Origin of the sequence: Grimontia indica (assembly GCF_000333895.2) — a bacterium.
Classification (GTDB): Bacteria; Pseudomonadota; Gammaproteobacteria; order Enterobacterales; family Vibrionaceae; genus Enterovibrio; species Enterovibrio indicus.
Genome location: NZ_ANFM02000060.1, coordinates 1 through 40,846, shown reverse-complemented (window position 1 = coordinate 40,846; position 40,846 = coordinate 1). Strand labels below are relative to the sequence as shown.

Sequence of the window (40,846 nt, the reverse complement as noted above, 5' to 3'; positions counted from 1 at the left end):
CTCTAAGCGTTTTATGCTTTGTTGAGGTGTATTTGCTTAGAATGCTAGGCGGCACACACCTCGTCGCGCCTAAAACGCTTATAGCGAGAACAAAATTTAACCACCAAAGGTCAACAGCCCCTAACTATCTCAAGGAAATGTAGATTGACAGAATGGTTGTATACTGTGTATATAAACAGTGTCTGATTTGAGCGAATGAGTTTATGAGAAAGATAATCCACGTCGACATGGATTGTTTTTACGCGGCAGTAGAGATGCGGGATAACCCGGCACTGCGCGACATCCCTCTTGCTATTGGTGGTTCTGAAAAGCGCCGAGGGGTGATCTCGACCTGTAATTATATTGCCCGTAAATATGGTGTTCGTTCTGCCATGGCGACGGGCCATGCCTTGAAACTTTGTCCGAATCTTACTGTGATTCGTGGGGACATGAACAAATACAAAAGCGTTTCCCGTCAAATCCGTTCTATCTTCGAGCGCTATACCGACAAAATAGAACCGCTCTCGTTAGATGAAGCATACCTGGATGTTAGTGAATGCTCACTTTTTCGAGGTTCTGCGACCATGATTGCTGAGGATGTCCGTCGTGCTATTCGAGAAGAACTTGGCTTGACTGCATCGGCGGGGATTGCACCAGTAAAATTCGTGGCTAAGGTGGCGTCTGATCTTAATAAACCCGATGGTATGTATGTCGTCACACCCGGTGAGGTCGATGACTTCGTAAAAACGCTAGCACTAGAGAAAATTCCCGGTGTCGGAAAGGTTACCTTGGCAAAGCTTCATGAGATGGGGCTATACAAAGGCGAAGACGTGCAGCAATTTGATAAGAATGCTTTGCTTAAACGGTTTGGAAAGTTTGGTCTGTCTTTATGGAAGCGTTGCCATGGCATTGATGAACGTAGTGTGGAAACAGAGCGTGTCAGAAAGTCAGTAGGCGTTGAGCGAACCTTGCCAGAGGACATTCAAACCGAAGCAGAATGCCTCGATGTTATGGCCTCACTGTTCGAAGAGATGGAAACAAGGCTTAAGCGTGTCTCACCCAATATGGAAATTGTTCGTCAGGGTGTGAAACTCAAATTTTCAGACTTCCAGCAAACCACCGTGGAGCATCGCCAGTGGCGTTATGACAATGCGATGTTCCCTGAGTTATTACGCGAAGCATTAGCGCGTCAGCAGGGAAGGGGGGTGCGACTGATTGGCTTATCTGTTGGTTTGAAATCTGACGATAAGAACCAGCCTTCGCAACTCAGCTTTGAGTGGTAATGGCAGGGAAAAAATAGCAAAAGAGCGCCAATTGGCGCTCTTTCTCTTTGGGTTATGCTTTTTCGGGAATAGCCTTTAGCATTGCCAGCATTTGCTCCCAGAAAAGCCCCACGGTAGCAATTTCCACTTTTTCATCTGGTGAATGTGGGAACTTGATAGTCGGGCCGAAGGAGATCATATCCATGTTTGGATACGGCTCCTTGAATAGGCCACACTCAAGACCGGCGTGAATCACCATGATGTCAGGAGCACGACCATAGATGTCTTCATAGGTTTTTCTGAAAACATGCATGATTTCTGATTCTGGGTCCGGCTTCCAACCCGGGTACGCGCCAGAGAAGGTCACTTTAGCTCCAGCCAGCTCACCGGTGGATTTCAACATGCTTTCTACATAGCTGCGACCACTGTCTGCCAGTGAACGGATCAGGCAGAGTAGGGTCATCTTGTCGTCTTCAGTCGTAATCACGCCAAGGTTAAGCGAGGTTTCAACCACACCGGGAATGTCGTCGCTCATGCGAATCACGCCGTTTGGACAGGCATTGATGGTGGCGATAATACGGCTTTGTACCGAAGGCTTCAGAGCTTGCTCGGAGAGCTCGGCATCCAGAACCGATAGTGCGATGGAGGTCTCTACAGCGCCCAGTTCTTCCTTCAGCAGAGATTCAAAATGACTGAAGAGGTTCGCCAGTTTTTCTTCGTTGGCTGCTGGGACAGCAACATCTGCAAAAGCTTCGCGTGGGATGGCATTGCGAAGTGTACCGCCGCGGACCGAAAGCAGGCGAAGACCCAATTCGTTCGCGTGACCAGCAAGAAAACGGCCCAACAGCTTGTTGGCATTTGCACGGCCGGTGTGAATATCAACACCGGAGTGACCACCTTTTAGGCCTTTAATCTGAAGCGTTTTACCGACGTAGCCGCCGCCTAGAGTCTCGCGCTCCAAAGAGAATGCTATGGAGGCGTCCACGCCACCTGCACAACCCATGTAGATTTCGCCTTCCTGCTCAGAGTCGGTATTCAGGAGGATCTCACCTTCCAACCAACCGGCCTTCAGACCAAACGCGCCAGTCATGCCCGCTTCTTCATCAATGGTCAGCAGAACTTCCAGTGGGCCGTGCTCAATGTCTTTAGACGCAAGGACGGCAAGACATGTCGCCATACCCATACCGTTGTCTGCACCCAGAGTGGTGCCATCGGCGGTAACCCATTCCCCGTCAATGTAAGGACGGATAGGATCTGTCGTGAAATCATGGTCCGTGTTTTCGTTTTTCTGCGGCACCATATCGATATGTGCTTGCAGCACCACACCTTTGCGGTTTTCCATACCCGCTGTGGCTGGCTTTCTGATGATCACGTTGCCGATGTCATCACGGGTAACAGAAAGGCCTTCACTGGTCGCCCAGTCAACAATGTACTGTGCCAGTTGCTCTTCATGCTTGGATGGGTGAGGGATAGAACAGATCTTATCGAAAAACTGCCACACTGGTTGTGGCGATAGTTGGCTGATTTCTGACACAGGCTTTCTCCAGAAAACTAGAAATAAAAAGGCATTTCACAAAGCCAAAACGGCTTCTAATAACAATGATTCTGGCCCATACAACATACCATTTCCATATACAAAAACGGCACGCCACTGGGGCATGCCGTCAAACTAACAGAATTTGTAACGTAAAAGTATGCTTTGTTAAAAGCATATCTCTGAATGGCGAGTGAGAGCTTACATCTTGAACTGACCGATGGCACTTTTTAGCTGAACACCGACGGCTGACAGAGCAAGACTCTGTTCGGTCAGGTCACGGCTTTGCTCAACGGTTTCCCGTCCTTTGCTAACGAGGTTGTGTAAATTAACGTTGATCTCCTCTGTAGCAGCAGCTGTTTGGCTGCATGCAGAAGCTATCGACTGTGTTACCCCTGTGATGTCCCCAACTTTAGTGTCTATCGCAGTTAATGCATGCAAGGTTAACTGGTTATGCTCGGTCGTGGCTTCGGACAGCGTCTGCGTTTTACCTAATTCTGTATTGAGCGAAGAGGCTCGGGATTGGAGTGATGTAATGATGGTTTCAATTTCATCCGTACTTTGTTGAGTGCGAATAGCCAGCGTTCTTACCTCATCGGCAACCACTGCAAATCCCCGTCCCTGATCGCCAGCTCGTGCTGCTTCAATCGCCGCATTCAATGCGAGTAGATTGGTTTGTTCAGCGATGGCACGAATCACGTCCAATACCTGGCCGACATTTTTGGAATCATCGGCCAACATATTTGCTTCGTTGGCAGCACTTTGGAGGCTATCAACCATTCCCTGCATCTGATGATGCATATTGTTCACAACCTTCTGGCCTTGTTGACATTCTTCCGCCGCCAGCTGTGCTTCCTCAGCTGCGTGTGAAGCAGAGGATGCAATCTCTTGATTGCTGGCTAGCAGCTCATTAACAGCAGCCGAAATACTGTCGATCTCTGCACTTTGCTGATTCGCCAATCTTTCAGAGTTCTCTGAAAGGCGCGCCATTTCGTCGGCGGATTTTGCCAGTGTGTCAGAGACTGGGTTGATCTCTCCAACTATGCCGCGAATTTGGTCGATAAAGCGGTTAAAGAATCGGGCTATCTGACTGAGCTCATCGCGACCAGAAGAAGATAATCTATGCGAAAGATCGCCTTCACCGCTGGAGATGTCCTTTAGCGCTTTGGCTGTTTGGGCACTTGGCGCGACGATGGATTGTCCGATAGCAGCGCTGATAAGCAGAACGATTCCGAGAATGACGGCCACACAGGTGACTAGGAACTTAAGCTCTCCAATAAAAGTGGTCTTTACATCGTCGACATAAATGCCCGTTCCCAGAATCCAGCCCCAAGGTTCGAAAAGTTTTACGTAAGACGTTTTTTGTACTGGTATCTCTGAGCCTGGTTTACTCCAAAAATAATCGACGAAACCTGCACCAGAGCGTTTTGCTGTCGCTGCCATTTCCACAAACAGGCGGTTACCAGCTTTATCTTCAAATTGGGAGAGATCCTGACCGTTCAGCTGGGGCTTGATGGGATGGAGGACCATGGCAGGTTTACTGTCGTTGATCCAGAAGTAGTTACTTTGGTCATAGCGTAAAGCAGCAATCGCATCTAACGCGGATTGTTTCGCTTCTTGCTCAGAAATATCCCCATTTTTAAATCGGTTGTAGTGGTGTTCAATCAGCGAGTGTCCGCTATCAACCAGAACCTTGGTTTCGTCTTTTTTATATTCCATCAGCGTTTGATAGTTATGACTGGCAAACAGGTAGATGGGAACAACCATGGCGCTGAGGGTGATTGCGACCAGAATGAAAACGCGGTGGCGGATTTTGATATTACGAATAGCGTCAACAAGCATCAAAGTACATTCCTATGTTGCGGCTGAAGTGGGCGAGCCCGTTTCAGCCTGTCGCCTCCCTGTACCGCTGTTTGCGGCCCTGTGGGAGCGAGTCCTTATTGTTGGTGTCTCATTTATAGTTATGATGTCTACTTTTTCAGCAAGTTGGAGGCGATTCAAGCGATTAAGACTAAATAGCTGGTTGTCTTAACATTTTTCTCAATAACACCTGAAATTGTGTGTAATTAAATTACATAATTGGCAGGTGATTGATATAAAATGTGATCCCGATCGCTTTTATGGTTGTAATAAAATAACAGATAGGCTAGTATCTCACCGTCCCTTGGATTGGGCTGTTTGCCCGGGACATGGCCATGCGCTTTCATTTGTTTATGGATAAGCCCGAAATTTATTCGTCTCCACGGAACCGAGCTTTTAACGAAGCTGCATTCTTTTCGAATTTTTTTGAGGTAATAAGCTGATGAAAGGTAGTTCAGCGTGTCACTACTGGAACCGCGGTTCTGTATACACCACGAATTTTCGGTATCCGGCGACATTCGGATACAACCGCAAGTAAGCTTACTTGTTCCCCCTGAGGGCTAAGGTCCTCAACTGTAATACCCCGCTCTAACAGATACTTTGTTTCCGCAGTTTGGAAACGCCATTTTTATCTGGCGCCACTTTTAAAGTGGCGTTTTTTTTACCTGTGGTCTGGTGAAATATTGACCACCTCTCATTCTGTTGAGTCACTTCTTTATATATCTCTCAGATTTCAACTCAGTACATTTCTTAAGCTGTATTTCCTTCTAACATGATGAGCGCAGAGTGGCGAGTAGTCACTAACGCGAAATGTCGTTTAATTCGTCAGCAATCAAGATTTTTAAACAGTTATTCCCGCTGGAAATTTTGTGATGTGGCGGGTAATATTCGCGTCAAATTTTCACGCAAACGTTTGTGGAAAACGTTTGCGTCAACTTTTGCTAAATTCATACTTTCCAAGGAACCGAAAGCCATGCTTGAGCGTCTTTTTAAACTGAAAGAGCAAGGTACAGATATTAAAACCGAGGTTATTGCGGGACTGACAACATTCCTGACAATGGCTTACATCATTTTTGTAAACCCTGCGATTCTGTCTGAAACAGGCATGGATCGAGGTGCAGTCTTCGTTGCAACCTGTTTGGCGGCGGCGATTGGCTGTTTCATTATGGGTTTGGTAGCAAACTATCCTGTTGCTCAGGCACCAGGTATGGGTCTGAACGCCTTCTTCACTTATACCGTTGTTTTCCAAATGGGCTACTCATGGCAGGTCGCACTGGCTGCGGTATTTCTGTCTGGCGTGTGTTTTATCGCGCTGAGTCTGTTTAAGGTGCGTGAGTGGATTATCCATTCTATTCCGTTATCGCTGCGTACCGGTATCTCTGCCGGTATCGGCATGTTCCTCGCGCTGATTGCACTGCAAAACTCTGGCATTGTTGTCGATCATCCAGCCACTTTGGTTTCAATGGGTGACCTTTCTTCTTTTGGTCCTGCGATGGCGGCTCTGGGTTTCTTCCTGACCATTGGCCTGGTTAACCGCGGTATCAAAGGTGCAGTAATGATTGCGATTCTTATCGTGACTGCGCTGGGCGTACTGTTTGGTGAAATCCAATATGGCGGCATCATGTCTGCGCCACCAAGCATTGCGCCAACCTTCATGCAGCTAGATTTTGCCGGTGCGATGGAAGTGGGTCTGATTTCTATCGTGTTCGCGTTCCTGTTTGTTGACCTGTTTGACACAGCGGGCACCTTGGTAGGTGTGGCGCAAAAAGCTGAGCTTTTGGATAAAGATGGCAAACTGCCGCGTCTGAACCGTGCGCTGTTGGCTGACAGTACGGCAACCACTGTGGGTGCGGTGCTGGGTACATCGAATACCACGTCTTACATTGAAAGTGTGTCAGGTGTTGCTGCGGGGGGCCGTACCGGTCTAACAGCCGTGACCGTAGGTATCATGTTCCTGCTGGCACTGTTCTTCTCGCCACTGGCTGGAATGGTTCCTGCGTATGCGACAGCAGGTGCGCTGTTCTACGTTGCTATTCTTATGATGTCGGGTCTGGTAAGCATTAACTGGCGCGACCTGACTGAAGCGGCACCTGTTGTGGTTGTGTGTTTGCTGATGCCGTTGACCTATTCAATTGCTCACGGTATCGGTCTGGGCTTTATCTCTTACTGTGCTATCAAAGCATTCAGCGGTAAAGGACGTGATGTGCCTATCAGTATTTGGGTTCTTGCTGCCCTGTTCTTGCTGAAATTCGTTATGTAAGACACAATACGCCGCAATCGTTTGACTGAGTTAAATTGGCGTCTAACGCCTGAGGTTTTCTAAATGAGCAACAAGTTTGTTATCACCTGGGACAACATGCAAATGTACACCCGTCAACTGGCTGAAAAACTGCTACCTGCAGATCAATGGAAAGGCATTATCGCGGTAAGCCGTGGTGGTCTGGTTCCTTCAGCGATTTTGGCGCGTGAGCTGGGTATTCGCCATGTGGATACAGTTTGCATTTCTAGCTACGACCACGATCACCAGCGTGATATGCGTGTTCTTAAGAAAGCAGACGGCGACGGCGAAGGCTTCCTGGTAGTGGACGATCTGGTTGATACTGGCGGTACTGCAGAAGTCATTCGTGAAATGTACCCGAAAGCGAAATTCGTGACTGTTTGTGCGAAGCCAGCGGGTAAACACCTGGTAGATGACTATGTCGTAGACATCCCTCAGGATTGCTGGATTGAGCAACCTTGGGACATGGGCGTAACTTTCGTTGAGCCAATCTCAAAGCGCTAATTGCTAAAGAACTTGAAAAGCCCCTCTATGGGGCTTTTTTTATGACCAAATTTAGGCGTCTATCATTCAGGTGAGGTCATGGTTTTGAGCATTTTTGGGTATACAATGGTGTCAGTTCAGTTATTTAATCAAGGAGAGGTTCCGTGAGCGAAACCGAATCCGAAAACCTTTCAGTAAAACTCTTCAAACAGCATAAGCACGCCAGAGAAACATCGACCATTGTTGGGTCGGTCAATCAGTCGCCAAATGGTGTACACAATGCATTGGATGGTGACAGCGATAACAGCTGGTACCGTACACTCCGTCGTCCGCAGTGGATTTGGCAAGGTGTTGATCCGATTGATATGGAAGCCACTCTGGCGCGTATTGCGGGTTCTGATAACAATCGAAGCAATGAGACCCTTCTGGATACCGTTGTTGGCTATCGTCCTGGCAACTGGTCTTATGAATGGACACAGGGGGGCATGAAGCACCAAAAACTGGCGCAGGACTGTGAAGAGCAGGGAAAAAAAGTGGAAGCAGCTGAGCATTGGCTACGCGCTTGCACCCATTTCAGTATTGCTGCCTATCCGCACCTAAAAGGCGATCATCTGTCTTTGCAGGCTGAAGTTTTAGCGAACAAAGCTTTCCATTCAGCCATTGAAAAGTCCCCATACAAAATCAAAAACATTGTCACTAAAGTTGACGGTAAACCCCTCGAAGGCTTCTTATACCTTCCCCACACCAATGAACCTTTGCCTACTGTGATCATCAGCGGTGGTTTGGATGCATTGCAGACCGACTTATGGCGCCTGTTCGAAACATACTTTGCTCCGGCGAATATCGCCATGCTGACATTGGACATGCCGTCAGTGGGTCGTAGCAGCCATTGGTCTTTAACCGAAGATACCAGCAAACTGCATCAGGCGATGCTGAGTGAGCTCGCCTCAGTACCTTGGGTTGATCATCATCGTGTTGGCTGTATGGGTGTACGTTTTGGCGGTAACGCTGCAGTTCGTATGGCATTTGTCGAGCAAAACCGCATTAAGTCGTGTGTCTCCATTGGTGGTGTTCTGCATTCAATGTTGAGTGACATGCAGCGTCTCAATGCTATCCCTCCTATGTATTTGGATACCATTGCATCGCGTATGGGGAAATCACAGGCTTCAGCCTCTTTTCTCACCCAACTTCAGGCGTTGTCTCTGAAAAATCAGGGGTTACTGACCGGGCGGAAAACCAAGGTGCCGGTACTGGCAATGAGTCTTGAGGGAGATCCTGTCTGCCCAGATACAGACAATCAACTGGCCGCGCTTTACAGCTACGGTGGTAAAGCCAAGACGCTCCCCAATAAGCCACTGCATGACGGATATCACAGAATAATGACTGAGGCTGTGAAATGGTTTAAGGATACCTTGTGATCTAGATCTTCTTAACGGCGTGGGGCGTTCATTAAATGCTCAAAGCATTGCTCGATGGGACGATATATTGATCGTAGCGTGTTATACAGACATGAACTGCTGGTAAAAATACACATAATTAAAACAGGGGCTTTGCGCTAATTAGCCCCTCTTTTTACCTATATGCAGTCGTGTTGAAACGGACTTTTTCTCGTATTATGGGAGCTTGCTATGACCGATGAAACCAAAACACTTTCACATGGACGCCTGCTGACGCGTTTCGCACAACTGGGTCCCTATCTGCGCCAGAATAAATGCTCAGAAGAAGGTTACTTCTTCGATTGTCTTTCCGCCTGTGTCAATGCCAAAAAATCTCCTGAAAGCCGGGAGTTTTGGGGCTGGTGGATGGAAATTTCACCCAAAGAGGGTGGTTTTGAGTATGCCTATACTTTTGGCAAGTTTGACACTGTAGGCGAATGGAAAGAGGAGAATGTGCCAAATAAATCCTCTACCGAAGTGAAAGCCTCGCTAGATGCTTTTTATTCAAAAATAACTGATTTTGTCGAAGGTGAACTGGGATTGGAAATCACTGCCAAGCCTTCGCTGAAGCAGCCTAAGCTGGGCTCTGCCGCTTAAACCTCTTCTTTTGATGAATTATGTGATTGAGTTGCTTTAATCACTTGTTATCTTGGTCTGGGATTGATAAAAGAAGGGCTTAATCGCTTTTATGTTGTCAATGTCATGTCAGGCCAAGAAAACGTTTCATCTCTCTATTCTGGTGCTGGCGATACTTCTGATCGCCAGACCATCGTCGTCAAACTCGGTACCAGCGTACTGACCGGCGGCTCCAAGAAAATCGACCGCGCACACCTTGTTGAATTGGTGCGTCAATGCGCCATGCTTATCCGTCAGGGACACAAAGTCATTGTTGTCACCTCTGGTGCGATTGCTGCGGGTCGTGAACACCTCAACTATCCCGAACTTGCGCCGACCATTGCTAACAAGCAAATGCTGGCTGCGGTAGGTCAAAGCCGCCTAATCCAGGAATGGGAAAGCATGTTTGCCATTTATGGCATTAACATTGGTCAAATGCTTCTGACCCGTGCTGATTTAGATGACCGAGAGCGTTACCTCAATGCACGCGACATGTTGCAAGCACTGCTGGCAAATAACATTGTACCAGTGGTGAATGAAAACGATGCAGTTGCGACGGCAGAAATCAAAGTCGGTGACAATGATAACCTGTCAGCGCTGGTTGCGATATTGGCCGAAGCAGACAAGCTTTTGTTGCTGACTGACCAACCGGGTCTATTCACTGCTGATCCACGCAGCAATCCTGATGCAGAGCTTATTCGCGAAGTACATACCATCGACGAGACCCTACACAAGCTGGCGGGTGGCAGTGTCAGTGGGTTAGGTACGGGTGGTATGGCAACCAAACTGCAGGCAGCAGACGTTGCCCGCCGTGCAGGCATTGAAGTGACGATCGCAGCAGGCAGTCGTCCGGAAGTGATTCAACATTTGGTGGATGGCAAAGAAGCGGGTACGCGCTTCCTTCCGTTGGAATCACCTTTAGAAAGCCGCAAACGTTGGATTCTCGCTGGGCCTCCTCCAGCGGGGAACATCATTATTGACGACGGTGCAGCGAAAGCAGTGGTTGAGCGTCACAGCAGCCTGTTATCAAAAGGCATTACTGGCGTGGAAGGTCATTTTGACCGCGGCTCAGTAGCACGCATCTGTAACCAGAATGGTAAACAGCTGGCGCGCGGTATTTGTCGCTACTCAAGCAAAGATCTCAGCGCGATCGCGGGTCGACATAGCCAGGACATTCAAGATATTCTGGGATACGCTCACGGCGCGGTCGCAGTGCACTGCGACGACTTGGTCGTTATCGATTAATCAGACTGTGGCAGAAGCCGCGGTTATTCAGGAAGAGCAATAGAGGCTGAAATGAGTCTTCAACAAATGGGACGTGCAGCAAAAGACGCTGCTTACGCACTGGCAACGGCACCGACAGCGCAAAAGAACAAAGCGCTGGCAGTCATTGCTGACGAATTGGAAGCGAACGCAGCAACTATCCTTGCTGCCAATGCAAAAGACATTGATGCGGGACGCGAAGCGGGTTTGCCCGACGCGATGCTGGATCGTCTTTTGCTGAACGAAGCGCGTTTAGCAGGCATTGCTGCTGACGTTCGCAACGTGATTTCGCTGTCTGATCCCGTCGGCAGCGAGATTGACTGCAAAGTGCTGGAAAACGGCATGACATTGAGCCGTCGCCGCGAACCCATTGGCGTGATTGGCGTGATCTATGAAGCGCGCCCGAACGTGACCATTGATATCGCTTCTTTGTGTCTGAAAACCGGTAATGCGAGCATTCTGCGTGGTGGTCGTGAAACCTTCCACTCAAACGTTGAGCTGGTGAAAGTGATTCAGACGGCGCTGGAAAAAGCCGATTTGCCAGCCGCATCTGTGCAGTACATTGAAAAGCCAGATCGCGAGCTTGTGGGTGAGCTGCTTCGCTTGGACGAGTATGTTGATATGATCATCCCTCGCGGCGGCGCGGGACTTCACAAGATGTGTAAGGAAAACAGCACGATTCCTGTGATTATTGGCGGCTTCGGCATTAGTCACTTGTTCGTAGACAAAACTGCTGATCTCGAGCGCTCGCTGGATGTGATCATTAATTCCAAGGTTCAACGTCCTTCTGCGTGTAATGCGCTGGATACCTTACTGGTACACGAAGCGGTTGCTGCTGACGTGCTGCAAAAACTGACGCCACTGTTCAATGACAACAAGCTGAAAATTGTTGCCGATAAAGCGTCGCTGCCATTGTTGGGCGGTGTTGCAGATCTGCAAGAAGTGGCAGAAGGTGATTTTGACACCGAATGGCTGAGCTACACACTGGGCGTGGCTGTGGTCGCCGATGTGCATGCAGCGCTTAAACACATGCGTGATCACAATGCGAGCCACTCAGATGCCATTTTGACCAACGATCTGGCAGCAGCAGAAGCCTTCATCAACGGTGCAGGTTCTGCGGCGGTATACGTGAACGCATCAACGCGCTTCACAGACGGCGCACAGTTCGGTCTGGGGGCAGAGGTTGCGGTATCGACTCAGAAACTGCACGCACGTGGTCCTATGGGCTTAGAAGAGCTGACCACCTACAAGTGGGTCGGTAAAGCAGACTACCTGCCACGCGCTTAACCCGCGCACCGAATGAATATTGAAAGGCACGCGAAAGCGTGCCTTTTTCTTTTCTGCCAATCTCTTTGAAGGTAATCTCTCGCCAACCTTTACGATTGAAAAAGACCACCATGGATTACACCACGCTCTCCCGCATCAGCCTGAAAAACCTCACTGTGATGCATGTGCTTTTAATGACGCACAGCGTGACACAAACGGCAGAGATTCTTTGCGTGACGCCATCAAGTGTCAGTAAGGCATTGGGGCAGCTCAAATCCGATCTGAATGATGAACTATTTTTCCGTCGTGGCAACCAACTGATGCCGACGCAATACGCGCTCAGCATTGGTCCTGCTATCCATAACGTGCTTTCCAACATCAGCGGTATTTTTGAGCAGGGTGAATTCGCACCGGAGAGGTTTGGCGGCAGTCTGTCACTCGCCATGCGGGAAAGTACGTTTGAGCTTTTCGCGCCCACGCTATGTGATATTTCGCAAAAGCTAGGCACTAATGCGCAGCTCAGTATTTCCACTAAGGAGCAATTCAGTTTCGAAGCGCTGCTCAGTGGGAAACTGGATTTTCTCGTACTTCCTCACGACGTCAGTCAGCCACCGACGCTCAGCAAGAGCCTTGTCTGGCAGACGATTTTGGAGGATGAGATGGTGTGTTTGATGAACCCAAACCATCCGTTGGCAGGTACAGAGTTAGACATTGATGGCTACCTGAGTTGTCGCCATATCAACGTGATAGATAAAGATTTGTCAGAGCCGTATTTCGAACAAACTCTGACCCAGCACCATGGTGCGCGCCAGATAGCCATGCGCGTGGCGGACTTTGGGTCGGCAGCATCCACCTGTCACCACTCAAACTATTTGTTTACCTGCTCTAAACGTTGGGCGGAAACTGCCTTGCAGGCAAAAGGGCTGGTGGCGAAACCTTTACCTTTCGATTATGGGCAAGTCGCGTACAGCTTAGTGTGGAATACCGTGAGCTTAAATAACCCTGCATGTCGTTGGCTGCACAGCCAGCTTATTGCCGAGAGTTAAAAGCCTGCGAAAACATGATGGTGAGTTAGGTATAAATGGTCTGTTTCAGCATCGGACGCTGAATGCGGGCGAAGAGCAAATCGTGGAAGCGATCCATTTCCGCTTCACTGCATTTTTCCCACTCTAATGCCTGACCCATCACGCCATGATGCTGAAAGGCATTGAGGCGAATTTGAACCGACTCCGGCAGTTTGTTGAGGTACACGCCGACAGCATCCACTTCCGTATCCAAGTCACTTTTCCCCGGAATATGAAGCAAACGCACTTCGTGCAGTTTTCCCATTTCAGCCAACAGGTCGATAGTATCAATGACGCGGTGTTTATCGCGGCCAATAAGCCAGCGGTGCGTCTCTGATTGCCACGATTTTAAATCAATCATTGCGCCATCAAGGTAAGGGGCAACACGCTCCCAACCTGCACGCGACAATGACCCGTTGCTGTCGATAAAGCATGTCAGGTGTGACAAAGCAGGATCGGCTTTTACGGCTTTGAACAGCTCAATAATGAACGGCAGTTGCAGCGTGGCTTCCCCCCCTGACACGGTAATGCCGTTCAGGAAAAAGTGGTGTTGGCGAACCAAGGTCAGCATGTCGTCCAAACTGTAGCTGACAATTTTTGGATTGGATTTATGAGGGCACACGTCGATGCAAAGATCGCAGTGGGTACACTTTGCCGCATCCCAAACTACTTTGCCTTCAGCACTGAATGACAGGGCTTCAGCCGGGCAGGGCGCGACACAATCGCCGCAATCAGTGCAGTGATTGATGGTATGCGGGTTGTGGCAGGTAATGCAGTCGAAATTGCAGCCCTGCAAAAAGATGACCAGGCGGTTGCCCGGTCCATCGACACAAGAGAATGTCAGGATACGGCTGACCAATGCATTTGTCTTACTCGGTTTCACTGACATTCTCCGGTGGGTTCGCTATCTGCGATTACTTGTAAACAGGCGTGGTCTCGAAGCTCACCACACGTGGTGCGCGGTCAAGAATACCTGTGTTGCAAGCCGCTTCTGCGCCCAGCCACGTGGTGTTCTTACGAGAGCCTTCATCGTCGTATTTCGCGATGTCAGACAGTTTGATCATGTAACCCGTTACGCGTACCAGATCGTTTGACGCAACGTTCGCGGTGAACTCGCGGTAGCCCATGTTGATTGCACCCTTACACAGGTTGAACATGGCTTCTGGGTTAGATTTTACGGTCTCGTCGATGGTCAGAATGTCACTGATACCCGAGGTGTAGTATTTGTGGTGACCAGCGGTTGCGTGCACGTAAGTCACTGGGTCTGGTTCAGTACCATAGGGAATACGAACACCTGGGGTTACGTCTTTATCGATACTGATGCCACCTTGTGAGTGCAGAACCGCTTTACCGTTCAGGCCATACTTCACAGGGCTTGCTTCAACAATCTCAGCCAGCTTTGCAGAGATCGCGTGGCCCAGCTCGTTGGCTGCAATGTCGTGACCGTACTTCAGTGACTGACCGTCTTTTTCCATCAGGATGTTGACGGCTTCCGCCATACCGTAAATACCGAACATAGGCGCGAAACGACCTTCTTCAATCAGACCTTCTGTTGCCAGGAAGTGTTTGAAGTAGTTTGAAGATTCGTGCAGGAAGCTGCTACGAACGTCCATCAGTTCAACCATCAGCTTGCTGTAAGTTGGCAGCACAGCGCTCAGGAAGTCTTCAGCACTTTCCGCTTTCTCAGCCGCGTGCTTCAGGTTCATACGCACCAGCGTGTTAGAACCGCCAGCCAGTGGCAGGGAGTTGTAGCAGCTTACGATACCGAAACGCTTGTCACCGTAAGCGGCAGCGTGCATTGGGTAGTTCGCGATGTGTGGCTTGCTGCACTCAACGATGTTTGAGGTCGCTTGACGCAGCAGATCGTCAGACGTTACCGCTGGGTCGTACATGAACGTCAAGTTCGGTGCGATTTGCTTCAGCTCAGCATCCACGCGCAGGATAGTGCGACAGATGATGTTGTCTGCTGGGCCAATGTTTGCGTGCATGAATGCGTCTGGCAGGGTGCGGTCCAGCATAATCCAGAAACGCTTAATTTTTTGGTAGATCTCTTCGTCTGACAGATCGCCCACGTAAGGCATCAGTACGTCATCCAGTTGACCCACATATACAGGAATGTTGGTTACTGATGGTACGTGGTGGTAGATGATGTTCAGCATGTTCAGCGCATCATCAAGGTTCTCTGCTGGAGACAGCTCTAGGTACTCAGAGCCCTGAGACAGGAACTTTGCGTAGTCTGGCAGCACGTAGCGTGGCTTGAATGGTGCGTGACCTTCAAACATGTCACAGATAACGCCGTCTTTCATCGCCTGCTCGATATCGTCAGAGATATCCATGTAAGGCAGGCTTGCTTCTGCTTCCAACGCCAGCCATTGGTTTTTCTGCTTTGGTGACAGGGTTGGGTTGTTGATGATTTGGTAGAAACGTTCTTGAAGTTCTGTCAGATGCTTGCTCATGGAAAAGACCCTACTTTAATTTGGGTTTATTCTAAGCTTGAATCCGGTTTGCCACTATTGAACAATCAAGAAGCCTATTTTTCCAAAATGGAAATCCGTGTTGTGTGCGAAATAGGCGTTTAAAAGACTTGAAGGAGAAGGGGGGGGGGGAGAGTTAGAAAGCACGCTGTCGTCGAGGTTGCGTAGTGTAACTAAAAACTCCCCTTTTTAGTGATTAGCCTAGATGGGGCTGCGATAGACAAAAATAAGGGGAACATTAAGTTTGTTGCTCGTTGTTACCTTACCTGCCTCTGATTTAGATTTTCATAGAAGCTTTTACCATTAATGGTAAGTTGATATTTGTCAGTTTCCGGTATCTTTTGAACCAATTTGTTAAGAACCAGTTGAACCATCGTAGAATCAAATAAGTCAGGGCGTAATCCAAAATCCCTCTGATGTTTATCTCCTAAGAACAAACCTTCTAAGATTCTTTTGTATCTTTTCTGTGTATGCTCATCGGTATTGAAGTAGAAACTGACATTGTTGTGTATATCTTCATCATTATCGATTTCGTCAGGCTTTTGTTGTGTAATTGTCACCGCGCTTCGTTGGCTTTCATTAAAGTCTTCACTGATATCGCTGGACTCAGCAGTATTATGCCCAGTATTAACTCTAAAAGTGCTGTTATCGTTTTCTAATTCTTCTACTTTCTTCTGTAGGTTCTTTATCGTATCAAGAAGCTCTTGTTGGGGTTCTTTCGAATTAGTTTCTCCCCCTCGCTTCTCATTAATTAACTCTTGGAGTTCTTTTATTTGCCTATCTCTAGCTTCAACAGCCCTATCTTTCCGCTCTATTTGTTCTTCAAAATGCTTTTCTGTTTCTGCAAGTTGATTGCGGATAGCTTTAGATTGCTCCAACGTAAGAAGTTCGTTTTCTTGCTTTTCATTTTTTAAATCGTTTAGAACCTTCTGCCTACCTAGGCTAAAGCGATAAACCCATTCAGCAGGATAAGTAAATACGAATAGGTAAGCCATTGAGGTAATAAACGGGAGTAAGATCCCTTGCCAGTAAATCTCATAGTTGCTGCTATACAAAACATGCACGTAGCGGAGCTTCTCAGGAAATGTCATTCCAGATATCCATAACAGGAGAAACTTATAGTTCCACGCGGCCCAAGAAACAATAAGACTTCCCAATAGAGGGCTAACTGCACGCTCATAGAGATATGCTTTTATTGAGGTCATGGCATCAGCTAACAAATTTAAACCCATAAAATTAAAAACTAACCAATGCATACTATATGCTTTTTAATCAATGGGTTGAATAGCTAGATGTGTGTTTATCATATGTATATTCAAGCCCGTAGTGATTAGGGTTAGCGAAAATGGCTATTCTTTCCTCCAAAGGTGAATACTGCTAAGCAGCACAACATTTTTTCTCATATGCACATAGAAAGGCCTAAACGACCAAAAACAAAAAACGCCGAGCAATGCTCGGCGTTTTCGTGTTCAGATTTGCGTCAGCGCTTACTTGATTTCTACGCCCTGCGCTTGCAGGTCTGCGTGGTAAGAAGAGCGAACGAACGGACCACAAGCTGCGTGAGTAAAGCCCAGCCCCAGTGCAATCTCTTTCAGCTCATCAAACTCTTCTGGCGGCACGTAACGCTCTACCGGCAGGTGGTGACGACTTGGTGCCAAGTATTGGCCCAGTGTCAGCATGGTCACACCGTGTGCACGCAGATCTTTCAGCACTTCGATGATCTCTTCTTTGGTCTCGCCCAGACCCATCATCAGACCGGATTTGGTTGGGACGTTTGGATGCATCTCGCCGAATTTCTTCAGCAGTTCCAGAGACCATTTGTAGTTCGCACCCGGACGCGCTTTACGGTAAAGGCGTGGTGCGGTTTCCAGATTGTGGTTGAACACATCTGGTGGGTTGTCTTTCAGAAGCTCAAGCGCGGTGTCCATACGGCCACGGAAATCAGGCACCAGTGTTTCGATGCGGATTTCTGGGTTCAGGGCACGGATTTCGCGGGTACAGTCAGCAAAGTGTTTCGCACCACCGTCACGAAGATCATCACGGTCTACTGAAGTCACAACCACGTATTTCAGCTTCATGTCGCTGATGGTTTTTGCCAGTTTCGCTGGCTCATTTTCATCAGGCTGGTTTGGACGGCCGTGTGCCACATCGCAGAACGGACAGCGACGGGTACAAATGGCACCCAGAATCATGAAGGTTGCGGTGCCGTGGTTGAAACATTCCGCCAGATTAGGGCAGGACGCTTCTTCGCATACCGAATGCAGATTGTTTTTGCGAAGCGCAGACTTAATGTCTTGGATACGCTTGCTGTCCGCAGGCAGCTTGATCTTCATCCACTCAGGTTTGCGCAGCATCTCTTTTTGTTCGGTCGGCATGTTCTTGACCGGGATGAGCGCCATTTTGTCTGCGTCGCGGTACTTAACACCGCGTTCCATCTGGATCGGTTTGCTCATAGTTGATTGCTTTCTGTTAGGGACTCGACCTGATCATAGCCCAGATGCGAAGTCAGTTTCTCTACTAACACAGGGTATAGCTCGGTCAGTGAAGCCGGGCCCCCTAAATCGACGGTTTGTGTCATTGCCATGCCTTCATAACCGCAAGGGTTGATACGAAGGAAGGGTGACAAGTCCATATTGACGTTAAGCGCCAGCCCATGGAAAGAGCAGCCTCGACGGATACGAAGACCCAGCGAGCAAATTTTGTCGTTACCCACATACACGCCCGGCGCATCAGGACGCGCACGGGATTCAATACCGTAATGGGCGAGGGTATCGATCACAATGTTCTCAATCGACGTGACCAGCTCTCGCACACCCAGCTTTTTGCGTTTCAGATCGATCAGGAAGTAAGCCACCTGCTGGCCCGGGCCATGATAAGTCACCTGACCACCACGATCACTCTGTACTACCGGGATATCCCCCGTTGCTAACAAGTGTTCAGCTTTTCCCGCCTGCCCTTGGGTAAACACAGGTTCGTGCTCTACCAGCCAGATTTCGTCAGTTGTATCGGCATTACGCTCGTCAGTGAAAGCATGCATGTCTTTCCACGTTGGCTCGTAAGGACGCAATCCGAGTTGTCTGATAATGAGGCGGTTCTGCTGCAATGTACACCTGCCAGAATTGAATATGATGGGGATAGCTGTCTCAGTCACGACATTATAATGACAGACGGCTGAAATAACAGCCGCCTAATCGTATGGGTATTGTGGTTCTTTAGTCTGATAGAGGATTACAGAACCATACGCACGATTTCAATGTCACCCAGTTCTTTGTACAGCGTTTCAACTTGTTCAATAGAGGTGGCCGTAATGGTGACTGAAACTGCGTTGTAAGTGCCTTTGCCGCTTGGCTTAACGCTTGGGCTGTAATCGCCCGGTGCGTGGCGCTGGATCACTTCCAAAACCAGATCTGTCAGCTCTGGCTTCGCGTATCCCATGACCTTGTAAGTGAACTTACACGGGAATTCCAGCAGGTCTTTTAGTTTTGGTTGCTCTTGCATTTATAACTCCAGAATTGGTCACAGATCTTTCTCTGTTGACCCAAAATATATGTGCAGATGATCACGCAATTTGTTGGGAACGAATAGTAATCGTCCTGTGTTGAGAAAACAAGTTGGTGACTTTTTCTTTGATTCCTGCCTTATATTGGGGTGGGGATGAGAAATAAAAAGGGCAGCCATTGGCTGCCCTTGAAAGTTGTAGCTTTAATCTTAGAACAAGTTCTTGAAGAACATGATGATGTAGTCCATCAGACGGCTGAACAAGCCACCTTCCTGTACATCGTTCAATGCTACCAATGGGTATTCCGCGATGTCTTCACCGTCAACTTGGTAGTAAAGCTTACCAACAACATCGCCTTTCGCGATTGGTGCTTCCAGTGTTTTCTCAAGTACAAAGCTTGCTTCCAAGTCTTTTGCCTTACCGCGTGGCAGGGTGACGTAGGTATCTTCAGAAACGCCCAGTGCAACTTGGTCGGTATCACCCATCCACACTTTCTCAGTCACGAAAGTTTCGTTCGCTTTGTGTGGTGCGACGGTTTCGAAGAAACGGAAGCCGTAGTTCAGCAGTTTCTTGCTTTCAGCCTTACGTGCGTTTGCACTGTTGGTGCCCATGACAACCGCAACCAGACGCATGTCACCTTCGGTTGCTGAACTGACCAGGCTGTAGCCTGCTTTGTCAGTGTGGCCGGTTTTGATGCCGTCCACGTTCATGCTCTTGTCCCATAGCAGGCCGTTACGGTTGTACTGGGTAATGCCGTTATAGGTGTAAGACTTCTCGTTGTAAATGCGGTACTCGTCCGGCACGTCTCGGATCAATGCCTGACCCAACAGCGCCATGTCATAAGGCGTGGTGTAGAGGTCATCATCATCTAGGCCATGGGAGTTCGAAAACTTGGTGTCATTCATACCCAGGGTTTTCGCCCAGCCATTCATCAGGTCGACAAACGAGTCTTCAGAACCTGCAATGTGCTCAGCCATTGCCACACAAGCATCATTACCAGACTGGATGATGATGCCGCGATTCAGGTCTTCCACTTTTACCGTGGTGCCGACTTCGATGAACATCTTCGAGCTGCCAGGGAAGTTTTTCGCCCAGGCGTTTTTGCTGATAACGACATCATCATCAAGGCTGATGTTGCCACGTTCAACTTCCTGACCGATCACATAGCTGGTCATCATCTTGGTCAGGCTGGCCGGGTTAAGACGTTCGTAGGCGTTGTTTTCCGCCAGGATCTTACCCGAGTTGTAATCCATCAGTACGTACCCTTTTGCCGCGATTTGAGGCGCATCCGGGACGACGGTTGGGGCTGCAACGGCTGCAGCAGAAGAAAAGACAGCAGTCGATAAGACTAAAGAGCGCAACAATGAGGGTGATTTTTTCATAGATTTAGGTACTTACTTGGTATTTCTTCAGTCAAAAAACTGTCGACACTATAACAGATAGCCTGTGCAGTGTCAGACAGGGTTACAACAACTTACTAAATTGAAACTTTCAGGCCAACAGCCTTAATTACTGACACCCGAATTCTTGCCCGGTTCATCAGCAATTGGCTCAACAACGACGAATGCCTCATTTATTTGCTGTTCTCTGGCAAGCAATGCGGCTTTTTGAGTTTGGTCGTAGTCATAGAACGGCCCTAAACGCACGCGATAAACACTGCCGGACTGGTTGATATCTGTTGGCAGTTCAAACTGCTTTTGGAAAGTGTCAGCAGCCTGCTTCGCTTTGTCCTGACTGGATATCGCGACCAGTTGTACAAAATAGCGGTTTAAGCGGGCACCTTGCCACTCATTATTATCCTCAGGTTTATCAACCTTGAGTAGCGTCACTTTTACCGGGGCAGTTCCGGTTTTCAGAATGTCCAACTTTGACGCTGCGGCATAGCTCAGGTCGATAATGCGGCCTTCATGGAAAGGACCACGGTCATTGACGCGGACAATGGCTTTTTTGCCGTTAGCGGTATTTTCTACTTCTACGTAGCTAGGCAGAGGTAATGTTTTGTGGGCTGCTGACATGGAGAACATGTCATAAATCTCGCCATTGGAGGTTTTGTGGCCGTGAAATTTCTTGCCATACCAGGATGCAATGCCTTCACCGACATAACTTTCCGGGTCCTGCATGACCTCATAACTCTCACCAAGAACGGTATAGTTTTTGTTTCCTGCCCGGCTGTAAGGCTCGTATCGTGGCTGTGCATCTTCGACATGATCCAGCGTAGGAATGGCTTCCGGTGCTTTGTCATGTTCCAGGCTGTAGCGGTCATCACTTTGTGTGGCACAGCCGGAAAGAATGAGAGCAGTCATCACTAATATTTTTTTCATTACAGAGCCTTAGAAAGCATTTTTCTGTGTGTGTGGATAGACATTAAGATGCCGAAACCTGCCATCAAAGTCACCATGGAGGTACCGCCATAGCTGACAAGGGGCAGGGGAACACCAACAACGGGTAAGATCCCGCTAACCATGCCGATGTTAACGAAAACATATACAAAGAAGCTGAGCACGATACTGCCCGCCATCATACGACCAAACGCCGTTTGTGCGCGGCTCGCAATTAACAGGCCACGGCCGATGATGAAAAGGTAAAGCGCCAGCAAGCATGCGACACCAATCATTCCCCACTCTTCAGCAATAACGGCGAAGATAAAGTCGGTATGGCGCTCTGGCAGGAACTCCAATTGAGATTGTGTGCCTTGAAGCCACCCTTTACCGCCAATTCCCCCGGAACCAATGGCAATTTTTGATTGGATGATGTGGTAACCCGCGCCTAATGGGTCGGATTCTGGATCAAACAGGGTGCGAACGCGGACACGTTGGTATTCGCGCATCAGGAAGAACCAAAGTACTGGGATGAACGCAGCCACCAAAGTACCGGCGCCTAAGATGATTCGCCAACTGATACCGGATAGAAACAAAACAAAAATACCTGATGCCGCAATCAAGATTGAGGTTCCTAAATCAGGCTGTTTGGCGATGAGAATGGTGGGTACAAACACCATCACCAAACCAATAATCAGGGTTTGAAAACGCGGGGGTAGAGGTTCTTTACCGATAAAGCGGGCCACCATCAATGGTACGGCAAGCTTAATCAATTCTGATGGCTGGAAAGTGACAACGCCTAAATCCAGCCAGCGCTGTGCGCCCTTGGCAGTTTCACCAAACAAAAGCACGGCGATCAGCATCAGAATTCCCGTCACATATAGATAGGGAGCCCAGAACTCGTAATGCCGGGGAGAAATTTGGGCGAGCACAAACATCACGCCCAGCGAAAGAAAAATCCGGAAGACCTGACGTTCCATCATGGCAACGCTTTGGCCACTGGCACTCCACATCACCATCAGGCCAAAGCCCATCAGAGCCAGAATACCGAGCAAAAGAGGCAAGTCTATGTGCAACCGCTCAAACACAGTCTTCTTCTGACCAGTTGATGCAAACAAGCTCATTGGACTTGCTCCTCCTTCTTATCTGCGTTCTTTTTGTCTTTGTAGCCATCAACCAACATATGGTCGAAGATACGACGGGCGATTGGTGCACCGTTACTAGAACCGCCACCGGCGTTTTCCAATACCATAGAGACAATCACTTCAGGTTCATCAAAGGGTGCAAAACCGGTATAAAGCGCATGGTCACGCAGGTGCTCCGCAATTTCATCGGCGTTGTATTCTTCGTCTTCACCTAGGCCAAAGACCTGCGCTGTTCCTGATTTACCGCCAGTCACATATTCACTGTTGGCGAAGGCGCGGCGCGCGGTACCTTTTTTACCGTGGTTGACCAGACGCATCCCTTCAAGAGCTGCATCCCAGTATTTCCCATCCACATTTTCAATCGGTGGATAAGGAGAAAATGGTGCGATTTCCATGACGCCTTCGTTCTCTATGCGTTGGAGAAGGTGGGGCGGGTTGACTTCACCACGGTTCACCAACACAGACGTTGCTTTCGCGATTTGCATCGGGGTGGCCGTCCAATAGCCTTGACCAATACCGACTGGAATGGTGTCACCCTTGTACCAAGGCTGGCGGTGACGTGCCATTTTCCATTCGCGGGTTGGCATGTTGGCTTTGCTTTCTTCATGGATGTCGATACCGGTGTAATCCCCGAATCCAAAACGGCTCATCCAAGTAGAGAGCTTATCGATGCCCAGATCATAGGCAATTTGATAGAAGAAAGTATCCACGGATTCTTCAATCGATTGAACGATATTCACCCGACCATGACCCCATGCGAGCCAGTCGCGGAAAGGACGTGAGGTTGAGTTTGGCAAACGCCAGTAACCCGGGTCATTTCGTGTGGTGTTGAGCGTGATGGCTTTTTCTTCCAATGCCGCAACGGCAATGAACGGCTTAACCGTTGATGCAGGTGGATAGATCCCCAAGGTTGCCCGGTTCACCAGCGGACGGTTTTTGTCGTTCAACAACGCGCGATAGTCTTTGCCTGAAATGCCGTGAACGAAAAGGTTCGGGTCATAGCTTGGCGTTGATACCATCGCCAGTACTGAAGAGTCTTTCGGATCGAGCACCACAACCGCGCCACGGCGATCGCCGAGGATAGAGCGTATGTACAGTTGCAGATCGACATCGAGGTTCAATACCAGATCTTTACCCGGCTCTGGTGGTACGTATTTCAGCGTGCGGATAATACGACCACGGCTGTTGACTTCGACTTCCTGATAACCAGCAGTGCCGTGCAATTCAGATTCGTAGAACCTTTCAATGCCGAGCTTGCCGATATCACGGGTTGCCTTGTAGTTGTTGAGGACACCTTCACGATCAAGACGGTTTATGTCTTTATCGTTGATTTTCGCCACGTAGCCCAGGACGTGGGTTAACGCGTCACCATAGGGGTAGTAACGTTTGAGGTAACCTTTAATCTCTACGCCAGGGAACTTGTGCTGATTGGCTGAGAAAATAGCCACTTCCTCTTCCGTCATCTGGTTTTTCAGGGTGACGGCATTGAAACGGCGGGTGCGTTTCTTATCACGTTCGAAAGCCCGGATTTCGTTTTCAGAAATCGGCAGCAATTCCTGCAAACTGGCGATGGTGCCGGGAATATCTTTCACCTGCTCTGGGGTGATTTCCAATGCATAAACAGGTCGGTTTTCCGCGAGCAATTTGCCATTGCGGTCGTAAACCAATCCACGGTTTGGCGCAACAGGAACGACTTTGATGCGGTTATCATTGGAGCGGGTGATGTAATCATCATGATCTTCCACCTGAATGTTATACAGGTTAAGAAGCAGGACGCCGACGAGAACGAGAATACCGCCGAAAGCCACAACGGCCCGGCGGAAAAAGAGGGAAGACTCGGCCTGATGATCGCGTATAGGACTACGCTTGTGCTTCATGAATTATTCCCGGTGATAAGGGTGATTTGCTGTGATGCTCCAGGCGCGGTAGAGACTTTCAGCCATCACCACACGTACCAGCGGGTGAGGAAGTGTCAACGGAGACAATGACCAGCTTTGGTCTGCGGCCGCTTTACATGCCGGCGACAGGCCTTCAGGGCCTCCAATCAGAATAGACACATCGCGTGCATCCAGCTTCCAGCTCTCCAGCTGTTGTGCCAGTTGCTCTGTGTCCCAGCGCTTGCCCGGAATATCCAACGTCACGATGCGGTTACCTTTTGGAACGGCGGCCAACATGGCTTCCCCTTCTTTTTGCAGAATACGCGCAATATCGGCATTTTTGCCGCGCTTACCTGCTGGGATTTCTACCAGTTCCAGTGGCATGTCTTTTGGGAAGCGGCGACTGTATTCTTTGTAGCCTTCCTCAACCCATTTCGGCATCTTTGTGCCGACCGCAATCAGTTGTAACTTCATTGCATCAATTCCACAGCTTTTCTAGCTGGTACAACTGACGTTGTTCATCTTGCATGATATGAAGCATCACATCACCGAGATCCAGGACGACCCACTCGCCTTCGTTTTCACCTTCCATACCCAGGGTATCAACGTTAGCTGCACGTGCTTCATCGGCAACGTGTTCTGCGATGGAAGAGACGTGGCGTTTTGAGTTACCGGTGCAAAGCACCATGAAATCGGTAATGCTGCTCTTTTCACGGACATCGAGCGTCACGATGTCTGCGGCTTTCATATCATCTGCTTTATCGACAACAAAGTGTTGAAGTTGTTCCGGAAGCAATGTTTTCCCCTTATCGGTGTTTGGTGCATTGTTCTGCAAAAAGTGCAGGACAGCCCCTAAGAATATAAAAATTATACCACTGGCTGAGATGAATAAAATACAGCGGTGTCGCGGTTTGACAGTCAGTTGACAGGTGACAGCGGAAGTGGATGACCACACATCTCGAGACAAAACGCCGAAAGTGCCGGCCAAGGTTGGCTGTCGAAATCGGTTTTAACCATCACCTCAATGGCTGCAAGGCTTTGCAGAAGGTGCATCAGCGTTGGCAACGTCAAACGGTGAAGCGCTGCTGTCATCGCAGGACGGCGTGTTTGCCAGACTCGGAAATGGTCAAAAATTTTGCTGAGACCCATACCAGACGCGCCGTACTCCTGCATTTTACAAAGCTGGATCAGTTCTTTCTGGATGACCCGCAGCAAGATGGTGATTTCCACGCCTTCTGCTTCAAGCTGACGAACGATACGAACAGCGCGCTTGGCTTTGCCTTCAATCAGCGCGTCGGTGAGCTGGAATGGCGTGTAGTGGTTGTGACGTGATAAGGCATCCTGAAGCCTTGGCAGCGTCAGTTCACCGTCTGGATAGAGCAGTTGAAGCTTCATCAGGCTTTGCGACAGCGCCAGAAGGTTACCTTCATGCCATTGCGCCAGCAGCATCACAGACTCGTGATCAGGATGCAATCCCAGACTGTGACAGCGGTTCTCTATGAATCGTGGCAGCTGTCGGCCATCAGGTGTGTTGCATGGCACATACAAACCGTTTGCCTGGAAACTGGTGAACCACTTGGCTGATTCCTGCTTTTTGTTCAGGCGAGGACCATCGAGGATCAAAACCAAATCCTGATGCAGCATAGGCTGCAGCTCTTTCAGAGCATTAGCTTGGGCCGTGGTCAGCGGGTTTTCAGGTAATGCCAGAATGATGATTTGTCGGCTGGCGAACAGACTCAGGGCCTGACAAACGTCGTAAACGTCCTGCCAGTTAAGCTGATTATCGATGACGAAGCGGTGCTTCTCATCGAAGCCCTGTTTTTGGGCGACATCAATAATGCTTTGCTTGGATTCTTCTTTCAGCAGCGGCTCGTTGCCGAAGATGAGATAGGTCTGACACAGCCCCTGATTAAGACGCTGTGTCAGTTGTTCTGGGTAAATCCTCATTGTGTGTTTTCTTCACCGCTGGTGGTGAAGCTCGACAGAGGCTTACCGCGGGTTTCGTCATCTTTGCCATCGAAACGGGTTTCGATAGTCATCGAGGACTTCTCTTCATCCACACCCTGATACAGTTCACGCAGTGCTTTTTCTTCTGCCTCTTTGCGCTCAAAGGCTTCGATGTGCGCATTCAGACGGGCAAGCTGTCGCATGATCTGTTTGGTTGCTTCAACGCGCATTTCCTGCGCCAGCATTTCCTCTTCCACCGACTTCGCGAGGGCGGTCAATGGGTTATCAAGGTAGGTGCGGCTAAGAGATGTGGAGAAGTTGTAGCTGCCTTTTTCCGGCACTGTCACTGAGTAGCTGACGGTATAAGCAAATTGCTTTTCCGCTACGCGGCTGTTCTGGTAAAGCGATAAGGTGCTTTCACCATAGCTTTCGCCTTTCAGGTGCAGGTTGGAAATGGTTTGGGCCGGCGGGATGACATCAATGTCATGAAGACGTAGTTGGGTCTTCATTTCACGGGTGAGTTTGCCGTATTTATCGAAACTGGTGACTGACAGTTTCTGAATTTCTTCTGGCAGATTGTAGCTGCCACGAAGGTGAAATCCGCAAGAAGCGGTGGCCAGAGCGGCCACCACAACCAGCAGGGTTCGGAGAGAGCGAAAGATCGATTTCACCGAATACTCCCTGTATTAGTTAGCAACGATGTTAACCAGTTTGCCCGGTACGTAAATCACTTTGCGTACGGTTTTACCCTCGGTGTGCTTGACAACGTGCTCGTCGTTTAGCGCCATCGATTCTACTGATTCTTTAGCTGCATCTGCTGCAACGGTGATTTTCGCACGAAGCTTGCCATTCACCTGAACGATGATCAGCTTCTCGTCTTCCACCATGGCGTCTTGGTCAGCAACCGGCCATACCGTGTTGTCGATGTCAGTTTGACCCAGTGCAGCCCACAGCTCAGTGCTGATGTGCGGAGTGATTGGGTACAGCATCGCAACAATCGCTTTCACTGCTTCATCCAGAATAGCGCGGTCAGCATCAGTGTCTTGAGGTGCTTTGGTCAGACGGTTCATCAGTTCCATGATCGCAGCGATCGCGGTGTTGAAGGTCTGACGGCGGCCGATGTCATCGCCCACTTTTGCGATAGTCTTGTGAACTTCACGACGCAGTGTTTTCTGATCAGCGTTCAGTGCTGATGTATCCAGCGCAGCCACTTCACCTTTTGAAGTGTGCTCGAATACCAGTTTCCAAACACGTTTCAGGAAGCGGTTAGCACCTTCAACGCCAGACTCTTGCCACTCAAGGGTCATGTCTGCTGGTGATGCGAACATCATGAACAGACGCACGGTGTCAGCACCGTACTTATCAACCATCTCTTGTGGGTCGATACCGTTGTTCTTTGACTTAGACATTTTGGTCATGCCTGAGTGAACAAGGTTGTTACCTTCAGTATCTACTGCGGTGGTGATGCGGCCTTTCTCGTCACGCTCAACAGTCGCTTCAGTTGGAGAAACCCAAACTTTCGCGCCTTTGTCGTTGTTGTAGTAGTACGCATCAGCCAGCACCATGCCTTGACAAAGCAGACGCTTGAACGGCTCATCAGACTTAACGTAGCCTGCATCGCGTAGCAGTTTGTGGAAGAAGCGCGAGTACAGTAGGTGCATTACTGCGTGCTCAATACCACCGATGTACTGATCAACTGGCAGCCAGTAGTTTGCTGCTTCTGAATCCAGCATCTCATCTGCTTTTGGTGAACAGTAGCGCGCGTAGTACCAGCTCGATTCCATGAAGGTGTCGAAGGTATCTGTTTCACGCAGCGCAGGTTGACCGTTGTAGGTGGTTTCCGCCCACGTCTTGTCTGCTTTGATTGGGCTGGTTACGCCGTCCATCACAACATCTTCAGGCAGGATAACTGGCAATTGGTCAGCTGGTACTGGATGCACTTCACCGTCTTCAGTGGTGACCATTGGGATTGGCGCACCCCAGTAACGTTGACGTGAAACACCCCAGTCGCGCAGACGGAAGTTCACAGTCTTGTGACCTTTACCTTCTGATTCCAGTTTCGCTGCAATCGCATCGAACGCTTGCTCGAAGCTCAGGCCGTCGAACTCACCTGAGTTGAACAGAACACCTTTCTCAGTGTGCGCAGCTTCAGAGATGTCTGGTGCGTTGCCATCTTCTGCCAGAATCACAGGCTCAATGTTCAAGCCGTATTTGGTTGCGAATTCGAAGTCACGTTGGTCGTGGCCTGGTACTGCCATCACCGCGCCCGTACCGTAATCCATCAGCACGAAGTTCGCGATGAAGATTGGCACTTCACGGCCGTTCAGAGGGTGGATAGCCTTAAGGCCAGTATCCATACCCTTTTTCTCCATGGTCGCCAGCTCAGCTTCAGCTACCTTGGTGTTTTTACATTCTTCGATGAATGCAGCCAGTTCAGGGTTGTTCTCTGCTGCTTTGGTCGCCAGAGGGTGACCCGCTGCAATACCCACGTAAGTCACGCCCATCAGGGTATCAGGACGGGTGGTGTAAACTTCCAGATCGCTTTCGCCAGCCACTTGGAATTTCAGTTCAACACCTTCCGAACGGCCAATCCAATTACGCTGCATGGTTTTAACCTGCTCAGGCCAACCATCCAGAGTTTCCAGATCATCGAGAAGCTCTTGTGCGTACGCAGTGATTTTGATGAACCACTGTGGGATTTCTTTTTGTTCTACAGGCGTGTCACAACGCCAGCAGCAACCGTCTTCAACCTGCTCGTTCGCCAGAACGGTTTGGTCGTTCGGACACCAGTTAACCGAAGAGGTCTTTTTGTAAACCAAACCTTTCTCGTAAAGTTTGGTGAAGAACTCTTGTTCCCAACGGTAGTATTCAGGCGTACAGGTTGCGAATTCGCGATCCCAGTCGTAGCCGAAGCCCAGCAGTTTCAGCTGGTTCTTCATGTATTCAATGTTCTCGTAAGTCCAAGGTGCTGGCGCAGTCTTGTTCTTCACCGCTGCGTTTTCTGCCGGCAGACCGAACGCGTCCCAACCGATTGGTTGCATTACGTTCTTGCCTTGCAGACGCTGGTAGCGCGAGATGACGTCACCGATGGTGTAGTTACGTACGTGACCCATGTGTAGTCGACCGCTTGGGTACGGGAACATGGAAAGGCAATAAAACTTTTCTTTGCTTGGGTCTTCTTGAACTACGAAGGTTTTGTTCTTGTCCCAATCGGCCTGAACTTTAGGCTCGATGTCCTGTGGACGGTATTGTTCTTGCATCGATGACATCCGGGAATTTGTGAGATAGGTATAAAATGAACCAAAATAATCGACATAGAATAACTAAAGGTAGAAGGCGCAACAACAGTTGAATGCAGAGGTGGCCTATGTCAGAGCAAAAAGCGGAGTACAAGGTGCTGGTCGAACGGATCAGTGAAGCACTAAAGCACAGCCCGGAAGAGTTACAACGTTGGCTGGATTTGTCTGAAAAGTACGTGAAAGCGGCGTCGGATATGACCAAAGATGAGCTTGCACTTATAGAAGCTTATTTTAAACGCGATGTGCAGGAGTTTGGTGCACGTTACAACGAGCCGGAAGAAAACAAAGACGATGGTGCGCTGTTTCGCGATCTGATTGCCAATACACTTTGGGAACAACTTGCGGAGATCACCGACAAAACCCAGCTTGAGTGGCGTGAGGTATTACAGGATATCCAGCATCATGGCGTCTACAACGCCGGTGAAGTGGTGGGGCTTGGTATCTTGATTTGTGAGAAATGCGGTAACCAGACCGAGCACACCCATGTGGATGTGCTGACGCCTTGCATCAAATGTGGCAGCAAACAGTTTAGCCGAAAGCCGTTTCCTGCATAGTCGGCTCTGACGCTGAGAGCTGATGGGCAAAGAGGCTTGAACACTGGCTTGTTTACCCTTCAAATTTTTAGGACCTAGGACCTAGGACCTAGGACCTAGGACCTAGGATCGGTTTGTCTTAATTCCCCAGCGGCTCGATATTGAATTTTTGTCCGGCCAAGGCAGCTTCGATCATCAAGCCGCCTTTGGCTTGGGTGAAAATGGCGGTGCCATTGATGTAATAGGCTTTGGATTGCGCACTACCTGCACTGGCAGAGGTGCCTGTCGTGCCAACATGTGCCGCAGCGCCTTCGGTGAGAGCGGTGGCAGAAGCCTGCGCTCCGAGCTCAAAGCTGCCCGACATAAAACTGTCGAAGGTTTCTTTGTCTTCAAAGAAAAGTATCTCGCTGAATGCCTGACCACCGAAGGTCAACCCAACCGACACTTGAATCAACTCGGCTTCGGCGACAGTTTGATTACCTTGGTAAACCAACCCATTGCCATATGCGCCGCCAATCCAGAAGCCACCTTTACCCACCGATGGAAATACTGCGTATCCATAAGCTTTTTCAAAGAAAGGTTTTACCTGCTCGAAGCGATGGAAGTTCGCCAATGCAGCACGGGTATCAGCAAAGAGCTCGGCATCTGGCTCTGCATGGGAAAGAGGAGCAAAGACTGATGCTAAAAAGATAACAACGGAAGATGCAATTCTGGCCAAGGCGCGCATAAGACTCTCCATATCAAACTAAATCAATCATTAAAAAAGCCAGAGGAATAAATCCCTCTGGCTGATTAAGACATGATTTTACGTTGCTTGTTCGCTCTTATTGTTGCGACTGAGTGCTAACGGTTGATTTTTGACCGCGGGTTAACAGAACCAGCGCTAACCCTGACAAAACAATCCATGCATAGAGGGGCCAGTCTCCGAAGCGGGTGTAAGGTGTTTGGCCTGCCGTCGTCGGCACATCAGTTCTCAGCACTACTGTTTCGAACTGCGGGATCTGGTCGATGATGTCCCCTTTGTAACCAATAGCAGCGGTCAGACCAGTATTGGTGGCACGCAGAACCGGCTTGCCGTTTTCCAGCGCGCGCATGCGGGCAATTTCCAAATGCTGGTGAGGGCCAATCGATGTACCAAACCAGGTGTCATTGGAAAGGGTGAGAATGAAATCCGACTCTTCCGTGAGGCTATGCCTAACCTGATCACTAAAGGCAATTTCATAGCAAATCGCTGGGGCTAGCTGATAGCCTTTGGCGTCTATGTTCGACTGGGTGTAATCACCTCGACTGAACGAAGACATGGGTAGATTAAACAGAGGTGCAAGCGGGCGAAGAAAGTCGCTGAAAGGCACAAACTCACCAAAGACCAACAAATGGTGTTTGCTGTAACTTTGCGTTGCTGGATAGGTATAACCGCCTTCGCCATTGTTACCTAAGGTGATGACGTTGTTATAGAACTGCCCATCCGGGTTTTGGTCGAGTACTCCAGTGATGACAGCCGTGTCGTTATTGATGGCTGCAGCGTCGAGTCTTGCCAGAAAATCCGGTAAATCACGCTCCAAAGCTGGAATGGCCGCTTCCGGCCAAATGACGATATCTGCATCCCAGTTCTGGCGTGTCATGTCCTGATATGCAAGCAGAGTAGGCCAACGCTGGCTTGGCAGCCACTTTAGCTCCTGCGGCACATTACCCTGGACCATGGCGACATCAACGCTGTCTCCCGTTTCCTGAACCCAGGGTACAAAAGAGGTACCGGTTGCAACCGCGCCAACAACCAATGCCGGAAGAAGCGCAGACGCTTTTCGGTTTATCAGCGTGATGGCGATTGAGCCTGAAATGATAAGCAGTGCGAGCGTAATACCTTGTACACCAAACATGGGCGCAAAGGAGGCTAATGGCCCCTCAATCTGACTGTAACCCGGCCAGAGCCATGGGAAACCCGTCAGGAACCAGCCACGGAACCAATCAACAACCAGCCAGAGCGATGGTGCCAACAGCAGATAGGAAAGTGCCAGCGGCAGTTGAACACGGCGCAGGATATAGGAAAAAAGCGCAGGGAACAGTGCGAGATAAGCAACTAACAGACCAATCAAGGCCAGTCCAATTGCTGTAGGCAGCCCCCCGAATTTCTCGATAACGACGTAAACCCAGCCGACGCCGGTTCCGAATTGCCCCAGCCCCCAGAAAAATCCGATGTAGCCAGCACGCTTCGGAGATTGCCCATGAATAAGAAGGAGAAGTGCCACCAAGGAGACCAGCATGGCTGGCCAGAAGGAGTATGGCGCGAAGGCGAGGGTGGCGAGTGCACCTGAAAAAGCGGCCCCGAAGATCCGCATGAATACTTGGGGCCGCTTAAATGTTTCGATGTTTAGCATTTGACGTTTATGCCGTTTCCTCTGCAGTAGTATCTGGAATAGTAACCTGCAATTGGATGATGCGTCGACTGTCAGCTGCCGTCACCTTGAAGTGGAAGCTCTCAATGTCCACTTCTTCACCACGTCCTGGTAGGTGACCAAAGCTGGTCATCACAAGGCCACCGATGGTGTCGATGTCGTCATCGCTAAACTGAGAACCGAACTTCTCATTGAAATCTTCCAGTGTGGTCAGCGCCTTCACCGCGAAGGTGTGCTTGCTGAGCTGGCGGATTTCCTGCTCTTCTTCGTCGTCGTATTCGTCTTCGATGTCGCCGACGATTTCCTCAAGAATATCTTCGATAGTTACCACGCCAGATACGCCGCCAAATTCGTCGACAACAATCGACATGTGGTAGCGTTCTTCCTGGAATTCTTTCAGCAGTCGGTCAACACGTTTGCTTTCCGGCACAACCACGGCTGGGCGGATCACTTTGTCGATGTCGAACGGTTCGCTGTCCGGCATCAGGTAACGCAGCAAGTCTTTTGCCAGCAGGATGCCTTCAACGTGGTCTTTATCATCGCTGATCACCGGGTAGCGTGAATGCTGGGCGTCGTTGATGATGGTGATGATTTCTTCGAGAGGTTGTGAGCGCTCGATGGTCACCATCTGCGAACGCGGAATCATGATGTCTCGGATGCGCATTTCAGAAATCTGCATAACGCCTTCGAGCATATCCCGTGTATCGTGATCGATCAGATCGTTCTGTTCCGAATCACGGAATACATCTACCAGTTCCTGACGATCTTTAGGCTCACCCTGAAAGATCTGTCCTAAACGTTCGAAGAAGGTCTTTCTACTCGGACCTTCAGAGCTTTGTGAGTTGTCTTCGTTCATTGTCTCTATTTTTACAACGTTGATATTAGATGAAGTCCGCCGCATAAGGGTTCTCGAAACCCAGTGCGTTCATGATAGAAATCTCGAGAGACTCCATCTCTTCGGCTTCTTCATCGTCTATATGGTCATAACCTAGCAGATGGAGACTGCCGTGTACAACCATGTGCGCCCAGTGGGCAAGTAGGTCTTTATTCTGTTCTTCCGCTTCTTTTTCGACGACTTGACGACAGATAATCAGATCGCCCAGCAGATCCAACTCCACACCCGGAGGCGCTTCAAACGGGAAAGACAGCACATTGGTCGGCTTGTCTTTTCCGCGATAGTCGCGGTTAAGAGACTGGCTCTCAAACTCGTCTACAAGACGGATAGTGACTTCCGCCTGCTCTTGGAAAGATTTGACGGCTTGCTCAAACCACTGCTGAAACTGTTGTTCCGTGGGCAGGTTGTCAGTGCTTTGTGTCGCAATTTGAAGGTCGACAAAATATTGCATTTACGGTTGCTTCTCTTCTGAAGGCGGCGCAGCATTTAATGCCGCTTCGCGTTCCTGGCGACGTCGCTCTTCCGCTTGTTTACGGGCACGGGCGTCTTCCGCTTCCCATGCATCATAGGCCTGCACGATACGTGCAACGACAGGGTGACGAACCACATCATCCGCTTGGAAGAAGTTAAAGCTGATTTCGTTCACATCTGCTAACACTTCTATCGCATGACGAAGGCCAGATTTTGCATTACGTGGCAGGTCAATCTGCGTCACGTCACCGGTGATCACTGCGCGGCTGTTAAAGCCGATACGTGTCAGGAACATCTTCATCTGCTCCACGGTGGTGTTCTGGCTCTCATCAAGAATGATGAAGGCGTCATTGAGCGTACGGCCACGCATGTATGCCAACGGCGCGACTTCAATGACGTTGCGTTCAATTAACTTCTCTACGCGCTCAAAACCCAGCATTTCAAACAAGGCATCGTATAGCGGGCGCAGGTAAGGATCGACTTTCTGGCTCAGATCGCCTGGCAGGAAGCCCAGTTTCTCACCGGCTTCAACCGCAGGACGGGTTAGCAAAATACGGCGGATTTCCTGACGTTCCAGTGCATCGACTGCGGCGGCAACCGCTAAGTAGGTTTTACCTGTACCGGCAGGACCAATACCAAAGGTGATGTCATGCGTCACCATGTTGGCAATATATTGCGCCTGATTAGGTGTACGCGGCTTGATCACGCCTTTCTTGGTTTTGATGTTGATCTCTTTGCCGTAAGGGATCGACGACTCGATGTTTTGTTCCAGCACACCACTTTCTTTGATCGCCAGATGCACCTGCTCAGGCTCAAGGTCAACGAAATTGCCTTTGACTGGTGCAGTTTCAACGTAAAGTCGTTTGAGAATATCGATAGCGGCAGTGGCGGTGTGAGGTTGGCCGACCACGGAGAATTGATGACTTCGGTGATTGATTTCCACACCTAAACGGCGTTCGAGCTGTTTGATGTTGTCATCGTAAGGGCCGCAGAGGCTGGCCAGGCGCGAATTATCAGCTGGTTCCAGTGATACTTCTAAAGTAATGACTTTGTTCAATGCTTCCTCGCAATGGTTATCGGCGTCTGTATAGGACGCCGATAACAGGTGATTACCCTCGCTTCTGCGAGGCTTGGGATGGCTTTATTGGCCTCCGTATATTTACGGAGTATACACGCCTACGCCAAGATCATCTTCTTTGCGTGTTTTTGCCATCATCTCTGCAGGCGAAACCGCCACACGCAGATTCATGTCCTTTTCAGTACGAACCAGCTCACCGCGCAGTGAGTTTGGCAGTACTTCGGTGATTTTTACATCAACGAACTGACCGATCAAATCGACAGAACCTTCGAAGTTAACCACGCGGTTGTTTTCAGTACGGCCACGCAGCTCCATCAGATTCTTCTTCGATGGGCCTTCGACCAGAATACGCTGCTCAGAATCCAGCATTTGGCGAGAGTAGATCATCGCCTGTGCGTTGATCTGCTGTTGCAGTTCGTACAGACGCTCTTTCTTGGTTTGCTCTGGCGTGTCGTCAGGCATGTCTGCAGCAGGCGTACCTGGACGTGGTGAGTAAACAAAGCTGAAGCTCATGTCGAAGTTAACATCGCGGATAAGCTTCATGGTCGCTTCGAAATCAACATCAGTTTCACCTGGGAAACCGACGATGAAGTCAGAGCTGATAGCGATGCCTGGACGCGCTTCACGCAGTTTACGGATCTTCGATTTGTACTCGATCGCTGTATGCGGACGCTTCATCATGGTCAGAATACGGTCTGAACCGCTCTGAACTGGCAGGTGCAGGAAGCTCACCACTTCTGGGGTGTCTTCGTACACTTCGATGATATCGTCAGTAAATTCAATTGGGTGGCTGGTGGTGTAGCGAATACGGTCGATACCGTCGATCGCCGCCACATAACGCAGCAGTTCTGCAAATGAACAGATTTCGCCGTCGTGCATTTCACCACGATAGGCGTTAACGTTCTGACCCAGCAGGTTCACTTCACGAACACCTTGCTCAGCAAGCTGTGCGATTTCGTAAAGCACATCGTCCAGTGGACGGCTGACTTCTTCACCACGGGTGTAAGGCACTACGCAGAAGGTACAGTACTTAGAACAGCCTTCCATGATTGAAACGAATGCCGTTGGGCCTTCTGCACGTGGCTCTGGCAAACGGTCGAATTTCTCAATCTCAGGGAAAGAGATATCCATGACCGGTGCTTCGTCCTGCTGAGATTTTTTGATCATCTCAGGTAGACGGTGCAGGGTTTGCGGGCCAAAAATAACGTCAACATAAGGTGCGCGTTCACGAATGTGATCACCTTCCTGAGTAGCTACACAGCCACCTACGCCGATCACCAGACCTGGCTTCTGATCTTTCAGGTTTTTCCAGCGACCCAGCTGGTGGAACACTTTTTCCTGAGCCTTTTCACGGATAGAACAGGTATTCAGAAGCAGCACATCTGCCTCTTCCGGCTCCTCGGTCAGCTCGTAGCCACCGGCCGCATTGAGCAGATCCGCCATTTTTGATGAATCGTATTCGTTCATCTGGCAGCCCCAGGTTTTGATCAGCAGTTTCTTAGCCATGTAACTCATTGCTCATGTTGATGTTTTACGTGTTCCGGCCGGGAGGCACTTAATCATCGCTGGCTGTTCGCCGCGGAAATCCCAACCGAAAATCATGGTTCTTTGTTCGGCTTGAGGCAACGAAAAATAGCCCCAACCGTTGATAAGCCGCGTATTGTACTGCTTTAGTCAATCTGTGACCAGATCACGTTCTCCCCAAATTTTTTAGTGGATTTAGGGATGAGCAGCGCCTGCAGGAGTCGCATTTAAGTGAGGTGGCGCTAGAATGGGCGCAGGAATTTTAGAGATTGTGTTATGAAACAATTCGATATTATCGTCGTTGGCGGTGGTATGGTCGGTGCTGCCACAGCATTGGGCCTTGCTAAGCAGGGTAAACGCGTCGCCATGGTTGAGCGAAGCGAGCCAAAAGCCTTTTCTCCTGAACAGCCGATGGATCTCCGTGTGTCTGCGATTTCTCCTGCCTCTGTCTCTTTGCTCAAATCCCTGAAAGTTTGGGATGACGTGCTGGACATGCGTCTTTGCCCCTATCGACGTCTGGAAACCTGGGAGCACCCTGAGTGTCGTATCCGCTTCAGTGCAGAGAGTATGGATTTAGCAGAGCTCGGTTTTATCGTCGAAAACCGCATCCTGCAACTCGCACTTTGGAATGCTTGTTTGGCGCAAGAGAATCTGGAAGTACTTTGCCCGGGCAATATTGTCGCAATGCTTGCCGACTCCGAAGGGCACGTCGTTGAATTGGAAGATGGTACTTTGCTTCATGGCCGTTGGCTGGTCGGTGCGGATGGGGCGAATTCCCGTGTACGTGATTACGCCAAAATTGGTGTGACTGCGTGGGATTACCGTCAGCATTGTATGTTGGTGAATGTTAAAACTGACCTGCCACAGCAAGATATTACCTGGCAGTGGTTTACACCCGATGGCCCAAGGTCTTTCCTGCCACTGCCCGGGCATCAAGGCTCATTGGTGTGGTATGACAGTCCATCACGCATAAAAGCTTTGTGTGCAATGTCGCCAGAGGTGTTAAGAGAAGAGATCCTTGCGCACTTCCCGCAAGAGCTGGGTGATATTGAAGTCATCCAACAAGGCGCGTTTCCATTAACCCGTCGGCATGCCCAGCGTTACTTCAACAAGAATGTAGTGATATTGGGAGATGCTGCCCACACTATCAATCCGCTGGCAGGGCAGGGTGTAAACCTCGGCTTTAAAGACGTGGATGCTTTGCTGGATGTGGTCGCCGATGCAGGTGTAGAGTGGCTGAATGAAGACGTATTGGCATCTTACGAGCGCAAACGTAAACCGGATAACCTCATCATGCAAACCGGTATGGATGTGTTCTATGGTGGGTTCAGCAACGAAATAGCGCCGCTCAAACTATTGCGCAATGTCGGCTTAAAGTTGGCGGAAAACAGTGGGCCGGTTAAGCAACAGGTTCTCAAGTACGCTATGGGCCTTTGAATTACTTGAATGGCGATAAACTGTCTTGTCTATCGCCATTTATCCAGCGTCAGTAATGTCGCTGAATCTTAAGGTTATGTACCGCAGAATGTTCTTAGTACGCGTTCTTCCGGTGCTGGTGGCGTTTGTAAATCACGGTTTTCTTCGCTGATGGTATAAGGCGTTTTCAGTGCTTCTGCCAGTCGGTGGAATAGCGCAAAGTCGTTCCTTTCCATTGCATCTTCAATCGCTTTTTCCACCTGATGGTTTCGGGCAATTAATGCAGGGTTGGCTTCTCGCATTGCCTTTAGTGCTGATTCACTATCATCTTTAAGTGAATTCCATTCACTTATCCAAACCTGACCTTTTTCCTGATTATCGAACAGGGAAAGCAGTTCAGTTTCTTCCTCTCCATTGGCAACACGTGTCAATGCATCAAAAAACAGCGTGAAGTCTATGCGTTCAGATTCCAGCGTTGGCAGTGCTTGATTAACAAAGGCATCAGCCTCTTTTGAATCTGCGGTGATCGCGAGCTTGGTCATCAACCCCTTTTGGAACAGCTCCTGGAAGGTGATGATGTAGGTCTGAAGTTTGTCTTCCGCAATCTTCACCGCCTCATCCGAGTCGTCAGCAAACAGCGGCAGCAAAGTTTCTGCAAAGCGTGACAGGTTCCAGTAGCCAATATTGGCTTGCTGATCCCAAGCGTATCGGCCATCGCGGTCTATCGAGCTGAATACTTTCTTGGCCTTGAATTCATCCATAAAGGCACAAGGGCCAAAGTCGATGGTTTCGCCAACCAGTGACATATTGTCAGTGTTCATGACGCCATGGATAAAACCAACCAGCATCCATTTTGAAATCAGCTGTGCTTGCCGAACGGCAACGGCTTCAAGTAAGGCTGGGTATTTATCTTCATGACTGGCCACTTCCGCGAAGTGATGTTCTATAAGGTGATCAGCAAGCGCTTGGACGCCATCTTTACCCATCTTGGCATAAGCATATTGAAAAGAGCCCACGCGAATGTGACTGGCACCTGTGCGAACCTGAATACCGCCCGGCACCATTTGGTAATCGCGCATCACGGACTCGCCAGTACCCAGAATGGCAAGAGTTCGGGTGGTTGGTATACCAAGCCCCGCCATGGCTTCGCTGATGAGGTATTCGCGTACTACCGCCCCAACCGTTGCTCTTCCATCGCCTCCTCGCGAATAAGGGGTTCTGCCGGAGCCTTTCAGTTGCACATCAATGAATGCACCATCCGCGTTTTGAAGTTGACCCAGCATATGTGCGCGGCCGTCCCCAAGCAGTGGCGAGTAGTGCCCAAATTGGTGACCCGCATAAGCCATCGCAACAGGGCTTTCACCGTCATAGTCGCCATTGCCGGCAAGAAAGTGAATGCCTTTGGCATCCTCAAACCAGTTGCTCGACAAGCCATATTCATCAAGTAATGCTTTGTTAAGGGCTAAAAGAGAAGGCGACTCCACGCGGCGTGGCGCGAGGGGGGAATACATGACTTCCGGTAATGAAAGATAGACTTGATGCTTGATAGGATTTTCGAACGACGCCATGACTGCTAATTCCTTGTTCCGAATACTTCAAGCGTACAGGGATTGCAGCGGCTTTCAACCACGTAAGGTTTGGGGGGAATTTCCGAGGGGCTGTTGATCTTTGGTCTAAAACGAGAAAAGCCCGCTAGAAGCGAGCTTTTAAATATGGCTGGGGTACCTGGATTCGAACCAGGGAATGGCGGCATCAAAAGCCGCTGCCTTACCGCTTGGCGATACCCCAATTGTTTTATGCTTTTCAGCAAAGGTTTGGTGCGAAGGGAGAGACTTGAACTCTCACGTCCGTAAGGACACTAACACCTGAAGCTAGCGCGTCTACCAATTCCGCCACCATCGCAAACCTAATTGTCTGTCAGTTTTTAACCTTGTTTGACTCTCTTTTAGAGCAAGGGGATTGGTGCGAAGGGAGAGACTTGAACTCTCACGTCCGTAAGGACACTAACACCTGAAGCTAGCGCGTCTACCAATTCCGCCACCATCGCAATCCGAATTGTTGTCAGTTTTTAGCCTTGTCTAACTCTCTTTCGAGCAAGGTATTTGGTGCGAAGGGAGAGACTTGAACTCTCACGTCCGTAAGGACACTAACACCTGAAGCTAGCGCGTCTACCAATTCCGCCACCATCGCAAATTTTGTTTTCCCAGACTGAAAGCCTTCGCTTTCTGAGAATCGGTAGTTTCTCTTATCTGGCTGAAAGTCTCAAGACCTTCAATATTAGTGGTGGCTACGACGGGATTCGAACCTGTGACCCCATCATTATGAGTGATGTGCTCTAACCAACTGAGCTACGTAGCCAACCTGAAATATGGCTGGGGTACCTGGATTCGAACCAGGGAATGGCGGCATCAAAAGCCGCTGCCTTACCGCTTGGCGATACCCCAACAGTTACTTTGCCTTAGCAAAGATTTGGTGCGAAGGGAGAGACTTGAACTCTCACGTCCGTAAGGACACTAACACCTGAAGCTAGCGCGTCTACCAATTCCGCCACCATCGCATATTTGCACAGGAAAGAAGATGGTGGCTACGACGGGATTCGAACCTGTGACCCCATCATTATGAGTGATGTGCTCTAACCAACTGAGCTACGTAGCCATCTTTACTTTCTGGGGTCTCCCCCTGAGTGCGGGGCGCATTATGCGAAGAAGGGCTGACAACGTCAACCTTTTTTCTTGGCTTTTTTTACCCATTTGGTGAGTTCGGTGTGAAAGTGAGCAGGAAGGTTGAAATTCTAACAACTCAAGCTTGAAAGCGTTGCAAGTCCTTAACTTCGGGAAATAAAAAAGCTGGCAGAAGCCAGCTTTTTAATATACCCAAACACCCTGAAGATGCAGGATTCAGCGAGTTTGACTGGCGTTGTGATCGCGGCGTTCCTTT

The 40,846-nt window shown here is 49.5% G+C and carries 34 protein-coding genes and 8 tRNA genes; 10 read left to right on the top strand and 32 right to left on the bottom strand.

All coding sequences use genetic code 11. The features are described from left to right. Positions 1 to 203: 203 nt before the first annotated feature. Positions 204 to 1,262 carry a DNA polymerase IV gene (gene dinB, locus D515_RS23535; protein ID WP_002542336.1) on the top strand — a complete coding sequence of 353 codons (1,059 nt, stop codon included), beginning with the start codon at positions 204 to 206 and terminating at the stop codon, positions 1,260 to 1,262. A gap of 52 nt (positions 1,263 to 1,314) precedes the next feature. Here dinB and D515_RS23530 read toward each other — a convergent pair whose 3' ends face one another. Together D515_RS23530 and D515_RS23525 are read right to left on the bottom strand one after the other, a co-directional pair. Continuing rightward, positions 1,315 to 2,775 carry an aminoacyl-histidine dipeptidase gene (locus tag D515_RS23530; RefSeq protein ID WP_002542334.1) on the bottom strand — a complete coding sequence of 487 codons (1,461 nt, stop codon included), beginning with the start codon at positions 2,773 to 2,775 and terminating at the stop codon, positions 1,315 to 1,317. Between the two features lie 201 nt (positions 2,776 to 2,976). Then, positions 2,977 to 4,617, bottom strand: coding sequence for a methyl-accepting chemotaxis protein (locus D515_RS23525; protein WP_002542333.1), 1,641 nt, complete (start codon positions 4,615 to 4,617; stop codon positions 2,977 to 2,979). Between the two features lie 991 nt (positions 4,618 to 5,608). On the opposite strand from D515_RS23525, the gene D515_RS23520 reads away from it, so the two are divergent. The 7 genes from D515_RS23520 to D515_RS23490 all read left to right on the top strand — a co-directional run bounded on the left by D515_RS23520 (position 5,609) and on the right by D515_RS23490 (position 13,022). Continuing rightward, complete coding sequence (locus D515_RS23520; RefSeq protein ID WP_002542332.1) at positions 5,609 to 6,895, top strand: NCS2 family permease; 1,287 nt, start codon at positions 5,609 to 5,611, stop codon at positions 6,893 to 6,895. Between the two features lie 63 nt (positions 6,896 to 6,958). Then, positions 6,959 to 7,417, top strand: a complete 459-nt coding sequence (gene gpt / locus D515_RS23515) for a xanthine phosphoribosyltransferase (protein WP_002542331.1) — start codon at positions 6,959 to 6,961, stop codon at positions 7,415 to 7,417. Between the two features lie 143 nt (positions 7,418 to 7,560). Further along, complete coding sequence (gene frsA, locus D515_RS23510; RefSeq protein ID WP_002542329.1) at positions 7,561 to 8,814, top strand: esterase FrsA; 1,254 nt, start codon at positions 7,561 to 7,563, stop codon at positions 8,812 to 8,814. A gap of 210 nt (positions 8,815 to 9,024) precedes the next feature. Continuing rightward, positions 9,025 to 9,429 carry a sigma factor-binding protein Crl gene (gene crl / locus D515_RS23505; protein ID WP_002542328.1) on the top strand — a complete coding sequence of 135 codons (405 nt, stop codon included), beginning with the start codon at positions 9,025 to 9,027 and terminating at the stop codon, positions 9,427 to 9,429. A 105-nt stretch (positions 9,430 to 9,534) separates the two neighbouring features. After that, entirely contained in the window at positions 9,535 to 10,692 is a 1,158-nt protein-coding gene (gene proB / locus D515_RS23500; RefSeq protein WP_002542326.1) for a glutamate 5-kinase, read from the top strand. Positions 10,693 to 10,743: 51 nt separating this feature from the next. Further along, positions 10,744 to 11,997 (top strand): glutamate-5-semialdehyde dehydrogenase, encoded by a 1,254-nt coding sequence (locus D515_RS23495; RefSeq protein ID WP_039850613.1) that lies wholly within the window; start codon positions 10,744 to 10,746, stop codon positions 11,995 to 11,997. A gap of 110 nt (positions 11,998 to 12,107) precedes the next feature. After that, positions 12,108 to 13,022 (top strand): LysR family transcriptional regulator, encoded by a 915-nt coding sequence (locus D515_RS23490; RefSeq protein WP_039850614.1) that lies wholly within the window; start codon positions 12,108 to 12,110, stop codon positions 13,020 to 13,022. 25 nt (positions 13,023 to 13,047) lie between these two features. Here the strand turns inward: D515_RS23490 and D515_RS23485 are convergent, their stop codons facing one another. The 15 genes from D515_RS23485 to leuS form a co-directional block, all read right to left on the bottom strand. After that, the gene (locus D515_RS23485; protein ID WP_002542323.1) at positions 13,048 to 13,929 is read right to left on the bottom strand and encodes a YjjW family glycine radical enzyme activase; all 882 of its coding nucleotides are present in this window, start codon (positions 13,927 to 13,929) and stop codon (positions 13,048 to 13,050) included. Positions 13,930 to 13,954: 25 nt separating this feature from the next. Then, positions 13,955 to 15,496: a YjjI family glycine radical enzyme gene (locus D515_RS23480; RefSeq protein WP_002542322.1), complete on the bottom strand. Its 1,542-nt coding sequence runs from the start codon at positions 15,494 to 15,496 to the stop codon at positions 13,955 to 13,957. Between the two features lie 275 nt (positions 15,497 to 15,771). Further along, the gene (locus D515_RS23475) at positions 15,772 to 16,770 is read right to left on the bottom strand and encodes a hypothetical protein (protein WP_002542320.1); all 999 of its coding nucleotides are present in this window, start codon (positions 16,768 to 16,770) and stop codon (positions 15,772 to 15,774) included. A gap of 231 nt (positions 16,771 to 17,001) precedes the next feature. Then, positions 17,002 to 17,967 (bottom strand): lipoyl synthase, encoded by a 966-nt coding sequence (lipA, locus tag D515_RS23470; protein ID WP_002542318.1) that lies wholly within the window; start codon positions 17,965 to 17,967, stop codon positions 17,002 to 17,004. After that, positions 17,964 to 18,617 carry a lipoyl(octanoyl) transferase LipB gene (lipB, locus tag D515_RS23465; RefSeq protein ID WP_002542317.1) on the bottom strand — a complete coding sequence of 218 codons (654 nt, stop codon included), beginning with the start codon at positions 18,615 to 18,617 and terminating at the stop codon, positions 17,964 to 17,966. Before lipB ends, lipA begins: the two co-directional genes overlap by 4 nt. Before the next feature lie 125 nt (positions 18,618 to 18,742). Continuing rightward, complete coding sequence (ybeD, locus tag D515_RS23460; protein WP_002542316.1) at positions 18,743 to 19,012, bottom strand: DUF493 family protein YbeD; 270 nt, start codon at positions 19,010 to 19,012, stop codon at positions 18,743 to 18,745. 210 nt (positions 19,013 to 19,222) lie between these two features. Then, positions 19,223 to 20,395: a serine hydrolase gene (locus tag D515_RS23455; protein WP_002542314.1), complete on the bottom strand. Its 1,173-nt coding sequence runs from the start codon at positions 20,393 to 20,395 to the stop codon at positions 19,223 to 19,225. Between the two features lie 123 nt (positions 20,396 to 20,518). Then, positions 20,519 to 21,334 (bottom strand): septal ring lytic transglycosylase RlpA family protein, encoded by an 816-nt coding sequence (locus D515_RS23450; RefSeq protein WP_002542313.1) that lies wholly within the window; start codon positions 21,332 to 21,334, stop codon positions 20,519 to 20,521. Next, positions 21,334 to 22,455, bottom strand: coding sequence for a peptidoglycan glycosyltransferase MrdB (gene mrdB, locus D515_RS23445; protein WP_002542312.1), 1,122 nt, complete (start codon positions 22,453 to 22,455; stop codon positions 21,334 to 21,336). The genes D515_RS23450 and mrdB overlap by 1 nt, the downstream gene beginning before the upstream one ends. Then, positions 22,452 to 24,353 (bottom strand): penicillin-binding protein 2, encoded by a 1,902-nt coding sequence (mrdA, locus tag D515_RS23440; RefSeq protein ID WP_002542311.1) that lies wholly within the window; start codon positions 24,351 to 24,353, stop codon positions 22,452 to 22,454. Before mrdA ends, mrdB begins: the two co-directional genes overlap by 4 nt. Positions 24,354 to 24,356: 3 nt before the next feature. After that, a complete protein-coding gene (gene rlmH, locus D515_RS23435) occupies positions 24,357 to 24,827 on the bottom strand; it encodes a 23S rRNA (pseudouridine(1915)-N(3))-methyltransferase RlmH (protein ID WP_002542310.1) in 471 nt (156 codons plus the stop codon). A gap of 4 nt (positions 24,828 to 24,831) precedes the next feature. Beyond that, positions 24,832 to 25,149: a ribosome silencing factor gene (rsfS, locus tag D515_RS23430; RefSeq protein ID WP_002542309.1), complete on the bottom strand. Its 318-nt coding sequence runs from the start codon at positions 25,147 to 25,149 to the stop codon at positions 24,832 to 24,834. Positions 25,150 to 25,271: 122 nt separating this feature from the next. Further along, positions 25,272 to 26,300 carry a DNA polymerase III subunit delta gene (gene holA / locus D515_RS23425; protein WP_002542308.1) on the bottom strand — a complete coding sequence of 343 codons (1,029 nt, stop codon included), beginning with the start codon at positions 26,298 to 26,300 and terminating at the stop codon, positions 25,272 to 25,274. Beyond that, positions 26,297 to 26,971, bottom strand: coding sequence for an LPS-assembly lipoprotein LptE (locus D515_RS23420; protein ID WP_002542307.1), 675 nt, complete (start codon positions 26,969 to 26,971; stop codon positions 26,297 to 26,299). The genes holA and D515_RS23420 overlap by 4 nt, the downstream gene beginning before the upstream one ends. Positions 26,972 to 26,986: 15 nt before the next feature. Then, entirely contained in the window at positions 26,987 to 29,560 is a 2,574-nt protein-coding gene (gene leuS, locus D515_RS23415) for a leucine--tRNA ligase (RefSeq protein ID WP_002542306.1), read from the bottom strand. A gap of 107 nt (positions 29,561 to 29,667) precedes the next feature. Between leuS and D515_RS23410 the strand changes: the two genes are divergently transcribed. Continuing rightward, entirely contained in the window at positions 29,668 to 30,153 is a 486-nt protein-coding gene (locus D515_RS23410; RefSeq protein ID WP_002542305.1) for a zinc ribbon-containing protein, read from the top strand. Between the two features lie 118 nt (positions 30,154 to 30,271). Here the strand turns inward: D515_RS23410 and D515_RS23405 are convergent, their stop codons facing one another. From D515_RS23405 to miaB, 6 genes are all read right to left on the bottom strand, one after another. After that, complete coding sequence (locus D515_RS23405) at positions 30,272 to 30,859, bottom strand: lipid-binding SYLF domain-containing protein (protein WP_002542304.1); 588 nt, start codon at positions 30,857 to 30,859, stop codon at positions 30,272 to 30,274. A 97-nt stretch (positions 30,860 to 30,956) separates the two neighbouring features. Beyond that, complete coding sequence (lnt, locus tag D515_RS23400; protein ID WP_039850612.1) at positions 30,957 to 32,507, bottom strand: apolipoprotein N-acyltransferase; 1,551 nt, start codon at positions 32,505 to 32,507, stop codon at positions 30,957 to 30,959. A 7-nt stretch (positions 32,508 to 32,514) separates the two neighbouring features. After that, positions 32,515 to 33,381, bottom strand: coding sequence for a CNNM family magnesium/cobalt transport protein CorC (gene corC, locus D515_RS23395; RefSeq protein ID WP_002542302.1), 867 nt, complete (start codon positions 33,379 to 33,381; stop codon positions 32,515 to 32,517). Between the two features lie 25 nt (positions 33,382 to 33,406). After that, positions 33,407 to 33,871, bottom strand: coding sequence for an rRNA maturation RNase YbeY (ybeY, locus tag D515_RS23390; RefSeq protein WP_002542301.1), 465 nt, complete (start codon positions 33,869 to 33,871; stop codon positions 33,407 to 33,409). Continuing rightward, entirely contained in the window at positions 33,872 to 34,948 is a 1,077-nt protein-coding gene (locus D515_RS23385) for a PhoH family protein (RefSeq protein WP_002542300.1), read from the bottom strand. 102 nt (positions 34,949 to 35,050) lie between these two features. Further along, positions 35,051 to 36,475, bottom strand: a complete 1,425-nt coding sequence (gene miaB / locus D515_RS23380) for a tRNA (N6-isopentenyl adenosine(37)-C2)-methylthiotransferase MiaB (protein ID WP_002542299.1) — start codon at positions 36,473 to 36,475, stop codon at positions 35,051 to 35,053. A gap of 294 nt (positions 36,476 to 36,769) precedes the next feature. On the opposite strand from miaB, the gene D515_RS23375 reads away from it, so the two are divergent. Beyond that, a complete protein-coding gene (locus D515_RS23375) occupies positions 36,770 to 37,930 on the top strand; it encodes a 2-octaprenyl-3-methyl-6-methoxy-1,4-benzoquinol hydroxylase (RefSeq protein ID WP_002542298.1) in 1,161 nt (386 codons plus the stop codon). 74 nt (positions 37,931 to 38,004) lie between these two features. On the opposite strand, the gene D515_RS23370 is transcribed toward D515_RS23375, so the two are convergent. The 9 genes from D515_RS23370 to D515_RS23330 form a co-directional block, all read right to left on the bottom strand. Continuing rightward, positions 38,005 to 39,477: a protein adenylyltransferase SelO gene (locus D515_RS23370; RefSeq protein WP_002542297.1), complete on the bottom strand. Its 1,473-nt coding sequence runs from the start codon at positions 39,475 to 39,477 to the stop codon at positions 38,005 to 38,007. Positions 39,478 to 39,622: 145 nt separating this feature from the next. Then, positions 39,623 to 39,697 (bottom strand) — tRNA-Gln (locus D515_RS23365). A 27-nt stretch (positions 39,698 to 39,724) separates the two neighbouring features. After that, positions 39,725 to 39,811 (bottom strand) — tRNA-Leu (locus tag D515_RS23360). 58 nt (positions 39,812 to 39,869) lie between these two features. Further along, positions 39,870 to 39,956 (bottom strand) — tRNA-Leu (locus D515_RS23355). A gap of 56 nt (positions 39,957 to 40,012) precedes the next feature. Then, a tRNA-Leu gene (locus tag D515_RS23350) sits at positions 40,013 to 40,099 on the bottom strand. 91 nt (positions 40,100 to 40,190) lie between these two features. Beyond that, positions 40,191 to 40,267: transfer RNA gene (locus D515_RS23345), tRNA-Met, on the bottom strand. Positions 40,268 to 40,278: 11 nt separating this feature from the next. Next, a tRNA-Gln gene (locus tag D515_RS23340) sits at positions 40,279 to 40,353 on the bottom strand. A gap of 26 nt (positions 40,354 to 40,379) precedes the next feature. Beyond that, positions 40,380 to 40,466 (bottom strand) — tRNA-Leu (locus D515_RS23335). A 21-nt stretch (positions 40,467 to 40,487) separates the two neighbouring features. After that, positions 40,488 to 40,564: transfer RNA gene (locus D515_RS23330), tRNA-Met, on the bottom strand. Positions 40,565 to 40,846: the final 282 nt, after the last annotated feature.

Excerpts from the sequence above, each read along its gene's own strand:
- dinB (WP_002542336.1), top strand. The coding sequence starts at position 204 with ATGAGAAAGATAATCCACGTCGACATGGATTGTTTTTACGCGGCAGTA.
- D515_RS23525 (WP_002542333.1), bottom strand. The coding sequence starts at position 4,617 with ATGCTTGTTGACGCTATTCGTAATATCAAAATCCGCCACCGCGTTTTC.
- D515_RS23520 (WP_002542332.1), top strand. The coding sequence starts at position 5,609 with ATGCTTGAGCGTCTTTTTAAACTGAAAGAGCAAGGTACAGATATTAAA.
- gpt (WP_002542331.1), top strand. The coding sequence starts at position 6,959 with ATGAGCAACAAGTTTGTTATCACCTGGGACAACATGCAAATGTACACC.
- crl (WP_002542328.1), top strand. The coding sequence starts at position 9,025 with ATGACCGATGAAACCAAAACACTTTCACATGGACGCCTGCTGACGCGT.
- proB (WP_002542326.1), top strand. The coding sequence starts at position 9,535 with ATGTCAGGCCAAGAAAACGTTTCATCTCTCTATTCTGGTGCTGGCGAT.
- D515_RS23495 (WP_039850613.1), top strand. The coding sequence starts at position 10,744 with ATGAGTCTTCAACAAATGGGACGTGCAGCAAAAGACGCTGCTTACGCA.
- D515_RS23490 (WP_039850614.1), top strand. The coding sequence starts at position 12,108 with ATGGATTACACCACGCTCTCCCGCATCAGCCTGAAAAACCTCACTGTG.
- D515_RS23485 (WP_002542323.1), bottom strand. The coding sequence starts at position 13,929 with ATGTCAGTGAAACCGAGTAAGACAAATGCATTGGTCAGCCGTATCCTG.
- D515_RS23480 (WP_002542322.1), bottom strand. The coding sequence starts at position 15,496 with ATGAGCAAGCATCTGACAGAACTTCAAGAACGTTTCTACCAAATCATC.
- D515_RS23475 (WP_002542320.1), bottom strand. The coding sequence starts at position 16,770 with ATGCATTGGTTAGTTTTTAATTTTATGGGTTTAAATTTGTTAGCTGAT.
- lipA (WP_002542318.1), bottom strand. The coding sequence starts at position 17,967 with ATGAGCAAACCGATCCAGATGGAACGCGGTGTTAAGTACCGCGACGCA.
- ybeD (WP_002542316.1), bottom strand. The coding sequence starts at position 19,012 with ATGCAAGAGCAACCAAAACTAAAAGACCTGCTGGAATTCCCGTGTAAG.
- D515_RS23455 (WP_002542314.1), bottom strand. The coding sequence starts at position 20,395 with ATGAAAAAATCACCCTCATTGTTGCGCTCTTTAGTCTTATCGACTGCT.
- D515_RS23450 (WP_002542313.1), bottom strand. The coding sequence starts at position 21,334 with ATGAAAAAAATATTAGTGATGACTGCTCTCATTCTTTCCGGCTGTGCC.
- mrdB (WP_002542312.1), bottom strand. The coding sequence starts at position 22,455 with ATGAGCTTGTTTGCATCAACTGGTCAGAAGAAGACTGTGTTTGAGCGG.
- mrdA (WP_002542311.1), bottom strand. The coding sequence starts at position 24,353 with ATGAAGCACAAGCGTAGTCCTATACGCGATCATCAGGCCGAGTCTTCC.
- rlmH (WP_002542310.1), bottom strand. The coding sequence starts at position 24,827 with ATGAAGTTACAACTGATTGCGGTCGGCACAAAGATGCCGAAATGGGTT.
- holA (WP_002542308.1), bottom strand. The coding sequence starts at position 26,300 with ATGAGGATTTACCCAGAACAACTGACACAGCGTCTTAATCAGGGGCTG.
- leuS (WP_002542306.1), bottom strand. The coding sequence starts at position 29,560 with ATGCAAGAACAATACCGTCCACAGGACATCGAGCCTAAAGTTCAGGCC.
- D515_RS23410 (WP_002542305.1), top strand. The coding sequence starts at position 29,668 with ATGTCAGAGCAAAAAGCGGAGTACAAGGTGCTGGTCGAACGGATCAGT.
- D515_RS23405 (WP_002542304.1), bottom strand. The coding sequence starts at position 30,859 with ATGCGCGCCTTGGCCAGAATTGCATCTTCCGTTGTTATCTTTTTAGCA.
- lnt (WP_039850612.1), bottom strand. The coding sequence starts at position 32,507 with ATGCTAAACATCGAAACATTTAAGCGGCCCCAAGTATTCATGCGGATC.
- corC (WP_002542302.1), bottom strand. The coding sequence starts at position 33,381 with ATGAACGAAGACAACTCACAAAGCTCTGAAGGTCCGAGTAGAAAGACC.
- ybeY (WP_002542301.1), bottom strand. The coding sequence starts at position 33,871 with ATGCAATATTTTGTCGACCTTCAAATTGCGACACAAAGCACTGACAAC.
- miaB (WP_002542299.1), bottom strand. The coding sequence starts at position 36,475 with ATGGCTAAGAAACTGCTGATCAAAACCTGGGGCTGCCAGATGAACGAA.
- D515_RS23375 (WP_002542298.1), top strand. The coding sequence starts at position 36,770 with ATGAAACAATTCGATATTATCGTCGTTGGCGGTGGTATGGTCGGTGCT.
- D515_RS23370 (WP_002542297.1), bottom strand. The coding sequence starts at position 39,477 with ATGGCGTCGTTCGAAAATCCTATCAAGCATCAAGTCTATCTTTCATTA.